Annotated in this window: 57 protein-coding genes and 1 tRNA gene (2 of these 58 only partly in view); 30 read left to right on the top strand and 28 right to left on the bottom strand. The window is 64.4% G+C overall.

The features are described from left to right. The 8 genes from hisF to tatC form a co-directional block, all read left to right on the top strand. Positions 1-256, top strand: partial view of an imidazole glycerol phosphate synthase subunit HisF gene (gene hisF, locus HV773_RS15510; RefSeq protein ID WP_129562952.1) — the 3' end only. It extends 518 nt beyond the left edge of the window; the window shows 256 of its 774 coding nt (coding positions 519-774); its start codon lies beyond the left edge, outside the window; it ends in the stop codon at positions 254-256. Positions 257-260: 4 nt separating this feature from the next. After that, positions 261-701: a phosphoribosyl-AMP cyclohydrolase gene (gene hisI, locus HV773_RS15515; protein ID WP_129562951.1), complete on the top strand. Its 441-nt coding sequence runs from the start codon at positions 261-263 to the stop codon at positions 699-701. Then, positions 698-1066, top strand: coding sequence for a phosphoribosyl-ATP diphosphatase (locus tag HV773_RS15520; protein ID WP_129562950.1), 369 nt, complete (start codon positions 698-700; stop codon positions 1064-1066). The genes hisI and HV773_RS15520 overlap by 4 nt, the downstream gene beginning before the upstream one ends. Before the next feature lie 113 nt (positions 1067-1179). Further along, positions 1180-1584 (top strand): DUF4870 family protein, encoded by a 405-nt coding sequence (locus tag HV773_RS15525; RefSeq protein WP_129562949.1) that lies wholly within the window; start codon positions 1180-1182, stop codon positions 1582-1584. A 70-nt stretch (positions 1585-1654) separates the two neighbouring features. Further along, positions 1655-2023 carry a histidine triad nucleotide-binding protein gene (locus HV773_RS15530; protein WP_129562948.1) on the top strand — a complete coding sequence of 123 codons (369 nt, stop codon included), beginning with the start codon at positions 1655-1657 and terminating at the stop codon, positions 2021-2023. A 242-nt stretch (positions 2024-2265) separates the two neighbouring features. Then, positions 2266-2508, top strand: a complete 243-nt coding sequence (gene tatA, locus HV773_RS15535) for a Sec-independent protein translocase subunit TatA (RefSeq protein ID WP_035531630.1) — start codon at positions 2266-2268, stop codon at positions 2506-2508. A 49-nt stretch (positions 2509-2557) separates the two neighbouring features. Then, positions 2558-3109, top strand: coding sequence for a Sec-independent protein translocase protein TatB (gene tatB, locus HV773_RS15540; RefSeq protein ID WP_129562947.1), 552 nt, complete (start codon positions 2558-2560; stop codon positions 3107-3109). A 57-nt stretch (positions 3110-3166) separates the two neighbouring features. Then, positions 3167-3955 carry a twin-arginine translocase subunit TatC gene (gene tatC, locus HV773_RS15545; protein WP_129562946.1) on the top strand — a complete coding sequence of 263 codons (789 nt, stop codon included), beginning with the start codon at positions 3167-3169 and terminating at the stop codon, positions 3953-3955. Between the two features lie 105 nt (positions 3956-4060). Here the strand turns inward: tatC and HV773_RS15550 are convergent, their stop codons facing one another. Beyond that, a complete protein-coding gene (locus tag HV773_RS15550) occupies positions 4061-5275 on the bottom strand; it encodes a Do family serine endopeptidase (protein WP_129562945.1) in 1215 nt (404 codons plus the stop codon). 19 nt (positions 5276-5294) lie between these two features. On the opposite strand from HV773_RS15550, the gene HV773_RS15555 reads away from it, so the two are divergent. The 7 genes from HV773_RS15555 (at position 5295) to HV773_RS15585 (ending at position 10537) form a co-directional block, all read left to right on the top strand. Then, complete coding sequence (locus HV773_RS15555) at positions 5295-6041, top strand: Nif3-like dinuclear metal center hexameric protein (protein ID WP_129562944.1); 747 nt, start codon at positions 5295-5297, stop codon at positions 6039-6041. Between the two features lie 269 nt (positions 6042-6310). Then, entirely contained in the window at positions 6311-6931 is a 621-nt protein-coding gene (gene petA / locus HV773_RS15560; protein WP_129563405.1) for a ubiquinol-cytochrome c reductase iron-sulfur subunit, read from the top strand. Beyond that, positions 6931-8328, top strand: coding sequence for a cytochrome b (locus tag HV773_RS15565; protein ID WP_129562943.1), 1398 nt, complete (start codon positions 6931-6933; stop codon positions 8326-8328). The genes petA and HV773_RS15565 overlap by 1 nt, the downstream gene beginning before the upstream one ends. A 24-nt stretch (positions 8329-8352) precedes the next feature. Further along, on the top strand, positions 8353-9135 hold the full coding sequence (locus tag HV773_RS15570) for a cytochrome c1 (protein ID WP_129563404.1): 783 nt from the start codon (positions 8353-8355) through the stop codon (positions 9133-9135). Between the two features lie 114 nt (positions 9136-9249). After that, complete coding sequence (locus HV773_RS15575; protein WP_027797364.1) at positions 9250-9861, top strand: glutathione S-transferase N-terminal domain-containing protein; 612 nt, start codon at positions 9250-9252, stop codon at positions 9859-9861. A gap of 78 nt (positions 9862-9939) precedes the next feature. Continuing rightward, positions 9940-10443: a ClpXP protease specificity-enhancing factor gene (locus HV773_RS15580; protein ID WP_129562942.1), complete on the top strand. Its 504-nt coding sequence runs from the start codon at positions 9940-9942 to the stop codon at positions 10441-10443. Between the two features lie 18 nt (positions 10444-10461). Next, positions 10462-10537 (top strand) — tRNA-Thr (locus HV773_RS15585). A gap of 71 nt (positions 10538-10608) precedes the next feature. Here HV773_RS15585 and HV773_RS15590 read toward each other — a convergent pair. Next, positions 10609-13146, bottom strand: coding sequence for a type IIG restriction enzyme/methyltransferase (locus tag HV773_RS15590; protein WP_160113465.1), 2538 nt, complete (start codon positions 13144-13146; stop codon positions 10609-10611). A gap of 253 nt (positions 13147-13399) precedes the next feature. Between HV773_RS15590 and HV773_RS15595 the strand changes: the two genes are divergently transcribed. After that, entirely contained in the window at positions 13400-14563 is a 1164-nt protein-coding gene (locus tag HV773_RS15595) for a methyltransferase (RefSeq protein WP_129562940.1), read from the top strand. A 160-nt stretch (positions 14564-14723) separates the two neighbouring features. On the opposite strand, the gene HV773_RS15600 is transcribed toward HV773_RS15595, so the two are convergent. Continuing rightward, a complete protein-coding gene (locus HV773_RS15600; RefSeq protein WP_129562939.1) occupies positions 14724-15044 on the bottom strand; it encodes a DNA-binding protein in 321 nt (106 codons plus the stop codon). A 389-nt stretch (positions 15045-15433) separates the two neighbouring features. Here HV773_RS15600 and HV773_RS15605 point away from each other — a divergent pair, with 389 nt between their 5' ends. Then, positions 15434-16303, top strand: coding sequence for a class I SAM-dependent methyltransferase (locus HV773_RS15605; protein ID WP_129562938.1), 870 nt, complete (start codon positions 15434-15436; stop codon positions 16301-16303). A gap of 40 nt (positions 16304-16343) precedes the next feature. On the opposite strand, the gene HV773_RS15610 is transcribed toward HV773_RS15605, so the two are convergent. Both HV773_RS15610 and HV773_RS15615 read right to left on the bottom strand, forming a co-directional pair. Beyond that, a complete protein-coding gene (locus HV773_RS15610) occupies positions 16344-16934 on the bottom strand; it encodes a DUF1415 domain-containing protein (protein ID WP_129562937.1) in 591 nt (196 codons plus the stop codon). Between the two features lie 20 nt (positions 16935-16954). After that, complete coding sequence (locus HV773_RS15615; protein WP_129562936.1) at positions 16955-17629, bottom strand: TetR/AcrR family transcriptional regulator; 675 nt, start codon at positions 17627-17629, stop codon at positions 16955-16957. A 163-nt stretch (positions 17630-17792) separates the two neighbouring features. Here HV773_RS15615 and HV773_RS15620 point away from each other — a divergent pair, with 163 nt between their 5' ends. The 3 genes from HV773_RS15620 to HV773_RS15630 all read left to right on the top strand — a co-directional run bounded on the left by HV773_RS15620 (position 17793) and on the right by HV773_RS15630 (position 21279). Next, entirely contained in the window at positions 17793-19076 is a 1284-nt protein-coding gene (locus tag HV773_RS15620; protein ID WP_129562935.1) for an MFS transporter, read from the top strand. Between the two features lie 126 nt (positions 19077-19202). Next, entirely contained in the window at positions 19203-19805 is a 603-nt protein-coding gene (locus HV773_RS15625) for a nitroreductase family protein (protein ID WP_129562934.1), read from the top strand. 211 nt (positions 19806-20016) lie between these two features. Continuing rightward, entirely contained in the window at positions 20017-21279 is a 1263-nt protein-coding gene (locus tag HV773_RS15630) for an Hsp70 family protein (RefSeq protein ID WP_129562933.1), read from the top strand. Positions 21280-21451: 172 nt separating this feature from the next. On the opposite strand, the gene HV773_RS15635 is transcribed toward HV773_RS15630, so the two are convergent. Continuing rightward, positions 21452-21655, bottom strand: a complete 204-nt coding sequence (locus tag HV773_RS15635) for a cold-shock protein (protein ID WP_027797379.1) — start codon at positions 21653-21655, stop codon at positions 21452-21454. 433 nt (positions 21656-22088) lie between these two features. Between HV773_RS15635 and HV773_RS15640 the strand changes: the two genes are divergently transcribed. Then, positions 22089-23684, top strand: a complete 1596-nt coding sequence (locus tag HV773_RS15640; RefSeq protein WP_129562932.1) for an APC family permease — start codon at positions 22089-22091, stop codon at positions 23682-23684. A 128-nt stretch (positions 23685-23812) separates the two neighbouring features. Here the strand turns inward: HV773_RS15640 and HV773_RS15645 are convergent, their stop codons facing one another. From HV773_RS15645 to HV773_RS15675, 7 genes are all read right to left on the bottom strand, one after another. Beyond that, the gene (locus HV773_RS15645; protein ID WP_129562931.1) at positions 23813-24607 is read right to left on the bottom strand and encodes a DODA-type extradiol aromatic ring-opening family dioxygenase; all 795 of its coding nucleotides are present in this window, start codon (positions 24605-24607) and stop codon (positions 23813-23815) included. 133 nt (positions 24608-24740) lie between these two features. Then, positions 24741-25355 (bottom strand): UbiX family flavin prenyltransferase, encoded by a 615-nt coding sequence (locus HV773_RS15650; RefSeq protein WP_227875324.1) that lies wholly within the window; start codon positions 25353-25355, stop codon positions 24741-24743. 85 nt (positions 25356-25440) lie between these two features. Then, positions 25441-25752, bottom strand: coding sequence for a Grx4 family monothiol glutaredoxin (gene grxD, locus HV773_RS15655; RefSeq protein ID WP_129562930.1), 312 nt, complete (start codon positions 25750-25752; stop codon positions 25441-25443). Positions 25753-25861: 109 nt separating this feature from the next. Next, positions 25862-26710 (bottom strand): peptide chain release factor N(5)-glutamine methyltransferase, encoded by an 849-nt coding sequence (gene prmC / locus HV773_RS15660; RefSeq protein ID WP_227875323.1) that lies wholly within the window; start codon positions 26708-26710, stop codon positions 25862-25864. A 13-nt stretch (positions 26711-26723) separates the two neighbouring features. Next, entirely contained in the window at positions 26724-27806 is a 1083-nt protein-coding gene (gene prfA, locus HV773_RS15665; RefSeq protein WP_129562928.1) for a peptide chain release factor 1, read from the bottom strand. Between the two features lie 112 nt (positions 27807-27918). Next, positions 27919-29268: a glutamyl-tRNA reductase gene (gene hemA / locus HV773_RS15670; protein ID WP_129562927.1), complete on the bottom strand. Its 1350-nt coding sequence runs from the start codon at positions 29266-29268 to the stop codon at positions 27919-27921. A 27-nt stretch (positions 29269-29295) separates the two neighbouring features. Next, positions 29296-30042, bottom strand: a complete 747-nt coding sequence (locus HV773_RS15675; protein ID WP_129562926.1) for a response regulator transcription factor — start codon at positions 30040-30042, stop codon at positions 29296-29298. A 194-nt stretch (positions 30043-30236) separates the two neighbouring features. Between HV773_RS15675 and HV773_RS15680 the strand changes: the two genes are divergently transcribed. The 3 genes from HV773_RS15680 to HV773_RS15690 all read left to right on the top strand — a co-directional run bounded on the left by HV773_RS15680 (position 30237) and on the right by HV773_RS15690 (position 33095). Further along, positions 30237-30500, top strand: a complete 264-nt coding sequence (locus HV773_RS15680) for a hypothetical protein (RefSeq protein ID WP_129562925.1) — start codon at positions 30237-30239, stop codon at positions 30498-30500. A 119-nt stretch (positions 30501-30619) separates the two neighbouring features. After that, positions 30620-32434 carry an aminopeptidase P family protein gene (locus HV773_RS15685; RefSeq protein WP_129562924.1) on the top strand — a complete coding sequence of 605 codons (1815 nt, stop codon included), beginning with the start codon at positions 30620-30622 and terminating at the stop codon, positions 32432-32434. 37 nt (positions 32435-32471) lie between these two features. Then, positions 32472-33095, top strand: coding sequence for an HAD family hydrolase (locus HV773_RS15690; RefSeq protein ID WP_129562923.1), 624 nt, complete (start codon positions 32472-32474; stop codon positions 33093-33095). Between the two features lie 103 nt (positions 33096-33198). On the opposite strand, the gene ettA is transcribed toward HV773_RS15690, so the two are convergent. The 3 genes from ettA to hmpA all read right to left on the bottom strand — a co-directional run bounded on the left by ettA (position 33199) and on the right by hmpA (position 37494). Beyond that, a complete protein-coding gene (gene ettA, locus HV773_RS15695) occupies positions 33199-34863 on the bottom strand; it encodes an energy-dependent translational throttle protein EttA (protein WP_129562922.1) in 1665 nt (554 codons plus the stop codon). 41 nt (positions 34864-34904) lie between these two features. Further along, on the bottom strand, positions 34905-35999 hold the full coding sequence (ychF, locus tag HV773_RS15700; RefSeq protein WP_129562921.1) for a redox-regulated ATPase YchF: 1095 nt from the start codon (positions 35997-35999) through the stop codon (positions 34905-34907). A 283-nt stretch (positions 36000-36282) separates the two neighbouring features. Beyond that, on the bottom strand, positions 36283-37494 hold the full coding sequence (gene hmpA / locus HV773_RS15705; protein WP_129562920.1) for an NO-inducible flavohemoprotein: 1212 nt from the start codon (positions 37492-37494) through the stop codon (positions 36283-36285). Positions 37495-37711: 217 nt separating this feature from the next. Between hmpA and HV773_RS15710 the strand changes: the two genes are divergently transcribed. From HV773_RS15710 to HV773_RS15725, 4 genes are all read left to right on the top strand, one after another. Further along, a complete protein-coding gene (locus HV773_RS15710) occupies positions 37712-38884 on the top strand; it encodes a UbiH/UbiF family hydroxylase (protein WP_129562919.1) in 1173 nt (390 codons plus the stop codon). Between the two features lie 184 nt (positions 38885-39068). After that, on the top strand, positions 39069-39800 hold the full coding sequence (locus HV773_RS15715; RefSeq protein ID WP_129562918.1) for a DsbC family protein: 732 nt from the start codon (positions 39069-39071) through the stop codon (positions 39798-39800). 161 nt (positions 39801-39961) lie between these two features. Beyond that, positions 39962-41752, top strand: a complete 1791-nt coding sequence (locus HV773_RS15720; protein WP_129562917.1) for a M61 family metallopeptidase — start codon at positions 39962-39964, stop codon at positions 41750-41752. 204 nt (positions 41753-41956) lie between these two features. Then, positions 41957-42553: an FMN-dependent NADH-azoreductase gene (locus HV773_RS15725; RefSeq protein ID WP_129562916.1), complete on the top strand. Its 597-nt coding sequence runs from the start codon at positions 41957-41959 to the stop codon at positions 42551-42553. 122 nt (positions 42554-42675) lie between these two features. Here HV773_RS15725 and HV773_RS15730 read toward each other — a convergent pair whose 3' ends face one another. The 8 genes from HV773_RS15730 to rpe form a co-directional block, all read right to left on the bottom strand. Continuing rightward, positions 42676-43656: a uracil-DNA glycosylase gene (locus HV773_RS15730; protein WP_129562915.1), complete on the bottom strand. Its 981-nt coding sequence runs from the start codon at positions 43654-43656 to the stop codon at positions 42676-42678. 158 nt (positions 43657-43814) lie between these two features. After that, positions 43815-44441, bottom strand: coding sequence for a CYTH domain-containing protein (locus HV773_RS15735; protein WP_129562914.1), 627 nt, complete (start codon positions 44439-44441; stop codon positions 43815-43817). 34 nt (positions 44442-44475) lie between these two features. Next, a complete protein-coding gene (gene trpC, locus HV773_RS15740) occupies positions 44476-45261 on the bottom strand; it encodes an indole-3-glycerol phosphate synthase TrpC (protein ID WP_129562913.1) in 786 nt (261 codons plus the stop codon). A 38-nt stretch (positions 45262-45299) separates the two neighbouring features. Continuing rightward, the gene (trpD, locus tag HV773_RS15745) at positions 45300-46331 is read right to left on the bottom strand and encodes an anthranilate phosphoribosyltransferase (protein WP_129562912.1); all 1032 of its coding nucleotides are present in this window, start codon (positions 46329-46331) and stop codon (positions 45300-45302) included. A gap of 13 nt (positions 46332-46344) precedes the next feature. Next, entirely contained in the window at positions 46345-46920 is a 576-nt protein-coding gene (locus tag HV773_RS15750) for an aminodeoxychorismate/anthranilate synthase component II (RefSeq protein WP_129562911.1), read from the bottom strand. Positions 46921-46934: 14 nt separating this feature from the next. After that, entirely contained in the window at positions 46935-48428 is a 1494-nt protein-coding gene (gene trpE / locus HV773_RS15755; RefSeq protein WP_129562910.1) for an anthranilate synthase component I, read from the bottom strand. A gap of 524 nt (positions 48429-48952) precedes the next feature. Continuing rightward, entirely contained in the window at positions 48953-49660 is a 708-nt protein-coding gene (locus tag HV773_RS15760) for a phosphoglycolate phosphatase (RefSeq protein WP_129562909.1), read from the bottom strand. Continuing rightward, a complete protein-coding gene (rpe, locus tag HV773_RS15765) occupies positions 49657-50358 on the bottom strand; it encodes a ribulose-phosphate 3-epimerase (protein ID WP_129562908.1) in 702 nt (233 codons plus the stop codon). Before rpe ends, HV773_RS15760 begins: the two co-directional genes overlap by 4 nt. A 312-nt stretch (positions 50359-50670) precedes the next feature. Here rpe and apaG point away from each other — a divergent pair, with 312 nt between their 5' ends. After that, a complete protein-coding gene (gene apaG, locus HV773_RS15770; protein WP_129562907.1) occupies positions 50671-51045 on the top strand; it encodes a Co2+/Mg2+ efflux protein ApaG in 375 nt (124 codons plus the stop codon). A 36-nt stretch (positions 51046-51081) separates the two neighbouring features. On the opposite strand, the gene HV773_RS15775 is transcribed toward apaG, so the two are convergent. Continuing rightward, positions 51082-51219, bottom strand: coding sequence for a hypothetical protein (locus tag HV773_RS15775; protein WP_174220032.1), 138 nt, complete (start codon positions 51217-51219; stop codon positions 51082-51084). A 118-nt stretch (positions 51220-51337) separates the two neighbouring features. Here HV773_RS15775 and mltA point away from each other — a divergent pair, with 118 nt between their 5' ends. Continuing rightward, positions 51338-52537 (top strand): murein transglycosylase A, encoded by a 1200-nt coding sequence (gene mltA / locus HV773_RS15780; RefSeq protein WP_129563402.1) that lies wholly within the window; start codon positions 51338-51340, stop codon positions 52535-52537. A gap of 94 nt (positions 52538-52631) precedes the next feature. Here the strand turns inward: mltA and paaK are convergent, their stop codons facing one another. From paaK to paaG, 3 genes are all read right to left on the bottom strand, one after another. Beyond that, complete coding sequence (gene paaK / locus HV773_RS15785) at positions 52632-53930, bottom strand: phenylacetate--CoA ligase PaaK (protein WP_129562906.1); 1299 nt, start codon at positions 53928-53930, stop codon at positions 52632-52634. A 70-nt stretch (positions 53931-54000) separates the two neighbouring features. Then, positions 54001-54462 carry a hydroxyphenylacetyl-CoA thioesterase PaaI gene (gene paaI, locus HV773_RS15790; RefSeq protein WP_162497815.1) on the bottom strand — a complete coding sequence of 154 codons (462 nt, stop codon included), beginning with the start codon at positions 54460-54462 and terminating at the stop codon, positions 54001-54003. Positions 54463-54475: 13 nt separating this feature from the next. Beyond that, positions 54476-55020: the 3' portion of a 2-(1,2-epoxy-1,2-dihydrophenyl)acetyl-CoA isomerase PaaG gene (gene paaG / locus HV773_RS15795; protein WP_129562905.1), read on the bottom strand. 247 nt of this gene lie beyond the right edge of the window; the window shows 545 of its 792 coding nt (coding positions 248-792); the start codon falls outside the window, past its right edge — the gene reads right to left on this strand; it ends in the stop codon at positions 54476-54478.

Consider the following 55020-nt stretch of genomic DNA (forward strand, 5'->3'; position numbering starts at 1 on the left):
AATCCTGCTCACGAGCATGGACCGCGACGGCACCAAGAGCGGCTTCGACCTCGCGCTCACGAGCGCGGTGTCCGACGCAGTGCCGATTCCCGTGATCGCTTCGGGCGGCGTGGGCGGCCTGCAGGATCTCGCGGACGGCATCGTCAAGGGTCATGCCGACGCCGTGCTGGCGGCGAGCATCTTCCACTACGGCGAGCACACCGTGGGCGAGGCCAAGCGCTTCATGGCCGAGCAGGGCATTTCGGTGAGGTTGTGACGCCATGAGCAACGCTGATACTGACAACCAACCTGCCAGCGACATCGCGAAGGCCGGCTGGCTCGACAAGGTCAACTGGGACGCAAACGGCCTCGTGCCGGTGATCGCCCAGGAGGCCACGACCGGCGACGTGCTGATGTTCGCGTGGATGAATCGCGAGGCGCTTGCCAAGACGGTCGAGCTGCGCCGCGCGGTGTACTTCTCGCGCTCGCGCCAGCGCCTGTGGTTCAAGGGCGAGGAGTCGGGCCATGTGCAGCAGGTGCATGACATCCGCCTTGATTGCGACGAAGACGTCGTGCTGCTCAAGGTCGAGCAGGTGTCGGGCATCGCGTGCCACACGGGCCGTCACTCGTGCTTTTTCCAGCAATTCGAAGGCACCGTTGACGAAGGCCGCTGGGTCGCCGTCGATCCCGTGCTGAAAGACCCCGAACACATCTACAAATGACGCAATTGAACACCAACGACACCCTGCTGCGCCTTGCGGCGGTGATCGACAGCCGCAAGGGCGGCGATCCGGACGCTTCCTACGTCGCGCGTCTCTTTCACAAGGGCGATGACGCGGTGCTCAAGAAGGTGGGTGAAGAGGCCACCGAAGTCGTGCTGGCCGCGAAGGACGTGCGTCAGGGCGGCGCGCCGAAGGCGCTGGTCGGCGAAATGGCCGATCTGTGGTTCCATTGCCTCGTCGCGCTTTCGCACTTCGAGCTGAGCCCCGCTGACGTGCTGGCGGAGCTGGAGCGCCGCGAAGGGCTTTCGGGGCTCGAAGAAAAGGCGCTGCGCAAGAGCCGCGAGCGCGAAGAAAACGGCGACTGACGCTGCGAGACTGAATTCGGGCCCCGGATTCGAGTCGAATTTTCGGGCCGGGCGATCGGCGCCCCTCGCCCATGAGACGCACGCGAGTCGTGCTCGACAGGGAGATGCCACATATGTCCACCCCCGGCGGCTACCCGCCTCCTGCTTACCGCGCCCCGGAGCGCGATCCGCTCGACGCGGATCGTCTGCGCAGCCTGCGCACGCTCACCCACGTCCTCTACGGGCTTTACGCGTTTTACTGGCTCACGGGCGGCGTGACCGTGCTGATAGCGATCATCATCAATTACGTCAAGCGCGACGAAGCCGTGGGCACGCCCTACGAGCAGCACTTCACGTGGCAGATCCGCACGTTCTGGCTCGCGCTTGCGGGGACATTGATAGGCGGTGCGCTTTTCTTCGTGTTGATCGGCATTCCGATTTTGTGGGCTGTCGGAATCTGGACGTTGTACCGTATCATCAAAGGCTGGCTGTACCTGCACGACAACAAGCCGTTGTCCGACCCGCGCGCGTGGTTCTGACGCGGCGGTGGACCGGGTCCCGTAGCGGAACCCGGCACGCTTTCTCCCCGCACGGCTGCCCAGGAGCACCATGAGTCACGATCGCAGCACCTGTCTCTTTTGCAAGATCGCCGACGGGCTGATTCCGAGCACGCGCGTCTATGAAGACGACGAATTCGTCGCGTTCCGGGATATCCGGCCTGCGGCGCAAACTCATGTGCTGATCATTCCGCGCGAACATATACCTACCCTCGCGGACTGCGGTGAAAACGAGGCTCCGCTGCTTGGTAGAATGTTTGTACTGGTTGCGCGACTGGCGAGAGAGCTGGGTGTGTCCTATACGGGCGGCGAGACCGGCTATCGCACCGTGGTGAATACGGGACCCGGCGGCGGTCAGGAGGTCTATCACCTGCACGCGCATCTGCTGGCCGGGCCGCGTCCGTGGCAGCGCATGGGATAGCGCGCTGGCGCGGCAAGACGGCAGAATTCAAAGAATCGGCTGAAAAAGGGGCGCATTGCCACGCGGCCGAAATACCTTACAGGTAGCATACCGGGCGCGTTGCCCGATAACCCGCCTGGCACCGGACACACGGCGCTGTACTGGACCGGTCGGTGGGCGCGGGCGTCATGAAGCGCGTTCGCGCGCCAATGTTTATTCGCTGCGTATGAGGCGCGGCAACGGGGTTAAGGAGAGTTTTGATCATGGGTTCGTTGAGCATCTGGCATTGGCTGATCGTGTTGTTGATCGTGGCGCTCGTCTTCGGCACGAAGAAGCTGCGCAATATCGGCAGCGATCTGGGCGGCGCGGTGAAGGGTTTCAAGGAAGGCATGCGCGAGGGCGAAGAGTCCGGCGCCGATACGCAAAAGCGCGAACTGCCGAATAACGGCGGCACGGTCGACGTCGACGCCAAGGACAAGACCCCGCGTTCGAACGACTTCCGCTAAGCGCGGCAGCCGTTATTTCCCGCCCCAAGGCTGACGGAAAGCTTTATCCATGCTCGATCTGGGTCTAACCAAGATGGCGCTTATCGGCGTCGTCGCGCTGGTCGTTCTCGGGCCGGAGCGTCTGCCGCGCGTTGCGCGTACGGCAGGGGCTCTGTTCGGGCGCGCGCAGCGCTATGTCAACGACGTCAAGGCGGAAGTCACGCGCGAGATCGAATTGGACGAGTTGCGCCGCATGAAGGGCGAATTCGAACAGGCCGCGCACAACGTCGAGAACACCGTTCACGAGAACCTGCGCAAGCACGAGGCCGAGCTGAACGATGCCTGGAATGCAGGCACGGGTGGTGCGGCCAGCACAGCGAGCGGTGCCGATTCTGGCGCGTCCGGCCTGACCGGCGATGCGGGCAGTTCTGGCGTCACGTCTTGGCGCTCGGGCGCCGCGAATATGGCAGGCGTCAAACGCAAGAACTGGCGCGTGAAGCAAACGGCTACGCCTACCTGGTACAAGCGCGCGACGCTGCGGCGCACACGCGTGCAATCGGGCGCGGCGCGTGTCGCGCAGCACACGCCGGCCAGCCTGCGCCGACCCATCCGCTTTCTCTGATGCCTTGCAACCGCAGTCGAGTTTGAATTTGTCCATCTCCAACCCCCGAGGGCCGGTGTGAGCGACCCCCAACAAACACAAGACGAGGGCACTGAAGAGACCTTCATCTCGCACCTCGTCGAACTGCGCGACCGCATCATCCGCGCGGGCATTTCCGTGATCGTCGTGTTCCTCGGGCTCGTGTACTGGGCGCCGGACATCTTCCGGCTGCTCGCCCGCCCGCTGATGCAAAACCTGCCGCGCGACGGCAAGATGATCGTCACCGACGTGACCGGCTCGTTCTTTGTGCCGATGAAGGTGACGATGCTGGTTGCCTTCGTGATCGCGCTGCCATTCGTGCTCTATCAGATCTGGGCGTTCGTCGCGCCGGGCCTTTACCAGCACGAAAAGAAGCTGGTCGCGCCACTGGTGGGCAGCAGCTACACGCTGTTCCTGTGCGGCATGGCGTTCGCGTATTTCGTCGTGTTTCCCACCATCTTCCGGGTGATGGCACATTACAACGCGCCGCTTGGCGCGGAGATGACGACGGATATCGACAACTACCTGAGCTTCGTGCTCACGATGTTCATTGCTTTTGGCGTGACCTTCGAGGTGCCGATCATCGTCGTGCTGCTCGTGCGCATGGGCGTGCTGACGGTGAAGAAGCTCAAGGAGATTCGTCCCTATGTGATCGTCGGCGCGTTCATCGTTGCCGCCGTTGTTACACCGCCGGACGTGTTCTCGCAGCTGATACTCGCCGTGCCGCTGATCGTGCTGTACGAAGCGGGGATTATCGCGGCGCGACTGTTCGTCGGGACCGGCGAGAAGAGCGCCACCGACGAGAGCGAGGCCGCGAGCGAGTCCTAAGCCAGTCATGATGCAAAAGAAAGGCCGCGAACGGTGACGTTCGCGGCCTTTCTTGCGTTTGCCGGCCCCGCGCACGCGGTGAACCCGCGCCGCGCTCGCCTGCCGTCAACCGCCGTCGTCGTCGCCTTCGTCGTCCTGGTTCTGCTGTTTGGGCGGCGGCGGGCGCTTGCCGATCGTCACGTTCAGGTCCATGTCCTTGTTCTTGCGCACGAGATGAACCTTGGCGGCGGTGCCCGGCTTGATCTGCGCGATGACGTTCAAAAGGCGCGTGGTGTCGGTGATGTCCTCACCGTTCACCGAGGTCAGGACATCGCCGGGCTTGATGCCGGCCTTGTCTGCGGGGCCGCCCTGGAGCACGCCGGCGACAATCGCGCCTTGCTTCTGGTTCAGCCCGAACGACTCGGCGATCTCGGGCGTCACGTCCTGCGGCTCCACGCCGATCCAGCCGCGCGTGACCGAGCCCGTCGTGATGATGCTCTCCAGCACGCTGCGCGCCGTGGAGACGGGAATGGCGAAGCCGATGCCGAGCGAGCCGCCCGAGCGCGAATAAATGGCCGTGTTGATGCCGAGCAGGTTGCCGTTGACGTCGACGAGCGCGCCACCCGAGTTGCCCGGATTGATGGGCGCGTCGGTCTGGATGAAGTTCTCGAACGTGTTGATACCGAGGTGATTGCGCCCGAGCGCGCTGATAATGCCCATCGTGACCGTCTGGCCCACGCCGAACGGGTTGCCGATGGCGAGCACGACGTCGCCCACGCGCGCCTTTTCCATGCGCCCGAGCGTGATGGTGGGCAGGTTCGGCAGATTGATCTTGAGCACGGCGATATCGGTTTCCGGATCGATGCCGATCACCTTCGCATTGGTGGTGCGGCCGTCGGAGAGCGCGATTTCGATTTGATCCGCGCCGTCGATCACGTGCTGGTTCGTTAGAATGTAACCGTCCGGACTAACAATCACACCCGAACCGAGGTTCGCGGCGGGCTGTTCCTGCTGCTTGCGGTTGGTATTGGGTTTGCCGAAGAAGTAGCGAAATAGCGGGTCGTTCTGGCGCGGATCGGGCGGCAGGGAGCCGTCCTTGCTCGAGAACACGTTGACGACCGCGGGCATCGCCTTCTGGGCCGCATCAGCATAGGAACTCTGCGCGGGACTGCCGCCGAGACTTGGCGCCACTTCCCGCAATGCGACGATCGGCTCCGCGAGCTGCTTGCCGAGCTGCCCCTGATGCTGGAGCCATTGCGGCTTGAGCGTCGCGATGATGAACATCAACGCCAGCAGGACCGTCACCGCCTGGGCGAAGAACAGCCAAAAGCGTCTAAGCATTTGAAGATTAGAGGATTATATGGATCGGATCGAATTGGAATTGTATCTGAACAATCTTCTGGAATCCGCGCGGTTCAAGGACTACTGCCCGAACGGCCTGCAGGTGGAGGGGCGGCGCCGCGTGGAGAAGATCGCGACAGGCGTGACCGCCTCGCTGGCCTTCCTGGAGGCCGCGCTGGAGTGGGGCGCCGACGCCGTGCTGGTCCACCACGGCTACTTCTGGCGCAACGAACCGCCGCAGATCACCGGGCGCAAGCACCGCCGCCTGAAAGCGCTGCTGGCGAACGACCTCAATCTCTTCGCGTACCATCTGCCGCTCGACAGCCATTCTGAACTGGGCAATAACGCGCAGTTGGGCGCCAAACTCGGCTGGATCGGCGAAAAACGCTTCGGCGACCAGGACCTTGGCTGGATGACCACGCTGCCCATGCCCATCACGCTCGCGCACTTCACGGCGCAAGTCGAGCAGACGCTCGGCCGCGCGCCGCTCGTGCTCGGCGATCCCGACTGGGAACTGCGCCATGTGGCCTGGTGCACCGGCGCGGCGCAGGGCTTCTTCGACGCGGCGATCGACGCCGGCGCCGATGTCTTCCTGACCGGCGAGATCTCGGAGCCCACGACTCATACCTCGGCCGAGAGCGGCGTGGCGTTTCTTGCTGCAGGCCACCATGCTACGGAACGCTTTGGCGTGCAGGCCGTGGGCGCGCACCTCGCCGAGGCATTCAACATCGAGCATCTCTTCATCGACATCCACAATCCTGTTTGAGTGGCGTCATCGGGCGCTGCTCGCCTTTTTGCTTCGCCGCGAGTCGCTCGAGGCGAAGCAAATCTGTTCGCCTTGGCAGGCGGGTATTTGCGAAATAATAAGAATACGCCCGCCCTTGTGGGGGAAAACCCCGAGATATCAAGCACTTCGAGTGCTTTTTGGCGTCCGCCCCTTGTAAATGCCAACTCCATTCGAGCAAACTAGCGTTCGGCAGCACCGCGGGTTTGCTGGCGTGACGGATAAATCCAACTCAGAAGTGGGGCGATGTGATGCGAGACAATGAGAACGACCGCGTCGACGGCAGCCGCCGTACCTGGCTGATAGCGACGTCCGTAGCAAGTGGCATTGGAGGCGTAGCCACTGTCGTACCTTTCGTAGCTTCGTTTGCACCATCCGAAAAAGCCCGCGCGGCCGGCGCGCCGGTTGAAGTCGACATCAGCGGACTCGAAGCCGGCACGATGATGACCGTGGCGTGGCGCGGCAAGCCCGTGTGGATCCTGAACCGCACCCAGCGCATGATGGCCGACTGCAAGAAGGCCGATCCCGAACTGGCGGACCCGCACTCCGAGCATCCTTTCTCGATGCCGATGCCGGACTACTGCAAGAACGAATACCGCTCGCGCGCCGAGCACCAGAACATTCTCGTGGCCGTTGCCGTGTGCACCCATCTGGGCTGCACGCCCACGCCGCGCTTCCAGGAAGGCCCGCAGGCCAACCTGCCCGACGACTGGCCCGGCGGCTTCCTGTGCCCGTGCCACGGCTCCACCTACGATCTCGCCGGCCGCGTGTTCAAGAACAAGCCCGCGCCGCAGAACCTCGACATTCCCCGGTACATGTTCACGTCCCCGACGCAGATCGTGATCGGCAAGGACGAGAAAGGAGAAGCGTGATGGCGACGGGACACGAGAAAGAGGTTACGACAACGGGCGCTTCTTCGGGACTCGTCGGCTGGATCGACAAGCGCTTTCCAATGACGTCGACCTGGAAAGCGCATCTCTCCGAGTACTACGCGCCGAAGAACTTCAACTTCTGGTACTTCTTCGGCTCGCTCGCGCTGCTGGTGCTGGTGAACCAGATCGTCACCGGCATCTTCCTCACCATGAACTACAAGCCCGACTCGACGCTCGCGTTCGCGTCGGTCGAGTACATCATGCGCGAGGTGCCGTGGGGCTGGCTGATCCGCTACATGCACTCCACGGGCGCATCGATGTTCTTCGTGGTCGTGTATCTGCACATGTTCCGCGGGCTTCTATACGGTTCTTACCGCAAACCGCGCGAACTCGTCTGGATCTTCGGCTGCGCGATCTTCCTGTGCCTGATGGCCGAGGCGTTCTTCGGTTATCTGCTGCCGTGGGGCCAGATGTCGTTCTGGGGCGCGCAGGTGATCGTGAACCTGTTCTCGGCGATTCCGTTCATCGGCCCGGACCTGTCGCTCTGGATCCGCGGCGATTACGTGGTTTCCGACGTCACGCTCAACCGCTTCTTCGCGTTCCACGTGATTGCGATTCCGCTCGTGCTGATCGGGCTCGTGATCGCGCATATCGTGGCGTTGCATGAAGTGGGCTCGAACAACCCCGATGGCGTCGAGATCAAGGAGAAAAAGGACGCGAACGGCATTCCGCTCGACGGCATCCCGTTCCATCCGTACTACTCCGTGCACGACTTCATGGGCGTGTGCATCTTCCTGATGATCTTCGCGGCCATCGTGTTCTTCGCGCCGGAAATGGGCGGGTACTTCCTCGAAGCCAATAACTTCGTGCCGGCCAATTCGCTGCAGACGCCGCCCGAAATCGCGCCGGTCTGGTACTTCACGGCGTTCTACGCGATGCTGCGCGCCACGACCGACCCGTTCAAGATCGTGCTGATGATCGTGATTGCGCTGCTCGGCCTGCTCGCGCTGCTGCGCGCGCGCGGCAAGTGGCGCGCGGGGCTGCCGGTGCTGGCGATTCTCGTGATTCTTGCGATGCAGTTCACCGAGTCGAAGTTCTGGGGTGTCGTGGTGATGGGCACGGCGGTGGTTTCGCTCTTCTTCCTGCCGTGGCTCGATCGCGCGCCGGTGAAGTCGATCCGCTACCGGCCACTGTTCCATAAAGTCTTCCTCGCGATCTTCGTGCTCGCGTTCCTGACGCTCGGATTCCTTGGAACCCGGCCGCCTTCGCCGGCGGCGACGCTGATTGCCCAGATCTGCGCGCTCGTCTATTTCGCGTTTTTCCTCGGCATGCCGTTCTGGACGACGCTTGGCACCTTCAAGCAGCCGCCCGAGCGCGTGCGGTTCAAGCCCCATTAATCAGCGAGCGAGGAAGACACGATGATGAAATCTCTCTTTTCGACGCTCGCAAGGGCGACGGGCGCGGGCATTGCCGGAGTCGCGCTGGCATGCGCGCTGGGATTCGGGGCGGGATCGGTGGTGGCGCAGGAAAACATTCCGCTCGACCACGCACCCGATAACGGGGAAAATCTTGCTTCGCTGCAACATGGCGCGCAATTGTTTGTAAACTATTGCCTGAATTGCCATAGTGCGAACTTGATGCGCTACAGCCGGCTGGAAGCTATCGGCATCCCGCAGAAGCAAATCGAAGATAATCTCCTTTTCACGACGGATAAGGTCGGCAACACGATGTCCATCGCGATGCGCCCGGACGACGCCAAGGCGTGGTTCGGCGTGGAGCCGCCGGACCTCTCCGTGGAAGCGCGCGCGCGAGGGCGCGACTGGCTATATACATATTTGCGCAGTTTCTACCGCGACGATACGCGTCCGACCGGCTGGAACAACCTGGCGTTCGAAAACGTGAGCATGCCCAACGTACTCTGGCAGTTGCAGGGCGTGCGCACGGCGAAGTTCGAAGACATGACCGAAGAGGAAACGGGGGAGAAGATCCACCGTTTTGTGGGGTACCAACAGATCACGCCAGGGAAGCTTTCGCCGGTAGATTATGATTCTGCTGTGGCCGATCTTGTTGCATACCTTGGCTGGATGGCCGAGCCGGAGCAGAAAACCCGCAAGCAGCTCGGGGTCTGGGTGCTCCTGTTCCTCGGTGTTCTGAGCTTTTTCGCGTGGCGACTGAACGCCGCGTACTGGAAAGATATCAAATAATCACGTCCTGACCGACGTGGGGCCGGTGCGACGAGACACCGCCTGATGGTTCAGCGACCGTCAGACGGTGTTTTTGCCTGCCGGCCTTTTGGGTTTATTGAGGAAATGTAAATCATGATGGTTCTGTACTCCGGCACTACCTGCCCGTTCTCCCAGCGCTGCCGGCTGGTGTTGTTCGAAAAGGGCATGGACTTCGAAATCCGCGACGTCGACCTGTTCAACAAACCGGAAGACATCGCCGTGATGAATCCGTACGGTCAGGTGCCGATTCTGGTCGAGCGCGACCTGATTCTGTACGAATCGAACATCATCAACGAGTACATCGACGAGCGCTTCCCGCACCCGCAGCTGATGCCGGCCGACCCGGTCCAGCGCGCCCGCGCGCGCCTGTTCCTGCTCAACTTCGAGAAGGAACTGTTCGTGCACGTGAGCACGCTCGAAAACGAGAAGGGCAAGGCTGCCGAGAAGAACCACGAAAAGGCACGCCTCGCGATTCGCGACCGCCTCACGCAGCTCGCACCGATCTTCCTGAAGAACAAGTACATGCTGGGCGAAGAGTTCTCGATGCTCGACGTCGCGATCGCACCGCTGCTGTGGCGCCTCGATCACTACGGCATCGAATTGTCGAAGAACGCTGCACCGCTCATGAAGTACGCCGAGCGTATCTTCAGCCGTCCGGCCTATATCGAAGCGCTGACGCCTTCGGAAAAGGTGATGCGCCGCTAAGCCGGTGTTGTAACAGGAGGCGGCGGGCGCCCGGTGATTTTGGGTTGCCGGGTGCGCCGCCTCGTCAGAGGATTGTTGATGCAAGAGATTTCCACCAAGCCGTATCTGCTACGCGCGCTGTACGAGTGGTGCACCGACAACGGCTTCACGCCGCACATCGCGGTGCGGGTCGACAACCGCACGCGGGTGCCGCGCCAGTTCGTGCGCGACGGCGAGATCGTGCTGAACATCAGCTTCGATGCCACGAGCCAGCTGCAGATGGGCAACGAGATGGTCGAGTTCCACGCCCGTTTTTCCGGCAAGTCGCACAAGATCGAGGTGCCCGTGTCGAACGTGCTTGCGATCTATGCGCGCGAGAACGGCCAGGGCATGGCGTTCCCGGTAGACGCGCCGCCGGGCGATGCCGATGACGTGCTGCCGTCCGCCCAGGAGGACGGGCATGACGACGAGGCAGTGCCTGTTGCCGCAGATGCGGCACAGGAGGCCGAGGCGCCAGAGCCGGCAGTTTCTGCTCCCGAGAAGGATAAAGGCGACGACGGCGCTGCGAAGGGCGGAAAGGGCCACCTCAAGATCGTGAAATGAGGTAGAATCGCGGGCTACGCCGGCTTAGCTCATCTGGTAGAGCAGTTGATTTGTAATCATCAGGTGGCGGGTTCGAGTCCTGCAGCCGGCACCAAATGCATCGAAAAGGGTTATCGCTTTCTGAGCGGTAACCCTTTTTCGTTTTAGGCGTGGATCGTTATGCCGCTACCGCTTCCGGCCTCCGCCTTCCACAAGCACGATCTCTTCCCGCCCCAGTCCGTACGCTGCATAAAGCGCCAAGTCGATCTCGCGTTCTAGCGCCTCGCATTGCGCTTCATCGCCCGATTGGTCCAACCGCAGCAACGTATCCACCAGACGCACAACTTCCGCGCGCATGCTTGCATCCGCGGGCACCGGTAATGCGTCGATCATCGCTTTGGTGAACGCCACGCCGCCGTTGTAGCTAGACGCCCCAAAGCGGGCACGCGTGACGAATCCCGCAAGCGGGCAGTTGAGCACCGCCGCCGCGAATTTCAGCAGGTTCTCATCGTCGGAGCATAGGATCAGTGTTGTCTTGCCCGGGATCGAGTCGCCCGCGAGATCGAGCGTCGCGTGCAAATGCGTGAGCCCCTTCACGATCACCTTTTTCGCGTCCGCCTTTGCGCGGTAGCTGTTTGCGAATGTCGCCGCGAAACGCGAACGCTCGACCACGGGCTGTGCGTAGCGGCGTCCGAGATAGGTCATCGGCTTGCTGCCCCAGCGCGATGCGTAGCGGCCCAGCGTGCCGGTGTTGACCACGCGGTAGTGACGGTGCGTATCGAAGCTGTCTTGCGCTTCGTCGATCAATGGCGCGAGCCGGTAAGCGTCCGCTGTCGCGCAGGCGTTCTCGCAGCGCAGCAGCGAGCCTAGCGCCGGATGCGCGCGTATGAGCCGCCGTACGAACGCATAGTGCGGCGAGAGCAGCGCATCGAGCGCCCATGGCGCTTCGAGTTCGCGCTTGCGCACGCGCGCGAGTGGCCTGAGCGCTGCGCCGTCGATGCGTGCCGTCTCGACGTGGTCCGTGCCGGACTTGCGATACACCGTGACGATTGAATCGACCTGCGCGCGCTCGAACACGTCGCGGCCCAGTGCGACGATCCGCGCGATCTTGTCGAGATGGTGTGAGCGGAATGCGGCGCCGAACGGTTTCGCGAGCCATTTGTCGGGGGTGAGAAAAGCCATCGTTCCGTGCTGGGCAGTCAGCGCGAGGCCCAGCTCCATGAAGACGATGTAGAGGTCCCAGTTGCCGCGCGCGCTCGGCCAGCGCTGTGCGAGTGCTTCGCGCAGGGGCTTCTGGCCTTCGTTGACCATGCGTTCGGAGTCGATGTACGGCGGGTTGGCGATGACGGCATCGAAGGCGGCGTCGCGCTGTGCATCGAACACGATGGGGTTCAGCACCGCATTGCCCTGTTTCAGATGGGCTTCGAGATCCGGCAGCGTGGCGAAAACGCCTTCGTCGTCGTACACGGCGTGGGCGAGTAGTTCAAACGCGAGGCGAAGGCGCGCCATGCCAAGTGCTTGATCGTCAATATCCACGCCGAAGAGATTGTGTTCTACGATCGCGCGTTTCTCGCGATAGAGCGCGGCGTCGATGCGTTGCCGCTGCGCGTGCGATTCGTCGTGAGCGCGTGCGATGACGAGGCGGTCCTCCACCGCCTCGATGCGAAGTCCGGCGAGCGCGGGATTTTCCCGGTCGTCGAACAAGCCAAGGCGCGACTTTACCGCGAGCAATTCGTCGAGCGCGGAAGCGAGCAGATGCCCGGTTCCAACAGCTGGATCGCACACGCGCAGCGCGGCGAAGATTGTGCGCGCTTCGTCGCGATCGTCGATTGATTTGGATAGCTGATCAATGGTCGAGCAATGCCAATCTTTGATGCGATTGAAGCGCCCCAGCACCGCGCCCGTGATTGCCTCGCGTGCGAGAAATGTGGCGACGCTCTCCGGCGTGTACCACGCGCCATCGCGATAACCATTGAGCTTTTCGAAGACGAGCCCGAGCGTCGCGGCATCGATGCGTTTTACGTCCGTGTCAGCGTGCGGGTTCGCGTCAAACCCGAACTCGAACCCGTCGAGAAAGTCGAGCAGATCGACGACCGTATTGCGCCCGTGAGGGGGCAGCGCGGAATCCAGCGAGCCGAGTGTGATCGCATGCTTCGCGAGATCGGCGGGCTCGAACGTGGAACCGTCGAAGCACGGCAAATGCGGATAGCGGCACGGCGACCCGGTTTCAGGCGAGCCGTTTCCGAGTATTTCGCGGCAGAGCGCATCGAGCTCGGCGAATGTGCCGATGTGTTCGCTGCGCAGAAAGGCGTAAGCGGGATCGCGCTCGTGCAGTACCAACAGCCGCGCCTCCAGCAGCTTGAGGAACATGACGCGGCCGATCCAGGCGATGCAAAGCCGCAACGCGGTGCGAAAGGTAAGTGCCTCCTGATCCAGCGAGCCGGCGTGGCTGTGCGCGTTCTCCACGTTCGACGCAGGCGCTTCGTGCGCCTCCATGCAGGCGATCGCCAGCTCCACAAGTGCGCCGGGGCTGCGTTCATCCGGAGCGCAGCGCGCAACCACGGCCTTGCCGCTTGCCACGGTTTCCTGCAAGCCTGTGATCCGCAGCAGCCCCGAGTAGAGGTCCGCGTCGAGTCCGGCGCGGTTGGCGCGTCTTGCACGGGCGCTTCGCTTACCGGTGCTGTCCGCGCGGTTTGCACGGCTCGGTTGATTCGTCTCTGACATGTTCTGGTTGTGCGCCCCCGCGCGGATTGCCGCCCATTTTACTGGCCGCGCGCAACTGTTCGTTCCCGTCATTCGTTCTTGCCGTTCGTCTTACGCCATCCGGTCAGGTCGACGCCGGCGTTGCGCTGCGCGATGATGCGGTCATGCCGGGGACGATGGGCGTCCCGGCGCTACGCATGGGCATGCTCTGCTATATGATGGCGCCGCATATCGAGGCGCGCCGTCACGGCGGGCCGTCAAGCATTCGAATCCTATGACCGACTTTCCCACCTTGAGCTGGCCCGACACCGACGGCCCGCGCACCGTCCGCTGGCGTTCGGAGGCCGGTGTGCCTGCGCCGAAGCGCGTTGTCGTCGCCGACGACCGCACCACGGCCGACGCAGCCTACCGTCTTGCCTGCGAAGGCACGGCGCTGCTGTGGCGCGGCGACTATCAGAATGCGCGGCAACTCCTGCAGGCCATGGCGCGCCGCGCTGATCGTCCCTCGGGCAAGCCGCGCAAGGGCTCCGCCGCGCCCAAGCCGGCGGCCACGCCGCTTGAGGCGTTCCATCTGCATCGTCAGGCGCAGGCGCAGCGTGCGCGCACGCTCGGCATGGTTCTGCTTCCGCTTGAAGGCGACTATTCGCTTTCGCTGCGCCGCGCGCCCGACGTCACGCTCGCGTGCGAGCAGGCGTGGGGTGCACCGGATGGCGAGCCGTCGGTGGTGTCGCTGCGCGAGGTGCTCGGCTTGATCGGCGCGTACGAATGGCGCAAGAAGGGCGTGGAGATTCCCGCGCTGGGTGGCGCACGCATTCATCCATACTATGGCGTTTTTTCGCCGGTGCGCGGCGAGTATCTCGATCTGGTCGCGCGCGCGCCGTTGCCGTCGCTCGAGCGGGCGTTCGACATCGGCACGGGGACGGGCGTGATTGCCGCCGTGCTGGCCGCGCGCGGCGTGAAGCAGGTGATCGGCACCGATCAGGACGCTCGGGCGCTTGCCTGCGCGCGCGAGAATCTTGCCCAGCTTGGCCATGGCGATCGTGTGGAAGTCGTCGAAGCCGACCTGTTCCCGCCCGGGCGTGCGCCGCTCGTGGTCTGCAATCCGCCGTGGGTGCCGGCGCGGCCGGCGTCTCCCATCGAATATGCGGTGTTCGATCCGGACAGCCGCATGCTGCGCGGCTTTCTCGCTGGCTTGACGGATCATCTGGAGCCGGGCGGCGAGGGCTGGCTGATCCTCTCCGATTTTGCCGAGCATCTCGGCTTGCGCACGCGCGAGGCGCTGATGGAGATGATCGTGCAGGCCGGTCTCGAAGTGGCCGGGCGCGAAGACATCCGGCCACGCCATCCCAAGGCGAGCGATCCCGCCGATCCGCTTCATCGGGCACGTGCGGCCGAAATTACGTCGCTGTGGCGACTGAAGGTGCGTGCGAGGTCGTGAAGGTAGGCTTGGGTAATTCCAGCCAAACCCGCCGCGTGCCGATCCGGGCGGCAAAAGAAAGGCGGCCCGGCGCGGTGCCGGGCCTGGTTGCGGCAGGCGGTAGTGCCTGTCCGAATGCCGTTGCAGCGGCGGCTGGCCAAGGCTGGCCGCGCCAGATTGACTAACCTGGATAGGCCTCATCGACCCTCAGGCCGGCTAGCTTGAAGATCACCCTGAGCGTTTGCGGCTTGATGTCCCTGCGTGCTGCCAGAGCGGACATCACGAAATCGAGCACTTTGGCGTACTTCAGCAGGATCAGGCAGGCTTCGAGATCCGCCGCGCCATCGCGCATTTCCTCGGCAAGCCGCAGCATCTCGACTGAGATGTCGCGGGCCATTTCCAGTTCCAGTTGCTGCTTTTCCGTCCACTCGGGCACTTCTACGAGTTTGGCAAGCAGCGCCTGAAATTTTTGCTCCGCATTACCTTCCGGTATTGTGTTCATTGCATGCCCCATGCAGGGTCGCGCAGCACCGTGCGTCATCGCGCAGCGGGGTCTGCGCCGTACCTGTGTCATCGCTTCCTGTGAACCCGGAGCGACCTCCCATGCGCGCATTCCCGGTACTTGGCCGGTGAGTCGCGCCCCAAATTGGTCCTTTGTGGACGGCGGCGGCACGGCGCTGCCGCGTCTCTTTTAATCAACCCCTCCCTGCCGTCCGGATGTGGGTCAGCGATCCGGACGCAACAACCTTCAAACTGTGGGCAAATCGGGCCGTCCCCTCTGGTCCGCAGCCTCTTTGAGCTTTTTACGTAAAATGTCAGATCTAGTTGCCACGTTCCGTCGCCTGCCGCACGTTTCGTGGCAATTGACGCCTCTCTTTTTGTGCCGACCCGATGTCAAGCAAGACTTACGAAATCCGTCCGAACCAGTCGATCGAACTCCTGAAGGAGCTCCATATCCTGACGCGCGACGGCAAGATGAACCAGGACAGCCGCCGCAAGCTGAAGCAGGTCTATCACCTGTTCCAGTTCATCGAGCCGCTGCTCAAGGATCTCAAGCAGGATGGCCGCGACGTCACGCTCGTCGACCACGGCGCGGGCAAGTCGTACCTGGGTTTTATCCTGTACGACCTCTTTTTCAAGGAGCTGCGCGACAACTCGCGCATCTTCGGCATCGAGACACGTGACGAACTGGTGCAGCGCTCGTGCGAACTCGCGCAGCGGCTCGGCTTCCCCGGCATGTCGTTTCTTAATCTTTCGGTGGCCGATTCAATTACGTCAACGCAACTGCCGCCCACGGTCGATATCGTCACGGCGTTGCACGCGTGCGATACCGCCACCGACGACGCCCTGCGCTTCGCGCTCAAGAAGCACGCGCGCTATATCGTCGTGGTGCCGTGCTGCCAGGCCGAGGTGGCGGGTGTGCTGCGCCGGAACAAGGGCAAGTCGCTGGGGCAGGCGCTCACGGAAATCTGGCGCCATCCGCTGCATACGCGCGAGTTCGGCAGCCAGATCACCAATGTGCTGCGCTGCCTGCAACTGGAGGCGCACGGCTATCAGGTGAGCGTGACGGAACTGGTGGGCTGGGAGCATTCAATGAAGAACGAACTCATCATTGCCCAGTACAAGAACCTGCCGCGTCGCCGGCCTTCGGAGCGGCTCAATGAGATTCTCGACACATTCGGGCTGGCCGAGTTGCGCGAGCGCTATTTCGTCGATGATGCCGGCGCGGGCGAGCCGGCCGATGTGTCGAGCGCCGGGTAAATACCACTAAGCGCTCAGGCGCTCAAACGCGCGGCGAGGGTCAATCCTCGTCGCGCTTCGCCATCCACTCGCGCCAGCCTTCGAGGCCGAGGCGCCGCAGCGTTTCCTGATTGCGCTCGTAGATATCGGCGGCGTCGGGGAACGCGTCCACCGCGCGCTCGATGCTGGCTTCGCGCAGCAGATGCAGGATCGGATACGGCGCGCGGTTCGTGTAGTTCTCGATGTCGTCGGGCTCGGTGCCTTCGAACCGATAGTCGGGATGGAAGCTCGCGATCTGCAGCGTGCCTTCAAGACGCAACTGCGCGAGAAGCATGTCGGCGAAGTGCAGCGCGTCGTTGTAGTCGAGGAAATCGGCGAATGCGTGCGGGAGAATCAGCAGCGTCGTGTCGATCTGCTCGGGCGCGGCATCCGCGAGCGTGCGCAGTTCTGTTTCCAGGTCGGCCAGCACGCCTTCCAGGTAGGTTGCCTCGCTGATTGCATAGCGAATCTGGCCCTTCACATGGACGCTTTTCGCGAATGGGCAGAGGTTCAGGCCGATCACGGCCCGAGTGAGCCAGTGGCGGGTGGCAGCGAGAATTTCGGCGTGTTCGGGCTGGGCGCCCGTGGCGCGCGGAGCGGCGGTGTCGGTCATGAAGGCATTTTACCGGCGTGTTATCGAGCCCCGTGCGCCGCTTGGCACGCAGCGTCGATCAGCAACTTCGCCATGCGCGGCGCGGCGCGGATTGGCCCGCAGCCGGGTCCGTAGGTCTGGCTGGCTGCGTAGATGCCCTCGATCAGCAGCGCGAGTTCGTCGGCGAGCGCCGCGGGGTGGGCCGCGTTGGCGGCTTGCGCGAGTTCATTCAGCCGCGCGATCAGCCTCGACTTGTTGTCGCTCACACTTTGCCGCGCCGGATGCGCGGCGTCCGGAAACTCGGCCGAGACGTTGACGAACGGGCAGCCTCGGTAATCGGCCGCGGAGGCGCGCTGTGCGAGATCCTCGAAATACTGGACCAGTTGCCTTGCGGGATCGCCGGGATGCTTCGCGATGCTCGCCTCGAAGCGCTCGAAGAAGCGCTCGTCGCATCGCTTCAGATACGCGACCACCAGATCGTCCTTCGACGAGAACTGCCGGTACAGGCTCATCTTGTTGACGCCTGCACGCTCGACCACAGCTTCGATGCCAACCGCGCGCACCCCTTCCCGATAGAACAATTCGTCCGCCGCGAGCAGCAGATGCTCCTGGGCGCGGGGCCCGGCCGTCTGGGTGCGGGCGCGGCCCGCGCGCGCCGCGCCGGGCGTGGCCGGGGAGGTCGGGGCAGCGTCTTCACGCTTGGGCTGGTTGGACATTTTGGGCATCTCGTCATCAGGGTTACGCTTGACATGTTACCGAGCGGTCACTAGTATCGCAACACACTTGTGACCGATCGGTAACAATCCACATGGATCGCAGGCGAGCAGGCAGAAAAGAATGTCAATGAAGCGGGCTCCGGGCGGAGCCAGAGGAGCATCGATGAACTGGGCAGCGAGAATGGTCGGCGGGCGCTTCCATTACGGATGGATCGTCGTGGCGGTGGTGTTTCTCGTCTTGCTGGCGGCCGCCGGCACGCGCGCGACGCCGAGCGTGTTGATGGTGCCGCTCGAACACCAATTCGGCTGGAGCCGCGCGACGATCTCACTGGCGATTTCGGTGAACATCGCGTTGTACGGGCTCATGGGGCCGTTCGCAGCGGCGGCGATGCAGCGTTTCGGCGTGCGGCCCACGCTGCTTTTGGCGCTCGGCACGATGGCGGCGGGCGTGGCGCTTTCCGCGCTGATGACGCATCCGTGGCAGATGATCTTGATCTGGGGCGTGATGGTGGGCGGCGCAACCGGCGTGGCCGCGCTCTCGCTTTCGGCGACGGTCGTCACGCGCTGGTTCACCACGCATCGCGGTCTCGCAATGGGCGTGCTCACCGCGAGTTCGGCCACGGGACAGCTCGTGTTCCTGCCTTTTCTCGCTGCGATTGCCCAGAAGCACGGCTGGCAGCCCGTGGTGCTGGTGGTCGCGGTGGCGGCCGCCGTCGTGCTGCCACTCGTGGCGTTCCTCCTGCCGGAGCGGCCGGCCAGCATGCAGTTGCGCCCGTACGGCGAGCCGCATGACGCGCCCATCGTGCCGCCGGCAGCGCAGCAAAATCCCATCAAGCTCGCGTTCGGTGCGCTTACGTCGGCTAGCCGCACGCGCGACTTCTGGCTACTCTTTTTCAGCTTCTTCATCTGCGGCGCTAGCACGAACGGCTATGTCGGCACGCACCTCATCGCCATGTGCGGCGACTACGGCATGACGGAAGTACAGGGCGCGTCGTTGCTCGCGACGATGGGCATCTTCGACCTCTTCGGCACCACGCTGTCGGGCTGGCTCTCCGATCGCTTTAACGCCCGCGTGCTGCTGTTCTGGTACTACGGGCTGCGTGGCCTGTCGCTCATCTATCTGCCGCACGCTTTCGGCATCGACTTCTTCGGACTGCCGATCTTCGCTGTGTTCTACGGGCTCGACTGGATCGCGACCGTGCCGCCGACCGTGCGTCTGGCTACTGATGTCTACGGCAAGGAGCGCGCGCCGATCATCTTCGGCTGGGTGGTCGCGGGCCACCAGTTGGGCGCGGCATTTGCTGCGTTCGGCGCGGGGCTGCTGCGTTCGAGTCTCGGTACGTACACGGTGGCTTCGATGATCTCGGGCGGTCTGTGCCTGGTCGCTTCGTTGCTCGTGCTGCGCATCAATCGCGGGCCGCGGGCGGTTGGGGTGCAGACGGCTTGAGTAGCGCCAAAAGTTGAAGTGCGCCGCGGCCCCAACCGCACTTTTTTGGCGTGAGCGCGTTTCACCGGGCGCAGGTATGCTGTTGGCCCCGGGCGAGCGCCCGCAACCCTCAAGGACAGACAAGGCATGACGAAGCACAAACCCGCACCGACAGCCGTGCCCATCCACGAACTGATCGCCGGCCGCTGGAGCCCGCGCGCGTATTCGAGCGAGCCGGTTTCGCGCGAGACGCTGCACGCCGTGATCGAGGCCGCGCGCTGGGCGCCGTCGGCCTATAACCTGCAGCCGTGGCGCTTCATCGTCTTCGACCGTTCGACCGACGAAGTCGCGTTCAAGCGCGCTTTCTCGACGCTCGTACCGTTCAACCAGCAATGGAATGCACCCGCGCCGATCCTGATCGCGGTGACGGCGCAGACGCTCAACTCGAAGGGGGAAGTGAACCGCACGGCGCAGTACGATGCGGGCGCGGCGGCCATGTCGCTGGTGCTCCAGGCCCATGCGCTGGGACTGGCCGCGCACCAGATGAGCGGCTTCGACGTGAACGCATTCCGCAAGGAATTCGCGCTGCCGAACGACGTGGAGCCGCTCGCGATCATCTCGATCGGCCATTACGGCGACCTGGAGAGGCTCGACCCGGTGCTGCGCGATCGCGAGAAGGCGGAGCGCACGCGCTCGGCCGTTGGCGATATCGCCTACGCGAACGCGTGGAAGCAGCCCTTCAAGGGGTGATGCCGTCCAGGCTCGCAGAGCAGGCTGCCGGCCCTTCATAGCAAGGGCGGCAGCGAAATCGCAGCAGTGAACCGGACGCGCGGCGCAGCCCGCGCGTTTTTTCTTGCGGGGACGCATCACCGCCCTTCGGTTGCCCCATGCCGCGCTTTCGTGATACAAAGCCGGTCCTCCCAGCCTTCCTCCGTGCGCGCGCCCGCTGCGCGTCATTGCCATGACCCCGTTTTGCGCGATCGACTTCGGTACTTCCAATTCGGCTGTGGCACTGCCGGGTGCCACGCCGGGCGAGGCCATGCGCCTTGCACCTGTTGAGGGCGCCCACACCACGCTGCCCACCTCGGTGTTCTTCAATGTCGACGAGCACACCCGCGAATTCGGCCGCGCGGCGCTGACCTCGTACATCGATGGTTTCGATGGGCGCCTCATGCGCTCGATGAAGAGCATCCTCGGCTCGCCGCTCGCGGAGAGCACGACCGATCTCGGCGACGGCAGCGCGATCCGCTACACGGAAATCATCGCGATCTTTCTGGATCACCTGAAGCGCAGCGCCGAGCGTTGCGCGGGCACATCCATTACGCGCGCCGTGCTAGGCCGCCCGGTATTTTTCGTCGACGAAGACCCGCGCGCCGACCAGCTCGCGCAGGACCAGCTCGAAGCGGCTGCGCGTTCGGTGGGCTTTACGGAGATCGAGTTTCAGTACGAGCCGATTGCGGCGGCGTTCGACTACGAGTCGCGCCTGACTGCAGAGGGCCTTGTGCTCGTGGCCGATATCGGCGGCGGCACCTCGGACTTCTCTCTCGTGCGCGTCGGCCCGCAGCGCATGACGCAGCTCGAGCGCAAGGGCGATGTGCTCGCCCACCACGGCGTGCACGTCGCGGGCACGGATTTCGACCGGCGCGTGGAGCTCGCGACGATCCTGCGTGAGCTCGGCTATCAGTCGCTCGATCCCGAGGGCCGCGAGGTGCCGAACCGCGTTTATTTCGATCTCGCGACCTGGCATCTGATCAACACGGTCTACCCGCCCAAGCGGGTCACCGAGCTCAAGCTCATGCGCCACCTCTACGGCAACACCGTGCACCACGACCGCCTGATGCGCGTGGTCGAGTGGCGTCTGGGTCATGCGCTGATGGCGCATGCGGAAGAGGCGAAGATCGGGGTGTCGGCGGGCGGAGAGACGATGATCGATCTGGAGCAGGTGGAAGCCGATCTGCGCCTCGCGTTCGGCGATGCGCAACTGATCGATGCTGGCCGCGAGGAAACGCGCCGCATCGTGCAGGCCGCGCGCGATACGGTTCAGGCGGCTGGCGTGGCGCCGGCGGCGGTCAGCGCGCTCTATTTCACTGGCGGTTCCACGGGCCTGCTGTTTCTGACTCAAGCGCTCGCGGAGGCCTTCCCGCAGGCGCAGCCCGTGTTCGGCGACCGTCTCGCCAGCGTGGCGACAGGGCTGGGGATTCACGCGCAGCGCTTGTTCGGCTGAGCGGCGCAGCCGCGAACGAACAAACGTCGCGCCGTAGGCCGGCCCCTACGAAATTCATCGACAAAACTACCGGGCAACAAAAAACCCCACTTTCCAGAGGAAGCGTGGGGTTTTTCGGTAAGCTTGCTGGTCAGGGACTAGAGGTTGGAGTCCCGACGCTCAAAGCAGGTACTTAGACCGGCTTGATGTTTGCAGCTTGCTTGCCCTTCGGGCCCGTGCGGACTTCGAATTGAACCTTTTGGTTCTCTTGCAGCGTCTTGAAGCCGTCAACCTTGATTTCCGAGAAGTGCGCGAACAGATCTTCGCCACCGCCGTCCGGGGTGATAAAGCCAAAGCCCTTAGCGTCATTGAACCACTTGACGGTACCGGTTTCCATAATACTTTCCTAAAAATGAATGAAGGCCGAAGCCAAAGAGGTGCACGAAAATCAAGGAAGGGGTATGGGACCAGCCGGAGTACCGTTGATGGGCGAACTACGAAAGACCTATTCACACTCGCCGCTTGAAATCCTGCTCGGACTTTATACGGCTAATTGGCAGCAAGGTCAACCAGGGTCCTGGCTAATTCGACATATTTTTACAACCAGGGTCGAAACAAAGCCTTACAAAGCTTGCTAAGTATCTGTTTTTTTTGTAGCGCCAGTTGAGATTTCCGAGGCGTTTTTTTGGTGCAACCGTTAAACTACGCGCCGCGAATGGGTTGCGCTTTTGGGTGCAATCCAGTCGTACGCAGGTACGACCGCCGCCGGAACCCGCCCGCACAACAGACGGGGTAAGCTGCGTCGAACTGCTCTTGAAACAGGAGAAGACGTGAAAAGTTCAATTCAACGGAACATCGGCCCGTTCGCGCTGATGTTTACCGGCCTCGGGTCGATCATCGGTTCGGGCTGGCTGTTCGGCGCGTGGAAGGCAGCCAAGATTGCCGGCCCCGCAGCCATTTGCGCATGGATCATCGGCGCCGTGGTCATTCTGGCGATTGCGCTGACCTACGCCGAACTCGGCGCGATGTTCCCCGAATCGGGCGGCATGGTGCGCTACGCCCGCTACTCGCACGGCGCGCTGGTGGGCTTTATCAGCGCCTGGGCCAACTGGATTGCCATCGTTTCGGTGATTCCGATCGAAGCCGAAGCCTCGATCCAGTACATGAGCACCTGGCCCTACCCATGGGCGCACGCGCTGTTCGTGAACGGTGAGCTAACCCATTCAGGGCTGATACTTTCCGCGTTGCTCGTGATCATTTACTTCATGCTCAACTACTGGGGTGTGAAGCTCTTCGCGCGCGCTAACAGCGCCATCACGATCTTCAAGTTCATCATTCCGGGTCTCACGATCGCGGGTTTGATGGCTGCCGGCTTCCATCACGAGAACTTCGGCCAGTCGAGCGAATTCGCGCCTTATGGCTGGTCGGCAGTGTTCACGGCTGTGGCAACCAGCGGCATCGTGTTCGCGTTCAACGGCTTCCAGAGCCCGATCAACCTCGCCGGCGAAGCGCGCAATCCTGCGAAGAGCGTGCCGTTCGCGGTGATCGGCTCGATCTTGTTGGCGCTCGTGATCTACGTGCTGCTGCAGATTGCGTACATCGGCGCGGTCAGCCCGGACGACGTGATGAAGGGCTGGAATACCTTCAACTTCAAGTCGCCGTTCGCCGAACTCGCGATCGCGCTGAACCTGAACTGGCTCGCGATCCTGCTCTACGTGGACGCGTTCGTGAGCCCGAGCGGCACCGGCACGACCTACATGGCCACGACCTCGCGCATGATCTACGCGATGGAGCGCAACGGCACGATGCCGAAGATGTTCGGCAATGTGCACCCGTTCTACGGCGTGCCGCGCCAGGCCATGTGGTTCAACCTGCTCGTCTCGTTCATCTTCATGTTCTTCTTCCGCGGCTGGAGCTCGCTCGCGGCGGTGATCTCGGTGGCGACCGTGATTTCGTACCTCACCGGCCCGATCGCGCTGATGGCGCTCAAGCGCGCCGCCCCGGAACTCCAGCGTCCGCTGTCCGTGCCGTTCATGAAGGTCATCGCGCCGTTCGCATTCGTCTGCGCGTCGATGATCCTGTTTTGGGCGAAGTGGCCGCTGACCGGCGAAATCATCCTGCTGATGATCGTCGCGCTGCCGGTGTACTTCTACTTCCAGGGCAAGACGGGCTTCGACGGCTGGGGCCAGGATCTGAAGGCCGCATGGTGGCTGTGCGCGTACCTGCCGGTGATGGCGGTCCTGTCGCTGATCGGCAGCAAGCAGTTCGGAGGCCTCAACATTCTTCCCTACGGCTGGGACATGGCAGTGGTCGCGATCATCTCGCTCGGTTTCTACTACTGGGGCGTGAACTCGGGTTATCGCACGCCGTACCTGAAGGAGCGTGACGAGCACGATGAAGTGCTCGAGGGCATTGGCGCGCACTAAGCGTACCGCGCCCGATCGTGCGGCCTGCTGACCCCGGGCCGCGCGATGCAAGACCTGAGCAAGACTCAAGCAAGGCCCGCCTGAAGCGATTCAGGCGGGCCTTGTTGCTTGATGCGGCGGCGTTAGCGTTACTGGACAGCCGATCCGAACACGTAGTTCGTCATCGCCAGCGCGCGCTGGTAGGTGCCAAGCGACTGGACGCCCAGCGTGTAGTCGTCGTCGGCGGCGCCGAGCGCGGCGAAGACCGGCAGCAGATGCTCGTCGGTCGGGTGCATGAGCACTGCGTGCGGCGCCTGATTGCGGTAATCGAGCAGGGCGTCGATGTCGCGCGCGGCAAGGCGCGCTTCGAACCAGTCGGTGAATTCGGCCACGCGCGGGTCGGCGTCTTCGGGGCGCGCCGAGAAGTCCGCGGCGCGCAGGTTGTGCGTGATCTGACCCGAGCCGATCACCATCACGCCTTCATCGCGCAGCTCCCGCAGCGCGCGGCCGAGCGCGAAATGGTGAGCGGCGTCGGCGTGCGGCTGGATCGAGAGTTGCGCGACGGGCACGTCGGCATCCGGGAACATCAGCAGCATTGGCACCCACGCGCCGTGATCGAGGCCGTGCCCCTCTTCGTCCACGGAGACGCCCTGCGCGCGCAGCAGCGCCGCCGCGCGCTGGGCAGTTTCGGGCGCGCCGGGAGCGGGGTACTGGATCTCGTAGAGCGCGCGCGGAAAGCCGTAGAAGTCGTGGATGGTCTCGGGCCGCTCCGCCGTGCTCACGACGGGCTTGAGCGTGTTCCAGTGCGCGGAAAGCATCAGCACGGACTTCGGACGCGGCAGATGCTGCGCGAGCGTCGTAAAGCCGCCGGACGGCAACGAAGGGTCGATCGGCAGCGTGGGCGCGCCGTGCGAGAGAAACAGGGTAGGCGTACGGGTGGTCATGATCGCGAGCCGCACGAGGCGGCCAGAAAGTGTCGAACTGCGATCAATATAAGACTCAACCCGTGCGAATTAAACAGGGTGTAAGGGAATTGATTGTGTCTTCGCCGTTGATAATCGGCGAGGCGGCGGACGGTCAGTCCGTGGCGCCGCGCAAGCCAGGCCAGGCCGGCGAGAGCGCGGGGCCGAGCGCAAAGAGATCGAGCACGCGCGCGACCGTGTGATCGACCATTTCGTCGATGCTGGCGGGCTGGTTGTAGAACGCCGGCAGCGGCGGAAAGATCACGCCGCCCATCTCGGTCACGGCGGTCATGTTGCGCAGATGCGCAAGATTGAGCGGCGTCTCGCGCACGAGCAGCACGAGGCGGCGGCGCTCCTTGAGCGTGACGTCGGCGGCGCGGGCGATCAGATTGTCGGAGAGGCCGTGCGCGATGCTCGCGAGTGTCTTCATCGAGCAGGGCGCGACGATCATGCCATCGGTCGCGAACGAGCCCGAAGCAATCGTGGCACCCACGTCGCGCACCGAATGCACGACATCGGCGCGAGCGTGGAGGTCGTCTTTTGTAAGCTGCAACTCGTGCTGGATGTTGAGCCAGCCAGCTGAAGAGATCAGCAGATGCGTTTCCACGCCGCCAAGGCGGCGCAGCGTGTCGAGTATGCGCACGCCGTAGATCGCGCCCGTGGCGCCCGTGATCGCGATGATCAGGCGGCGGGAGGGCGGGGCAATAGATGCAATAGGCGTGGGGTTCACGAAAGGCGAGGCGCGAGAAAACGCGTAGGCGGGGGCAAGCGACGAGGCGGCGGGCTTGCGCCGCTCCGCCTCGCTTCAAACGGCTTTACGCCGCGGTGAACAGCTGCTGCAGTTCGCCGTTCTGGTACATCTCCATCATGATGTCCGAACCGCCGACGAATTCGCCCTTCACATAAAGCTGCGGAATGGTCGGCCAGTTCGAGAATTCCTTGATGCCCTGGCGGACTTCGTCGTCCTCGAGCACGTTGACGGTCTTGAACTGCTCGACGCCGCAGGCTTTCAGGATCTGCACTGCACGGCCGGAGAAGCCGCACATCGGAAACTGCGCGTTGCCCTTCATGAAAAGGACGACGGCGTTTTCGTCGACGATCTGCTTGATGCGCTGTTGGGTGTCCATGTCTGACCTTGGGATAAATGGATGCTGAAAACAATGAGTGCAGAACGAAATGATAGCGGATTTCGTCTGCGCAGGCCGGGCACGCCCTGGCGAAGTGGCCCGATCGGCGCTAGTTCAACAGGCGAGCGCCGCTGATGCGTTCGATGCCAGCTAGATCCGCCTCGGAGTTCACATCGGCGAAACCTTGTGCTTCGAGCAGCGCGCGCACTGCCGCCGCCTGATCGTAGCCGTGCTCCATCCAGAGCACGCCGTTCGGCGCGAGATGCGCCGGTGCGCCGGCGACGATCGCACGCAGCGCCGTGAGACCGTCGGCTTCGTCGGTGAGGGCGCCGCGTGGCTCATAGCGCAGGTCGCCTTGCGCGAGATGCGGATCGCCGCTCGCGATATAAGGCGGATTGCTCACGATGACATCGAAGCGCAACGCGGGATCGAGCGCGTCGTACCAGCTGGCGGCCACGAAGGTGAGCGCGCCGCCCGGACGCCGGGCGTCGAGGAGTTTGGCGGCGTTGCGCGCGGCCACGTCGAGCGCGGCCTGCGAGCGGTCGACGGCCCACACGCGCGCATCGGGCCGTGCCGAGGCGATGGCCACGGCGATGGCGCCGCTGCCCGTGCCCAGATCGAGCACCCGCGGTTGCGCGAGGCCTTCCATGGCGGCGAGAGCCGTTTCCACTAGCAGTTCGGTTTCGGGACGCGGAATCAGTACGTCGGGCGTGACGTCGAAATCGAGCCCGTAGAACTCGCGCGCGCCCACGAGTTGCGCGATGGGTTCGCCCTCCACGCGGCGCGCTTCGAGCGTGCGATAGGCATCGATTTGCGTGGCTTCGAGCGGACGCTCGCCGCGCGTGATCAGCTCGGTGCGGCGCCAACCGAGTACGTGCATCAACAGCACACGCGCCTCGAGCGCGGGAAGCGGCGAGGCGCGCAGCAGGGCGTCTGCGGTGATAACGGGTTCGCTCACGTTAAGCGCGCGTTCAATCGGCGTCGCCGAGCGAGGCCAACTGCTCGGCCTGATGCTCGGAGACCAGCGCGCCGATCAGTTCGTCGAGATCGCCATCCATGATCGCTTCGAGGCGATAGAGCGTCAGGTTGATGCGGTGATCGGTGAGACGCCCTTGCGGGAAGTTGTAGGTGCGGATGCGTTCCGAGCGGTCGCCGGAGCCCACGAGGCTCTTGCGCGTGGCCGCTTCCTTCGCATGCTGCTCCTGGTACTGCTTGTCCTTGATGCGCGCCGCGAGCACCTTGAGCGCGCGATCCTTGTTCTTGTGTTGCGAGCGGTCGTCCTGGCACTCGACCACGATGCCGGTCGGCAGGTGCGTCACGCGTACGGCGGAATCGGTCTTGTTGATGTGCTGGCCGCCCGCGCCCGAGGCGCGGAACGTGTCGATGCGCAAGTCGGCAGGATTGATCTCGACTTCGCCGATTTCGTCGGCTTCGGGCATCACCGCCACCGTGCACGCCGAGGTATGGATGCGGCCCTGCGTTTCGGTGGCCGGCACGCGCTGCACGCGATGCCCGCCCGACTCGAACTTGAGCTTCGAATACGCGGCCTCGCCCGCGATGCGCACGATCACTTCCTTGTAGCCGCCGAGGTCCGACTCGCTCGCCGACATCATCTCGATCTGCCAGCGGCTGCGCTCCGCATAACGCAGATACATACGCAGCAGGTCGCCCGCGAACAGCGCCGACTCGTCGCCGCCCGTGCCCGCGCGGATTTCGAGGAACACGTTGCGATCGTCGTTGGGGTCCTTCGGCAGAAGCATCATTTGCAGCTCATGCTGCAACTGGGCCATGCGCTCGCGCGCGGCTTTCACCTCGTCTTCGGCGAAGTCGCGCATCGACGCATCGGCGAGTAGTTCTTTCGCCGCCGCTTCGTCGGCGAGCGCCGCCCGCCACTGTGCGTAGTGCTCGACCACCGGCCCCAGTTCCGCGTGCTCGCGCGTGAGCTTGCGGTACTGGTCGCGGTTCGACGTCACGTCGGGACGGCTCAACAGGTCGTTCAGCTCGGCCAGGCGGGTAGTCAGCTGGTCGAGCTTCGATTGCATGCTCGTTTTCATCGGGCGGTGCGGAGCGGGCTCCGGAAAAAAGGACTGCGGGAAAGGGGCGGCGGGCTGGGAGCCCTGGTTTCAGGATGCATGCCGCGCGAGGCGCGGCGGGCGGCGAGAGCCGCTAACGGCCGGAGGAGTCTTCCGACGCGTTCGAATCCGTTGCTTCGGATGACGATGCGGCTTCGCCCTTGGCGGGCTGGCCATGGCGGTAGAAGCCGCTCATCAGCTCGATGAGCGAATCGCGGTTTTCGCCGCTCGATGTATTGAGCGCGTGCGTCGGGCCGTGAATCAGCTTGTTGGTGAGCGACTGGGACAGCGCTTCGAGCACGGCTGCGGGGTCGTCGCCGCGCGCGAGCAGCTTGCGCGCGCGCTCGAGTTCGGCGCGGCGCAGCGCGTCGGCCTGGGTGTGCATATGGCGGATGACCGGCACGATGCTGCGCGTGTCGAGCCACTGCATGAAGTTCGCGACGCGCGTTTCGATGATGGTCTCGGCCTGCGCCACGGCGGCCTGGCGCGAGGCGTTGCCTTCGCGCACGATCGAGCCGAGGTCGTCGACGGTATAGAGAAACACGTCTTCGAGCTCACCGACTTCGGGTTCGATGTCGCGCGGCACCGCGAGGTCGACCATGAAGATCGGACGATGGCGGCGCGCCTTCACTGCACGCTCGACAGCGCCCAGGCCGATGATCGGCAGCGTGGACGCCGTGCACGAGACGATGATGTCGAATTCGTGCATGCGCGCGGGCAGGTCGGAGAGCGGAATCGCATGGCCGCCGAAGCGTTCGGCGACAGTGCGGCCGCGCTCGGCGGTGCGGTTCGCCACCACGAGTTCGCGCGGCTGCTGCGCGGCGAAGTGTGCGGCGCACAGCTCGATCATCTCGCCCGCGCCGATGAAGAGCACGCGCTGGTTGGCGATCTTGTCGAAGATGCGCTGTGCGAGGCGCACGGCGGCGGCGGCAAGAGAAACCGACTGCGCGCCGATCTCGGTCGTGGTGCGCACTTCCTTGGCCACCGCGAAGGTGCGCTGGAACAGCTGGTTCAAATAGGTGCCGAGCGCGCCGGCCTCGGTGGCGGTGCGCACCGCGGTCTTCATCTGGCCGACGATCTGCGTCTCGCCGAGCACCATCGAGTCGAGCCCCGACGCCACGCGGAACGCATGGCGCACGGCCTCGGACTGCGGCAGGGTGTAGACGTGGGGCGCGAGTTCCTCGGTGCGGATGCCGTGGTAGTGCGAGAGCCATTCCACGGCGGAATCGCGTGAGCTTTGCGCGTCGGTCGCGCAGTAAAGCTCGGTGCGGTTGCAGGTGGAGAGGATGGCGGCTTCGGGTGCGCTCAGGCTGCGCCGCCCGCCGGACCACGCGTCCTTGAACATCGCGAGGGCGGGCTTGATCTGTTCGAGCGGAAACGCCACGCGTTCGCGCAAGGCGACGGGCGCGGTGTGGTGATTGATTCCGATCGTTAGAAGCTGCATACCATGGGGCGAAGATTTAGCCGGATATTATAACTTTTCCGGGCTTCTGACATTCGCGTCGGCAATGTCAGCCTCCTCCTCGTTTGTTATAGGTAACCGCTCAAGCTGGTAGCCGTAACCATACAACGTTGTCAGACGCCAACCGTGCTCGGGCCCGAGCTGCAATTTACTGCGCAGGCGCGAGGCATGAGTATCGAGGGTGCGCGACCGAACGTCGCGGTTCAGATTCCAGACGGTTTCGAGAATGCGCGCCCGGGAAACGGGGCGCGATGCGTTGGTGAACAGCAGCAGCGCGAAGCGGAATTCCTTCGGCGTGAGCGTGACGGTCTGGCCCCTGAACGACGCCTCGTAGCGCGCTGAGTCGAACAGATAATCGCCGAAACCGTGGCGCGCACGGTTGCGCGGACGCCGCACGCCAGCACGGCGCAGCAAGGCGTCGATGCGCGCGAGCATCTCGGGGCCGCGCACGGGCTTGGCGATACAGTCGTCGGCGCCCGCTTGCAGGCTCGCGACGATTTCGCTTTCGTGTGGAGAAGCCATCAGCACGATGGCGGGCAGGCCCGGCAGCAGATGGCGCGCACGCGGGATGAGCTCGTCGCCGCCGAGGTCGCCGCACCATGAGGCGACCATCAGCAGATCGAAGGCGTCGTCTTCGAGCGCTTCGACGAGCGGGGCGCTCTGGGGGAAATGCCGGCACGCATGGCCGCCTGAAATGAGCAGTCGCTCGATGATTTCGGCCTGGCGCGCGTCGGGTTCGACAAGTGCAATTCGCATAGGGGGGGCAGCCGTCGAGGGCCGGGTGCGCTTGCCTTGCGCTACCCCGCCCCCTACACTCAACCGCTACGCGGGAAGCGCCGAGTCGACCGTTTCCAGTAAAAATATTGTTGTTAATGAGGCACAAGAATGCTATCCGGCGTGTCGTCACTGTCCTATCGGACTCTTCTGAAAATTCTTAGGACTGGGCGCTGATGGGTTGGGCAGGCATCGTCGTGCTCGGTCTCGTCATCGGCTTCGCGGGGTGGTTTTTCCATCCTTTGCGCCGGGCATCGGGGCCTGTGGGCAGCGGGCTCACGCTCGCTATCGCGGCGGCGCTCGCGGGCGCCGCGATAGCGAAGGCGGCCGGGCGCGCCACCGGTCTCTTCTATGATGGCGAACTGCTCGAATGGCCGGTTTGCACAGCTGTCGCGTTTGTCTTTGTTGCTGTATTGGTCGCGCTGCGCGCGCGGCGCTAACCTGTCGTTCATTCGTCGTTCACGAAATACCAAACCGAATTACCAACCGGAATTACCCACCGTCTTTCGCAATAGAGCGCACCCACAAGGCGCGCCTCTCTCACTCGCAGGTGAAAAACATGAACGCCCGACTTCCCGAAACGTCCACCATTCCCGAACGCATCGCCGCACTGCGCGCCGCGATGGCTAGCGCGGGTGTCGACGCCGCGCTGGTGCCGTCCGCCGACCCGCACCTCTCCGAATACCTGCCGCGCCGCTGGCAGGGGCGCGAATGGCTTTCGGGCTTCACGGGCTCGGTAGGCACACTCGTCGTGACGAAGGATTTCGCGGGCGTGTGGGTGGACAGCCGTTACTGGGTGCAGGCCGACCAGCAACTCGCGGGCACGGGCATTCAGCTCATGAAGATGCTGGGCGGCCAGCAGAGCGCGCCGCACATCGACTGGCTCGCCCAGAACGTGCCGGCAGGCGGCTCGGTCGCGGTGGACGGCGCGGTGCTCGGCGTGGCGTCGGCGCGCGCCCTGGCCGAGGCGCTCGACGCGCGCGGCGTGAAGCTGCGCACCGATCTCGACTTGCTCGACGCCGTCTGGAGCGGCCGTCCTTCGCTGCCGCTCGAACCGGTCTACGAACACGTCGCGCCGCATGCGGACGCGCAGCGCGCGGGCAAGCTCGCGCAGGTGCGTGCCGCAATGCAGGAAAAGGGCGCGCAGTGGCACTTCATTTCGACGCTCGACGACCTCGCGTGGCTCTTCAACCTGCGTGGCGCCGATGTGAACTACAACCCCGTGTTCGTCGCTCACGCGTTGATCGGGCCGGATCAGGCGACGCTGTTTGTCGCAGATGGCAAGGTGCCGGCGGACCTCGCGCAATCGCTCGCGCGCGACAATGTGCGCGTCGCGCCTTACGCGCAGGCCGCCGATGCGCTGGCGGCGCTGCCCGCAGGCGAGTCCTTGCTGGTCGACCCGCGCCGCGTGACCTTCGGACTGCTGCAGGCGGTGTCCTCGGCGGTGAAGCGCGTGGAGGCCATTAACCCGAGCACGTTCTTCAAGTCGCGCAAGACCGCCGCTGAAGCTGAGCACGTGCGCGCCACGATGGAGCAGGACGGCGCGGCGCTGGCCGAATTCTTCGCGTGGTTCGAAGCGGCGCTGGGCCGCGAGACCATCACCGAACTCACCATCGACGAAAAGCTCACCGCTGCCCGTAAGCGCCGCCCGGGCTTCGTTTCGCTCTCGTTCGCCACGATCGCCGGTTTCAACGCGAACGGCGCGATGCCGCACTACCGCGCCACGCCCGAATCGCACAGCGTGATCGAAGGCAACGGCCTGCTCCTGATCGACTCGGGCGGCCAGTATCTGGACGGCACGACCGACATCACGCGCGTGGTGCCCATCGGCACGCCGAGCGCCGAGCAAAAGCGCGACTTCACGATCGTTCTCAAGGGCACGATGGCGCTCTCGCGCGCGCAGTTTCCGCGTGGTATCCGCTCGCCGATGCTCGACGCGATCGCGCGCGCGCCGATCTGGGAAGCGGGCGCCGACTACGGCCATGGCACCGGCCACGGCGTGGGCTATTTCCTGAATGTGCACGAAGGCCCGCAGGTCATTTCGCACTACGCGCCGGCCGAGCCGTGGACCGCGATGGAGGAGGGCATGATCACCTCGGTCGAGCCGGGCCTCTACCGGCCGGGCAAGTGGGGCGTGCGCATCGAAAACCTCGTCTTGAACCAGAGCGCGGGGACCACTGAATTCGGTGATTTCCTGAAGTTCGAAACGCTCACGCTGTGCCCGATCGACACGCGCTGTATCGATCTCACGCTCCTGCGCGAAGACGAGCGCGAGTGGCTCAACGCGTATCACCAGACGGTGCGCGTGCGCATCGCGCCGCATGTTTCGGGCGACGCGCTCGCGTGGCTCGAAAAGCGCACGCAGCCGATCTGATTGACGTTAAACGAAACCCAGGGCGGAGCGCAAAGGCATGGCGATCAAGGCAGTGGTGTTCGATTTCGGCGGGGTGCTGGTGGACTGGAGCCCCGAGTATCTGTATCGCAAGCTGATTCCCGACGACGACGAGCGCCGCTGGTTTCTCACCCATGTTTGTGCGATGGACTGGGTGGTGCGCCAAGACGGCGGCGAGCCGATCGCCGTGGGCACCGAGGAATTGGTGACCCGGTTCCCCGAGCACGAAGCGCTCATTCGCGCGTTCTACGAGCGCTGGCACGAGATGATCGGTGGCTTGCTCGAAGGCGGCGTGGCGACCTTCGAGCGGCTGGAAGCGGCCAACGTGCCGATCTTCGGGCTCACGAACTGGTCGGCCGAGACGTTTCCGTGGGCGTGGGAGCGCTTCGGCATCTTGCGGCGCTGCCGCGATATCGTCGTCTCGGGACGCGTGAAGCTCGTGAAGCCCGATCCGGCGATCTTCCACGAAATGTTTCGCCGCATCGAGGCGCAGTTGCCGGGCGTGAGAGCCGGCGAACTCGTCTTCATCGACGACAACGCGCACAACATTCAGGCCGCCACGGCGCTGGGCTGGCACGGCGTGCATCACACGAGCAACACGGCCACTGACGCGAAGCTGCGCGAACTGGGCCTGCCGGTCTAAGCTGTTCGCTCGCGTGTGCACAAAGCAGAACGGCGGCCACACGTGAGTGTGGCCGCCGTTTTTTCTTCGCCTGATTCAACCGCCGGGAGCCCCGGCGCGTCAATTACCGGCTGATCGGCTTGTAGCGCAGACGCTTCGGACGCGCGGCTTCCTCGCCGAGGCGCTTGATCTTGTCGGCCTCGTACTCGTGATAGTTGCCGTCGAAGAACGTGACTTGCGAGTCGCCTTCGAACGCCAGGATATGCGTGGCGATACGGTCGAGGAACCAGCGATCGTGCGAGATCACCATCACCGAGCCCGCGAATTCGAGCAGGGCGTCTTCGAGCGCGCGCAGCGTTTCGACGTCGAGGTCGTTTGACGGTTCGTCGAGCAGCAGGACGTTGCCGCCCGAGATCAGCGTCTTGGCCAGATGCAGACGGCCGCGCTCACCGCCCGACAGGTTGCCGACGATCTTCTGCTGGTCGCCGCCCTTGAAGTTGAAGCGGCCGATGTAGGCGCGCGACGGCGTTTCGTACTTGCCCACCGTGAGCACGTCCGCGCCGCCCGAGATTTCCTCGAACACGGTCTTGTCGGCGACGAGCGCGTCGCGGCTCTGATCGACATACGCGAGCTTGACCGTCGGGCCTTGCACGATCTCGCCCGAATCCGGCTGTTCCTTGCCCGTGAGCATGCGGAACAGCGTCGACTTACCGGCGCCGTTCGGCCCGATGATGCCGACGATTGCGCCCGCCGGAATCTTGAAGCTGAGGTCGTCGATCAGCAGACGGTCACCGTAAGACTTGCTGACGTTCTTGAACTCGATGACTTCGTTGCCCAGACGCTCGCCCGCCGGAATGAAGATTTCCTGCGTTTCGTTGCGCTTCTGGTATTCCTGGCTCGACAGCTCCTCGAAGCGCGCGATACGCGCCTTCGACTTCGCCTGGCGGCCCTTCGGGTTCTGGCGCACCCACTCCAGTTCCTTCTTGATCGCCTTCTGGCGTGCCGATTCCGACGACTCTTCCTGCTTCAGGCGCTCTTCCTTCTGGTCGAGCCAGCTCGAGTAGTTGCCCTTCCAGGGAATGCCGTAGCCGCGATCGAGTTCGAGAATCCACTCGGCGGCGTTGTCGAGGAAGTAGCGGTCGTGGGTCACGGCCACGACGGTGCCCGGGAAGCGCGTGAGGAACTGCTCGAGCCACTCGACCGATTCGGCGTCGAGGTGGTTGGTCGGTTCGTCGAGCAGCAGCATGTCGGGCTTCTCGAGCAGCAGCTTGCACAGCGCGACGCGGCGCTTTTCACCGCCCGAGAGATTGCCGATCTTCGCATCCCACGCCGGCAGACGCAGCGCGTCGGCGGCGATTTCGATCTGCTGTTCGGCGCTGCCGTCGGTGGTCGCGAGGATCGCTTCGTACTTGGCTTGTTCCGCGGCGAGCGCGTCGAAGTCGGCGTCCGGCTCCGCGTAGGCGGCGTAGATCTCGTCGAGCTTCTTCTGCGCGTTGAACACGTCGCCCAGACCCTCTTCGACCGCTTCGCGCACGGTCTTTTCCGGATCGAGCTGCGGCTCCTGCGGCAGATAGCCGATGTTGAGGTTGGGCATCGGCGTGGCTTCGCCTTCGATGTCCTTGTCGACGCCGGCCATGATCTTGATGAGCGTGGACTTGCCCGAGCCGTTCAGGCCGAGCAGACCGATCTTCGCGCCCGGGAAGAACGACAGCGAGATGTCCTTCAGGATCTGGCGTTTGGGCGGCACGATCTTGCCGACCCGGTTCATGGTGAAGACGTATTGGGCCATGAGTTGTGTCTTTGGAAACGGGAGGAAAGGGGGCGTTGCGCTTAAACGTTGAACAGGAAGTTCATCACGTCGCCGTCGTGGACGACATATTCCTTGCCTTCGGCGCGCATCTTGCCGGCTTCCTTCGCGCCGGTTTCGCCCTTGAACTGGATGAAGTCGTTGAACGCGATGGTCTGCGCGCGAATGAAGCCGCGCTCGAAGTCGGTGTGGATCACGCCGGCCGCCTGCGGAGCGGTGTCGCCGACGTGAATCGTCCACGCGCGCACTTCCTTCACACCCGCCGTGAAGTACGTTTGCAGGCCGAGCAGCTTGAAACCCGCGCGGATCACGCGGTCGAGGCCCGGCTCGTCCATGCCCATGTCGGCGAGGAAGGCGATCTTGTCTTCGTCTTCGAGGTCCGCGATTTCGGCTTCGATTGCCGCGCACACGGCCACCACCGGCGCGCCTTCGGCTTCGGCGTGCTTGCGCACCGCTTCGAGGTACGGATTGTTCTCGAAGCCGTCGTCCTTCACGTTCGCGACGTACATGGTCTTCTTCGCGGTGATCAGGCAGAACGGCTTGAGCAGCGCCTGTTCGTCTTCGTTCAGGTCGAGCCCGCGCACGGGCTTGGCCTGATCGAGTTGCGCGCGCACTTTTTCCAGCACGGCGACGAGTTTCGCCGCTTCCTTGTCGTTGCCCGACTTGGCGGCCTTCGAGTAGCGCGTGAGCGCCTTTTCGACGGTGCTGAGGTCGGCGAGTGCGAGTTCGGTGTTGATGACTTCGATGTCGGCGATCGGATCGACCTTGCCCGCGACGTGGATCACGTTTTCGTCTTCGAAGCAGCGCACGACGTGCGTGATGGCGTCCGTTTCGCGGATGTTCGCGAGGAACTGGTTGCCGAGGCCTTCGCCCTTGCTCGCGCCGGCGACCAGACCCGCGATGTCGACGAACTCGACCACGGACGGCACCACGCGCTCGGGCTTGACGATCTCGGCGAGCGCCTTCAGGCGCGGATCCGGCACTTCGACCACGCCGACGTTCGGCTCGATCGTGCAAAACGGGTAGTTTTCAGCCGCGATGCCGGCCTTGGTCAGCGCGTTGAACAGGGTGGACTTGCCGACGTTGGGCAAGCCGACGATGCCGCATTGGAGGCTCATGAAAAACCTTTTTGAATCAGTTGGTTACGGCAGGTCGTCGTATCGTTTGCTGTCCGGCGAGGGCCGGAACGCGACAGCCGCAAGGTGAATTCGGGGACGAGTCAAAGCGTGCGCATGCGGCCGGGAAGCCGACGATTTTGCACGGATTTTGTGCTCGAAAAGTGGCAATTGTAACCCGTTCGCGGGCGTTGATCGGCGCGCTCGCATGGGAAGCGTCGACGGACCTGGGCGGTCGGCAAGGACCGGGCAAGCACCATGCAAACGCGTTCCGAAAGCAGCGTGCTTATTCGGCGAAGAGGTCCGGGCCGAACACTTCGTAGTGGATCCGGGCTTCGCGCACGCCCAGTTCCTTGAGCGCGTCGTGCTGCATCCGCATGAACGGGATCGGCCCGCAAATGTAGTAATCGGCGTCGGGCAAGAGGATCGCGTCCTTGATCGTCTTGACGTCAACGAGCCCCGCATGATCGAAGTCCCGGCCCTTGGCGTCCTCCGGCAGTGGGTTGTCGTAGAACACGATCAGGCTGAAATTGGCGTAGGTTCTGGCGGCTTCGCGCAGCCGGTCGCGCATCGCGTGCACGCTGCTGTTGCGCGCGCCGTGCACGAACACCACGCGCCGTTGCGGGTCCTGGATAGCGCGCTTGAGCATGCTGATCATCGGCGTCAATCCGACGCCGCCGCTGATCAGCACAATCGGCGTCTTCGCGTTCACGTCGATATGGAAGCTGCCGTAGGGCGCGGCCAGTTTGATCTCGTCGCCGACATTGACGTGGTCGTGAAGCAGGCACGAGACATAGCCCGGAGGATTGGGGCCGCCGCTTTCGCGCTTCACCGAAATGCGGTAGCTGTGCCCGTTCGGCATGTCCGAGAGGCTGTACTGGCGAATCTGCTGCAAGCCCAGGGCCGGCACGGTCACGGCGACGCTGACATACTGGCCGGGCTCGAAGTTCACGACCGGCTGGCCGTCGGCGGGTTCGAGGATGAACGAGGTGATCACGCTGCTTTCGGGGCGCTTTTCGCGCACGACGAAGGTGCGCCAGCCGGTCCAGCCGCCCAGTTGGTCGGAGGAGTGCTCGTAGAGTTCGCTTTCGAGGCCCATCAGCACGTCGGCGAGGTTGCCGTAGGCTTGCGCCCAGGCGGAAATGATGTCGTCGGTGGCGGCGGCGCCCAGCACGTCCTTGATGGCAGCCAGCAGGTTTTCCCCGACGATCGGGTAGTGCTCGGGCCGCACACCGAGACTCGCGTGCTTGTTGGCGATGTTCTTCAGCACCGCCGCAAGGCTGCTGGGGTCTTCGATGTTTTCCGCGTAGGCGTAGACCGCGCGGGCCAGCGCCTGCTGCTGCTGGCCCTGTTCCTGGTGCGCCATGTTGAACACGTTTTTCAGCTCGGGATGCGCTTCGAACAGGCGCTTGTAAAAGCGCGTGATGATGTCGTAGCCGTGATCGGCCAGAACCGGTGCGGTGGCCTTGACGATGTCCTTCGTCTTTTGGGTCAGCATGGTTTGTCTCTCCGTGGCAAGGTGTGGGCGGCGCTTAGTGGATGAAGCCTAGGCAGTGGTTTTGAGATCGGCAAGGCGGGTCGAATCGGGGCCGCGCCGTGCCGCCTCTCCGACCCCGCTGCGACACCTCACCGCGCCCTTGCCGCGCCGCAATCCACGCCGCAATCGGCCGCCCATCCGGCCCTGTCAGATTACCCCCCGCAGCTATAATGCGCGGATGACTTCGACCAACCAGACCTTTGACGTCGCCGTGATTGGCGGCGGGCTCGTCGGCAAGGCGGCGGCGCTCGCGCTGACCCAAGGGGGCTTGCGTGTGGCGCTGCTCGCGCAGCCGTGCGCACCGCTGCCCGCCGGCGCCGTTTTCGATGCGCGCGTCTATGCCTTTTCGCGCAGCTCGCATGCGCTGTTCGAGCGTCTGAGGGTCTGGCAGGCGGTCGATGCCGCTCGCCTCACGCCGGTCTACGACATGCGCGTGTTCGGCGACGCTGCTGCCGAGCTGCATTTTTCCGCGTATCAGGCGTCGGTCGCGCAGCTTGCCTGGATCGCCGAATCGTCGCTGGTCGAGCGCGCGTTCGACGCGGCGCTGCATTTCCAGCCCAATCTCACGTGGATCGATTCGCGCGCGCAGACGCTCGACGTGATGCCCGACGCCGCCGTGATCGGTCTTGCGAACGGCCGCACGATCGAGGCCGATCTCGCCGTGGGCGCCGATGGCGCGCATTCGTGGGTGCGTGCGCAGATCGGCTCGAAGGTCGAGCGCCGCGATTACCGGCAGACCGGCGTGGTCGCCAACTTCCGCGCGGAACGCCCGCACGGCGAATGCGCTTATCAATGGTTCCGGGAGGGCGAGATCGTCGCGCTGCTGCCGCTGCCGGACCAGCATGTTTCGCTGGTCTGGTCGGCGCAAACGGAGCATGCCGACGAACTGCTCAAGCTCGACCCGGAACAGCTCGCCGCCGAAGTCGAGCGCGTGACGCAGAGGCTGCATGGCACGCTCGAATGCGTGACGCCGGCGCGCGGCTTCCCGCTCGCCTTGCAGACCGTCGACCGCCTGGTTGCGCCGCGCGTCGCGCTGGTTGGCGACGCCGCGCACCTGATTCACCCGCTCGCGGGGCAGGGCGTGAACCTGGGGCTACGCGACGTGACCGCGCTCGTAGACGTCATCGCGCAAAAAGAAGCGTTCCGCGACCTCGGCGACCTCGTGCTGCTGCGCCGCTACGAACGCGGCCGCCGCGAGGACATCCAGAAGCTCGTGATCGCCACCGATGGCCTGCAGCGTCTCTTTTCGGTGCCCGGCACGTTCGCGCGCGCGCTGCGCAACACGGGCATGGCGTTCGTCGGCGCGCAGCCGCTCGTCAAGCGCTGGCTGGTGGCGTCGGCGCTCGGCTGAGCGCTGAGCGTTCAGAGGCATCGCCAACGCTCACCGACAGCGCCGCAGCGGGTATTTCGCGTGCTCCAGCGCCGGGCGGCTTAGAATGAACATCTCTGGCCAAGGGCCACGTCGGGATCGAATTTCACCCGGAACGCTTCATGCGCCACCTGCGCGAAGCGTCCCAGAATCAGGAAAGCATCACATGCAAAAGCGTATTCGCATTGCCGCGTTTGCCCTCGCGGCGGCCATTTCGGTGCTCGGCTGCTCGGCGCAGGCCGACCAGACCACCGACAAAATCAAGGCTACGCTGCAATCGCGCCTCGGCGTGGATGGCGGCGACATCAAGAGCATCAGCAAGGCGCCGATGGCGGGTCTCTACGAGGTGAACCTCGGCACGCAGATCATCTATAGCGACGCCAATGGCGATTACGTGCTCACGGGCGATCTCGTCGATACCAAGGCGCACCGCAATCTCACCGAAGCGCGCCTGGCCGAACTCAACAAGGTCGACTTCTCGAAGCTGCCGCTCGAGAACGCGGTGAAGGTCGTGAAGGGCAACGGCAAGCGCCAGATGGCGGTGTTCTCCGATCCGAACTGCCCGTACTGCCATCAGCTCGAAAGCACGCTCAAGTCGATCGACAACGTGACGGTCTACACCTTCCTGTACCCCGTGCTGTCCGAAGACTCCACGACGAAGTCGAAGTCGATCTGGTGCTCGGCCGACCGCGCGAAGGCGTGGGAGTCGTGGATGATCGATCGCAAGGCGCCCACCGCCGCGGGCACCTGTAACACCGCCGCCATCGACAGCAATCTCAAGCTCGGCGCAAAGATGAACGTGACCGGCACGCCCACCGTGATCCTCGCGGACGGCACCCGCCTGCCGGGCGCGGTCAGTGCCGACCGGCTCGAAAGCGCTCTCGGCGCCGTGCGCTGAAGCCCTGACCGAATCTGCCGGCCGCTTTTGCGGCCGGTGCTTTTTTGCCCACTGTTTTTTTCGTATGCCTGCGGTTGCCGCGCGTGAGCTTGCCGCGCGGCGTTCGCTGCAATCACCGCGATTACAGCATTCGCTAACCGAACCCGTCCCCGATCCCGCCGATGAAGCCGATCCGATACACCATCGTCCCGAAGAACCCCGCCGCGCACCTGTTCGAAGTGACGCTCACCATCGAGGATCCCGCGCCGGACGGCCAGTGCTTCATGCTGCCTGTGTGGATTCCGGGCAGCTACATGGTGCGCGAATTCGCGCGCAACATCGTCACGATGCGCGCGACCAACGAAGCGGGCCGCAAGGTGCGCATCAGCAAGACCGACAAGCACACGTGGCAGGCCGCGCCCGTGAAGGGCGCGCTCACACTGCGCTACGAGGTTTATGCGTGGGACCTGTCGGTGCGGGCCGCGCATCTGGACGACACGGTTGGCTTCTTCAACGGCACGAGCGTGTTTCTCGCGGCGCTCGGCCATGAAGGCGCGCAGCACGTGGTCGACATCCAGCGCCCCGATGGCCACGCGTATCGCCACTGGCGCGTCGCCACTGCGCTCGCGGAGGCGCGCGGCACCAAACGCTACGGCTTTGGCGAATACACGGCGTCGGGCTACGACGAGCTGATCGACCACCCCGTCACGCTGGGCGAATTCACGCTCGCGAGCTTCAAGGCGCACGGCGTGCCGCACGACATCGTGATCGCGGGCCGCGTGGTGGCGCTCGATACCGAACGCCTCTCCGCCGACCTGAAGAAGATCTGCGAGGCGCAGATCGCGCTGTTCGAGCCGCGCACCAAGCGCGCGCCAATGGAGCGCTACGTGTTCATGACGCAGGCCGTGAGCGACGGCTACGGCGGGCTCGAGCATCGCGCATCCACGGCGCTCATTTGCAACCGCACCGATCTGCCGGTCAAAGGTAAGACCGAGATGTCCGAGGGCTACCGGACCTATCTGGGGTTGTGCAGCCACGAGTACTTCCATACGTGGAACGTGAAGCGCATCAAGCCCGCCGCGTTCGCGCCGTACGATCTCACGCGTGAGGACTACACCTCGCTGCTGTGGCTCTTCGAAGGCTTCACGTCCTATTACGACGACCTGATGCTGGTGCGCAGCGGCCTCATTTCCGTAGACGAATACTTCGGCCTCCTCGGCAAGACCGTCGGCGGCGTGCTGCGTGGCGCGGGGCGTCTGAAGCAGAGCGTGGCCGAAAGCTCGTTCGACGCGTGGATCAAGTACTACCGACAGGACGAGAACGCGTCGAATGCGATCGTGAGCTACTACACGAAGGGCTCGCTCGTCGCGCTCGCATTCGATCTCGCCATCCGCACGGAAACCAGCGGACGCAAGTCGCTCGACGACGTGATGCGCCTCCTGTGGCAACGCTACGGCCGCGACTTCTATCGCGGCAAGCCGGTGGGCGTGGGCGAGGACGATGTCGAGGCGCTGATCGCTGAGGCAACCGGCGTGGAACTGGGCAGCCTGTTCGCCGACGCCGTGCGCGGCACGCGCGATTTGCCGCTCGCCACGCTGTTCGAGGGGCTGGGCGTGACGCTCGAAGGCGAGCCCGAGCGCGGCGCGAAGCCGTCGCTGGGCGCGCGCCTGCGCGGCGGCGCCGAAGCTTCGATCGCGGTCGTCTATGAGGGCGGCGCGGCGCAAAAGGCGGGGCTTTCGGCCGGCGACGCGCTCATGGCGCTCGACGGCCTGCGCGTTACGGGCGCGAATCTCGATACGCTGCTCGCGCGCTACCAGCCGGGCGCCAAGGTGGAAATCCACGCGTTCCGCCGCGACGAGCTGCGCGTCGCGCGCCTGACGCTCGACGCGCCCGAGATCGCACGCTACAAGCTCACGGTCACCGACAAGCGTCCGGCGCCGCGCGCGCTGCGCGAGCGCTGGCTGGCGGCTTGAGCGTACGCGGAGCGGGCGCTCGGCCCGCTTCGGAAAGAAAGGCGACAGGGCGATCCGGCCCCGTCGCCTTTCTTTTTTGGTTTTCTCGATTGTTCTATCGCTGCAACAATCCGTCATCGGCGGACTACTTTTTCGGGGCGTGGCAAATAAACACAATGGCCTCACTCGCGCAACGTTGCGCAAACGACACCCGAAGGAGTCACCATGACCACCATCCTGCAAATCAATTCCGCCGCTCGCTCGCAAGGCGCCCAGTCGACGCTGCTCGTCAACGAATTGACGACCAAGCTCCAGCAATCGAACCCGGGTGCGAAGGTTGTCACGCGCAACCTGCAAGCCGATCCGCTGCCGCACCTCGACGACGCCGTGCTCGGCGCGTTCTTCACGCCGGTCGAGCAGCGCACGCCGGAGCAGCAGGCCATCGCCGCACGCAGCGAAGCGCTGATTGCCGAACTGCAAGCTGCGGACGTCATCGTGATTGGCGCGCCGATGTACAACTTCGGCATTTCGTCGCAACTGAAGACCTACTTCGACTGGATCGCACGCGCTGGCATCACGTTCCAGTACACCGCGAACGGCCCCGTGGGCCTCGTCACGGGCAAGAAGGTGATCGTGGTTTCGGCGCGCGGCGGCAAGTATCACGGCACGCCGAACGACAGCCAGACGCCGTACCTCAAGTCGTTCCTCGGCTTCCTCGGCATGACCGACGTGAGCTTCATCTACGCCGAAGGCCTGAACATGGGCCCGGAAGCCGCCGGTGCAGCGCTCGCGAGCGCACGTGAGGCAATTGCGGCGGCCTGAGCGGCTGCTGTGAAGTGAAGCCGATGCGGTGCGTTATTGCGCCGTATCGCATGCAGTAAAGCAAAAACGCCACGAAGCGTGCTTCGTGGCGTTTTTCATTGTGCGCGGCGTGCTTCGCTGCGTCAGGCAAGCACTTCGGCCGTGTCCGGCAAGCGCCAGTCGATTGGCGCGCGGGCGTGCGCGCTCAGGTACGCATTGGCTTGCGCGAAATGTCCGCAGCCGAGGAAGCCGCGATGCGCCGAGAGCGGCGACGGATGCGGCGCTTCCAGCACGCAATGCTCGCCCGTGCCGAGCAGCGCGCGCTTGTTCTGCGCGTGCGCGCCCCAGAGCATGAACACGAGATGTTCGTGGCGCGCGGCGATCTCGCGGATCAGCGTGTCGGTGCAGCGCTCCCAGCCGCGCTTCGCGTGGCTCGCGGCGTTCGCGCGCTCGACGGTGAGCACCGTGTTGAGCAGCAGCACGCCCTGGCGCGCCCAGGCATCGAGACAGCCGTGAGCGGGCGCCTCGATTCCGAGGCTCGCCGCGATCTCCTTGAAGATGTTGCGCAGCGAGGGCGGGGTGCGCACCGCAGGCGGGACCGAGAACGCCAGGCCGTGCGCTTGCGGCGTGCCGCGGTCATCGCCGTGATACGGGTCCTGGCCGAGGATCACCACTTTCACTTCGTCGGGCGAGGTGAGGCGCAGCGCGCGGAATACATCGGTGGGATAGACGGTCTTGCCGGCGGCGCGTTCGTCGTCGACGAAACGGCACAGTGGCGCGTACGCGTCGCTCTCGATGAACGGTGTGAGCAACTCGCGCCAAGCCGTGGGCAGCGCGGCGAACTGGTCTTCGAGACGCGCGATCGCGGCACTCGATGGCGGGTTGCCGGTGGACTGGGCGGAGGCTGACTGGCTGGCGGACATGGGCGCGGTTGCGAGTGTGGCTACGGGAGCGGATGCGGGGAATTCGTCGTCGTCGAAGAGCGAGAAGATCGAGATCTGGCGCGGGTCGACTTCGGGTGCGGACGTTTCGTCGAGCATGGCCAATGCTGCTTCAGGCGGCGTGTCGTCGAACAGCGAGGTTTGCACCGGCGCCACGGCGCGCGTGTGTTTCGTGGAGGTCATGGGCGGCAAGTGTCGCAAGAATCGCGCTGCGATTCAATCCGGCTCGACGGGTGAAAGGCCTGCTGGCAGGCACGGATGTTCGTCTTGCAACTAACAGCGGTGAATTTCACGATGAATTCGCGATGACTTGGCGGCACCGCTTACCGCTGCGCTCGCGCTTAGCCTTCGCGCAGCGTGTAGCCGCGCTGGGCCTTGCTGATGTCGTCGGGCGCGAGTCCCGGCAGTGCCTTCGCCAATTCCGCTGCAAGCGTGTGCAACGCGGCTTCGTCGCCGGCCTTCAGTTCCAGCTCGATTTCGCAGATAGGCGCGCGGCGCGTTTCGCCGTTCACGTCCGCGGTGATATCGCCTTGATCGATGGCCGCTTCCACTTCAGCGCCCTCGACCTGCAAGGTCCACAGCGTGCGCGTGAAATCGGTGCGAAAGAGGGGAATCAGATTCGCAGCCGCGTCGGAAAGCGCCGTCGAAACGCCCGCTTCGTCGCACTCGTGCAGCAGCTTGTCGATCTCGAGCGCTTCACCCGCCACCGGCATTTCCCACTCATGCCGCGCGTGGAGGCCGTTTTGCGCCACGCCCACGGTCTTGAACGTCTGCAGCCAGCCTTCGGGCGCGCGGCGCAGCCGCAGCGCGCTCTTCGCGCGCGCGAGCACGAGCGACGGCGTGTCGAAGTAGATGTTTTCCAACCGCACTTCGCGGCCCGGTGCGCCGGCGCGCGCCTCGAAGAGACGCAGCGCCGCGTCCACCTGGTCGCGCGGCAGCGCGAGTTTGATTTCGCGTTCGATGGCCATCGTCGCTTGTTACCTGTTTGTTACCTGGATGCAATCAGAAGAACATACGCGCGAGTTCCGCGCCGGGGTTTTCGGCGCGCATGAACGCCTCGCCCACGAGGAACGTGTGTACCGCAAGCTCGCGCATCTTCTCGACATCGGCGCGCGAGAGAATGCCCGACTCGGTCACGACGATGCGGTCTTCCGGCACATCGTCGAGCATGCCGATGGTGGTTTGCAGCGTGGTCTCGAAGGTGCGCAGATTGCGGTTGTTGATGCCGATGAGCGGCGTCTTCAGCGTGAGCGCGTGTTCGAGCTCCGCGCGATCGTGCACTTCGACGAGCACCGCGAGGCCCAGCGAATGTGCGAGCGCTTCGAGATCGCGCATCTGGCCGGGTTCGAGCGCGGCGGCGATCAGCAGGATCGCATCGGCGCCCATTGCGCGCGCTTCGACGACCTGATACGGGTCGACGATGAAATCCTTGCGCAGCACCGGAAGGTTGCACGCGGCGCGCGCGGCTTCCAGATACGCGACGCTGCCCTGGAAGAATTGCACGTCGGTGAGCACGGAAAGGCATGCCGCGCCGCCTTCGGCGTAAGAACGCGCGATTTCGGCGGGTTGGAAGTTTTCGCGCAGCACGCCCTTCGAGGGGCTTGCTTTCTTCACTTCCGCGATCACGGCGGCCTGGCCGTTAGCGTGCTTCGCGCGCAAGGCGCCGACGAAGTCGCGCAGATCGCGCGCGCTCGCCTCCAGACGCAGCGCTTCGAGCGGTGCGCTCTGCTCGGCAGCGCGGACTTCTTCGCGCTTCACCGCAATGATTTTTTCGAGGATGTCGCTCATGATGTTCGGGCAAAAAATCGGGCAAAAACAGTGATGGATCAGCGTTTGAACTGTTGCGTGAAGCGTACCAGTTCATCGACCTTGGCGCGGGCGCGGCCGCTTGCGAGGGTCTCGCGCGCGAGCGCGATGCCGTCGGCGATCGAGTTCACGACGTTGGCCGAATAGAGCGCCGTGCCCGCGTTCAGCGTGACGATCTCGCGCGCCGTGCCGGGCTCGTTCGAGAGCGCGCCGAGCAGCATGGCCTTCGACTCGTCGGCGTTTTCGACCTTGAGCGAGCGGTTCGAGACCATCTGCATGCCGAAGTCTTCGGGATGGATTTCGTACTCGCGGATCTCGCCGTCCTTCAGCTCGCCCACGAGCGTGGCCGCGCCGAGCGAGACTTCGTCCATGCCGTCCTTGCCGTACACCACGAGCACGTGCTTCGCGCCCAGACGCTGCATCACGCGCACCTGGATGCCGACGAGGTCCGCGTGAAACACGCCCATCAGTTGATTGGGCGCGCCGGCCGGATTCGTGAGCGGCCCGAGGATGTTGAAGATCGTGCGCACGCCCAGCTCGCGGCGCACGGCGGCGATGTTCTTCATCGCCGGATGATGGTTGGGCGCGAACATGAAGCCCATGCCCGTTTCGGCGATCGACGCAGCTACCTGGTCCGGTTGCAGGTCGATGTTCACGCCGAGCGCTTCGAGCACGTCCGCGCTGCCCGACTTGCTCGACACGCCGCGGTTGCCGTGCTTGGCGACCTTCGCGCCCGCCGCTGCCACGACGAACATCGAGGCCGTGGAAATATTGAAGGTGTGCGAACCATCGCCGCCCGTGCCGACGATGTCGATGAAATTCGAATTGTCCTTCACCTCGACGTGATTCGCGAACTCGCGCATGACTGTGGCGGCCGCCGTGATCTCGCCGATGGTTTCCTTCTTCACGCGCAAGCCGGTGATGATGGCCGACGAGAGCACGGGCGAAAGCTCGCCGCGCATGATGAGGCGCATGAGGTGGAGCATCTCGTCGTGGAAAATCTCGCGATGCTCGATCGTGCGCTGCAGCGCTTCCTGCGGGGTAATCATGATGGTCGCCTCCGTATCAAGCGTGCCGGGTTTGCTTCAGGAAGTTCTCGAACAGCGCGTGGCCGTGCTCCGAGAGGATCGATTCCGGATGGAACTGCACGCCTTCCACCGCGAGTTCGCGGTGACGCACGCCCATGATTTCGCCGTCGTCGGTCCAGGCCGACACTTCGAGGCAGTCGGGCAGCGACTCGCGCTCGATTGCGAGCGAGTGATAGCGCGTCACATTGAAGTGCTTCGGCAGGTCGGCGAACACGCCTTTGCAGTCGGTTTCGATCTGGCTCACCTTGCCGTGCATGATGGTCTTCGCGCGCACGACGCGCCCGCCGAAGGCCTCACCAATCGCCTGATGGCCGAGGCACACGCCGAGAATCGGCGTCTTGCCCGCGAATTCGCGCAGCACGTCTAGCGTGATGCCCGCGTGCTGCGGGTTGCTCGGCCCGGGCGAGAGGCAGATGCGCGCCGGGTTGAGCTTTCTGATTTCGTCGATGGTGATTTCGTCGTTGCGATACGTGCGGACGTCTTCGCCGAGTTCGCCGAAGTACTGGACGATGTTGTAGGTAAACGAATCGTAGTTGTCGATCATGAGCAACATGGTCTTGTCTCCGCTCAGAAGTCGCTGTCGAGGCCGTCCTGCACCTGCTCGGCGGCGCGCAGCACGGCGCGCGCCTTGTTCTCGGTTTCCTGCCATTCGGACTCGGGCACCGAATCGGCGACCACGCCCGCCGCGGCCTGCACGTACAGATTGCCGTTGTGGATGAGGCCGGTGCGGATCGCAATCGCGAGGTCCATCTCGCCATTGAACGAGAGATAGCCGACCGCGCCGCCGTAGAGACCACGCTTCACCGGCTCGAGTTCGTCGATGAGTTCCATCGCGCGCACCTTGGGCGCGCCCGAGAGCGTGCCGGCCGGGAAGGTCGCGCGCAGCACGTCGAAGTTGCTCACGCCGGGCTTGAGCTTGCCTTCCACCGAGCTCACGATGTGCTGCACGTGCGAGTACTTTTCGATGATCATCTGGTCGGTCACCGCCACCGAGCCGATTTCGGCGATGCGGCCCACGTCGTTGCGCGCGAGGTCGATCAGCATGACGTGCTCGGCGATCTCCTTCGGATCGTTGAGCAGTTCGGTCGCGAGTTCCGCATCGCGCTCGGGCGTGTTGCCGCGCGGACGCGTGCCCGCGAGCGGACGGATCGTCACAATGCGGTCCTCGCCGCGCTGCTCCTGGCGCACCAGAATTTCCGGCGAGGCGCCCACCACATGGAAGTCGCCGAAGTTGTAGTAATACATGTACGGCGACGGGTTCAGCGAACGCAGCGCGCGATAGAGCGAAAGCGGATTGTCGCGATACGGCTTGCTGATGCGCTGGCCCACCTGCACCTGCATCAGCTCGCCCGCGGCGATGTATTCCTTCGCCTTGCGCACGGCCGCGAGGTAATCGTCCTTCTTGAACTCGCGATACGTCTCGGTGCGCACGCTCGCCGAAGTCACCGGCGGCTGCACGGTTTGGCGCAGGCGCTGCTTGAGTTCGCGCAGGCGGTGCTTGGCCTTGGTGTAGGCCTCGGGCGTTTGCGGATCGGCGTAGACGATGAGATAGAGCTTGCCTGCGAGATTGTCGATGACCGCGACTTCCTCGGTCAGCAGTAGCTGGATGTCGGGCAGGCCGAGATCGTCGGGCGGGCAGGTCTCGGCGAGTTTCTTCTCGATGTAGCGCACCGCGTCGTAGCCGAAGTAGCCCGCGAGGCCGCCGCAAAAGCGCGGCAGGCCGGGGCGCTGCGCGACCTTGAAGCGCGCCTGGTATTGCGCGATGAATTCGAGCGGATCGCCGTCGTGCGTCTCCGTCACCTGGCCGTCGCGCACGACTTCCGAAATGCCGTTGCGCGTGCGGATCAGCGAGCGCGCGGGCAAGCCGATGAACGAATAGCGCCCGAAGCGCTCCCCGCCCACCACGGACTCCAGCAGAAACGAGTTGGCGCCGCCGCGCTCGGGCTGCGCGAGCTTCAGATACAGCGAGAGCGGCGTTTCGAGATCGGCCAGCGCTTCGGCGATCAGCGGGATGCGGTTGTAGCCCTCGTTGGCGAGGGACTGAAATTCGAGTTCGGTCATGTTCCGATCCTGTGCGTGCTGCCGTTCGCGACTTCGGGTGCGGGCCCAGTGCGGCTCAAAAAGGGGCGCGGCGTGTGCGCGATGGCGTCTGTTTTGAGTGCTCGATTGCGCTGGCGCTTGTTGGTGGCTCGTTGGTTGCTCATGCTGCCGGGCGTCGCTTAAGCGCTTGCCAGGCAGGTTGCGGCATCGCGACGAAGGGTGCGAGACGTAGGCATTAGCGTGCCCTGGCAGGTGGGCCGCGTCGAGAACAACTTACGGACGACGAAACCACACGCAAGGACAGCGAAACACCACGGCCGTACCAGCCGACGGGTTAGCGCAACAGTTTAGAGTCGAGACACGCGCGAATGCGCAGCGAAGTAAAAAACGAAGCTGAAGAAGCGCGCGATTGCAGCGAAACTTCAGCGAACCTCGGGAGAGGTTAGCGCGACCAGCGACGCCAGGGCCAGGCTCCCCGGTCGATGCTGCTCAGACTCCGTTTTTTATTCAGAAACATGAGGGTAAGGTGACTGTAAGTACGGGACTCAGGTCAGAAGATTGTGTGCTGCGATGGCCTTGGCGGCCTCGAGCAGCGAGGCAACTATACCATCCGACTCAATTTTTTGTACAGGCTGGCCGTGATTGTAGCCGTACGGCACCGTGAGGGTGGCCATGCCCGCCGCGCGGCCCGCGAGCGCATCGTTCTCCGAATCGCCGATGGCGACCGCCGCTTGGGGCGCCACGCCCAGACGCTCGCACGCAGTGAGCATGGGCAGCGGATCGGGCTTTTTCTTCGGCAGGCTGTCGCCGCCCAGCACGGCCTCGAAGTACTGCGCCAGGCCGTATTGCTCCAGCAGCTCCACGGCGAAGCGGTATGGCTTGTTGGTCACGCACGCGAGCTTGACGCCCGCGTCGCGCAGCGCTGATAGACCGGCTTCCACGTCCGGATACAGGCGTGTGTGGCGGCCGTTGATCTTCGCGTACTCGTCCTGATAGAGCGCGAGCGCCTCGTCGAAGCGCGCTTCGACGTGGTCCGCATGAAAGCGCGGCGCGAGCACGCTGCGGATCAGATGCTCCGAGCCTTTGCCCACGTAGCCCATCACTTCCTCGCGCGTGGTTTCCTCGGCGTCGAGTTGCGCGAGCATGCCGTTCAGGCCCGCCGCGAAGTCGTCGGCGGTGTCGACCATGGTGCCGTCGAGGTCGATCAGCGCCGCTTCGATGCGCGGCGCCTTGAACTGGACGGCCGCGCTCATTGCACGTTGCCGGCGCTGGCGTCGCCGCTCGCAAGCTGCGCGCGCATCTGGTCGATCACGGCCTTGTAGTCGGGCTTGCCGAAGATCGCCGAGCCGGCCACGAAAGCGTCCGCGCCCGCTGCCGCGATTTCGGCGATGTTATCGACCTTCACGCCGCCATCGACTTCGAGATGAATCTCGCGGCCCGTGCGCGCGGTGTAGGCGTCGATCTTCGCGCGCGCCTCGCGCAGCTTGTTGAGCGCCTCGGGAATGAACGACTGGCCGCCGAAGCCCGGGTTCACCGACATGATGAGGATGAGGTCGAGCTTGTCCATCACATGGTCGAGGTAGTTCAGCGGCGTGGCCGGGTTGAACACGAGGCCCGCCTTGCAGCCGTGGTCGCGGATCAGCGAGAGCGTGCGGTCGATGTGGTCCGAGCCTTCCGGATGGAAGCTGATCAGGTTCGCGCCGGCCTTGGCGAAGTCGGGCACGATGCGGTCGACCGGGCGCACCATCAGGTGCACGTCGATGGGCACGTCCACGTGCGGGCGGATTGCCTCGCACACGAGCGGGCCGATGGTGAGGTTCGGCACGTAATGGTTGTCCATTACGTCGAAGTGGATCCAGTCGGCGCCGGCTTCGACGACGTTACGGACTTCCTCGCCAAGACGCGCGAAGTCGGCGGAGAGGATGCTGGGGGCGATGCGGAATTGCGTCATGGCGGCAATCGGAAAACTGACGGGAAAACCGTATTTTACCGTCAGGCACAAGCGCCGTTGGTCGACGCACGCAGAGTTTCCGTACGGTTGACCGTCCGGCCAGGGCGGGCTTGGCGGCGCGGGCCGTGGTCCATGCGGGGCGCAGCGGGTTGCGGGTGCTGCCCGCATCAAGCAGAATGCACTTCCATGGGGCCCGCCTGGCGGGACCCGCGCCCGGAGGCGCCGAGGGTGCTTTCACGATAATGGCAATGCGCGCAGCGCGCGGCCGACGACCGTAATACCGGCCCACGCGGCCCGGCAATTGGAACAAGGATGAGCCAGTACGAATTCAGCGTGACCTCGCAGGTGCGCTACCTGCCCGAAGAATCGGACCCGGAGCGTCGGCAATATGCCTTCGCGTACACGCTGACCATTCGCAATACCGGACAGGTGAGCGCACAGCTGATTGCGCGGCACTGGGTCATCACCGACAGCGAAAATCTGGTGCAGGAAGTGAAGGGGCTTGGCGTCGTCGGACATCAGCCGCTGCTGAAGCCGGGTGAGCACTTCGAATACACGAGCTGGGCCGTGATCGCAACGCCGGTGGGCACCATGCGCGGGGATTACTTCTGCGTGGCGGAGGACGGCGAGCGCTTCGAAGCGCCCGTGTCCGAGTTCATTCTGCACATGCCGCGCACGCTGCATTGAACCCCTCTTTGAACCGTTACCCGTTATCCGTATCGGCTAGTCCTGCGAATCGCGCGGGGCGCGCTTCTTTCTGCCCGATGCGGTCCACATTACGATGAAAATCAACAGGAATAGCGCCAGCAGCGCCTCCAGCCCAAATATGAGCATCGGGTATTCGTCGAGCAGATCTGACATGGTGGCATCCATCGAAAGCAATGATTGTAGGCGGGAGTCGAGAGTCGAATGGGGTCTTGGCAGGGCGCCCGCGTTCGCGTCAGATTGTGCGCCAGAATCGGCGCGTCGTTCTGGCGTGATGGTGGGATTAACGACGGCGCGCGAGCGGGCGCGCCGTTTTTTCGCGATTCGTGTGAAAGACGGGGCGGCGCCGCTCGGGGGCCGATCCGGTGGCCGGCTTTGCGGCTGGCTGGGCGCGCTTTCTCTCGCGGCGCTGCTTGCGGCGTGCGGCGGCCCGAGCTACGTGAGCACCACGGCGCCCAAGGGCACGCCCATGCTGCCCGGGCAGATCGCGGCTGCACGTCTCACTGCCGTGGCCTGGCAGCAGGTGCCGGGCTGGCAGGACGATTCGCTGATCGGTGCTACGGCTGCGCTGCGGCAGAACTGCACGCGCCTCGCGCGTGAGCCGCGTTGGCAGCGCGCCTGCGCGGCGGCCTCGCAACTGGACGATCTCGACGCCGCCAGTGCCCGAGTATTCTTCGAGACGTACTTCACGCCCTATCAATTCGCCAACAACGACGGCACGCTCGACGGCCTGGTAACCGGCTACTACGAGCCGTTGCTGCACGGCTCGCGCACGCGCCACGGCATCTATCAGACGGCGCTGTATCGCTGGCCCGCCGGCTATCGCGCGGGCTCCGCGCTGCCGGCGCGCGCGCAACTGGAGCGCGCGGGCATTCTGAACGGCAACGAGCTGGTCTGGGTCGACGATCCCATCGAAGCGTTCTTCCTGCAGGTGCAAGGGTCGGGGCGCGTCGTAATGGAAGATGGCAGCGTGATGCGCGTGGGCTTTGGCGGCACCAACAATCAGCCCTACAAGTCGATCGGCCGCTGGCTGCTCGATCGCGGCGAGCTCACGCCCGCGCAGGCCACCATGCAGGGCATCAAGGCTTGGGCTCGCGCGAACCCGCCGCGCGTGGACGCGTTGCTCGACACCAACCCGCGCTTCGTGTTCTTCCGCGAGATGCCCTCCACCGAAGGCGCACCGCACGGCGGCGCGGATGGCCCGATTGGCGCGCTGGGCGTGCCGCTCACACCGGAGCGCTCGATTGCGGTCGATCCGTCGTCGATTCCGCTCGGCACGCCGGTCTTTCTGCAGACCACGCGCCCGCTCACGAACACGCCGCTTAACCGGCTCGTGTTCGCGCAGGACACCGGCTCGGCCATCAAGGGCGGCGTGCGCGCCGACTACTTCTGGGGCCTTGGCGACGATGCAGGCGACCTGGCCGGCAAGATGAAGCAGGGCGGCCGCATGTGGCTGCTGTTCCCGAACTCGTAAGCATCCCGCACGAAGCGCACACGTGAAAAAGCCGGCGATCTGAGCAGACGCCGGCTTTTTCGTTTCCGTGCTGGGGGCAGCCTATTTAGGCGGCTTACTTCGGCCGCTTGTCGATCACGCGCCGGGCCTTGCCGACGGAACGCTCGATGCCGTTCACTTCCAGCACATTCACCTGCGCAGTCACGCCGATCAGCGATTTGATGTCGTACGCAAGCTGCTTGCTCGCGGCGTCGAGCGCGCCATAGTCGGGTGCGGTTTCGGGGCACGGCTCGCAGTTGAGCGTCATGACGTCCATCGGACCTTCCTTGGTCAGGACAATCTGATAATGCGGCGCCAGCGCGTGCTGCTTGAGCAGCAGTTCCTCGATCTGCGTGGGGAACACGTTCACGCCCCGGATGATGAGCATGTCGTCCGAGCGGCCCGTGATCTTCTCCATGCGGCGCATGGTGCGCGCCGTGCCGGGCAACAGGCGCGTGAGGTCGCGCGTGCGATAGCGGATGATGGGCAGCGCTTCTTTCGTGAGCGAGGTGAAGACCAGTTCGCCAAACTCGCCGTCGGGCAGCACTTCACCGGTATCGGGGTCGATGACTTCTGGGTAGAAGTGGTCTTCCCAGATCGTCGGGCCGTCCTTGGTCTCCGCGCACTCGGAGGCCACGCCGGGACCCATCACTTCGGAGAGGCCGTAGATGTCGACGGCCGTGATGCCCATGCGCTGCTCGATGGCCGCGCGCATGTCGTTGGTCCAGGGCTCGGCGCCGAAAATGCCAATGCGCAGCGAGCACGTGGCCGGATCGATGCCCTGCCGCTCCATTTCGTCGGCGATGGCGAGCATGTAGCTCGGCGTGACCATGATGATGTCGGGGCGGAAGTCCTGAATCAGTTGGACCTGCTTTTCGGTCTGGCCGCCGCCGAATGGAATTACCGTGAGGCCCGCGCGCTCCGCGCCGTAGTGCGCGCCGAGACCACCCGTGAAGAGTCCGTAGCCATAGCTGATGTGCACCTTGTCGCCGCGCCGCGCGCCTGCCGCGCGCACCGAGCGCGCGACCAGATTGGCCCAGGTGTCGATGTCGCGCGCCGTGTAAGCCACGACGGTCGGCTTGCCGGTCGTTCCAGACGACGCATGAATGCGCGAGATCTGGTCCTGCGGTACCGCGAACATCCCAAACGGGTAGCTGTCGCGCAAGTCCTTCTTGGTCGTGAACGGGAAGCGCGCGAGGTCGGCGAGCGATTTCAGTTCGGACGGATGCACACCGGCTTCGTCGAACTTGCGCCGGTACACGGGCGAATGCTCGTACGCGTGATTGAGCGACCATTTCAGCCGTTCGAGCTGAAGCGCCGCGAGTTCGTCGCGGCTGGCCGTTTCAATGGGCTCGAGCGGCAGCGGGGTAGTCATCGATGTCTCCTCAAACTTCACTAATAGGGAATGCGGGTCGTGCGGTTTGTGCAGATACAGGCGCGCCGCGTTACTCGGCCGCGGGAATCACATTGCCCCGAATCTGGGCGGACTTGCCTCTGAACATGGCGACGGTTTCGCCTGCGCGGTTCGTTACGCGGATGTCGTAAATGCCGTTGCGCCCGGAAAGCACCTGCTCGACGGCTTCGGCGGTGAGCACATCGTCGGGTTGGACCGGGCGCAGGAATTCGATCGAGCAGCCCGCCGCGACGGTGTTCACGTTGTAGGTATTGCAGGCGAACGCGAAGGTCGAGTCCGCGAGCGTGAAGATCAGGCCGCCGTGGCAGATCTGGTGGCCGTTGAGGAACTCGGGGCGCACGGCCATGCGCAAGCGTGCATAGCCCGCGCGCACTTCGAGCAGTTCCATGCCGAGCGCGCGGCTGCAGCCGTCGGCCGCGTACATGGCTTGCGCCGTGGCGCGGGCGAGTTCGTCGGGCGTCATTTCGGCGAGCGCAGCGGTTTGCGTGGACATCGATGCATTCATATCAACGCCCCTCGAAGCGCGGCGCGCGTTTTTCGATGAAGGCCTGCACGCCCTCGGCATAGTCATGCGACGCGCCCAATTCGCGCTGCAGGTCGCGCTCCAGATTGAGTTGCTGGTCGAGCGTGTTCGTGGCCGAAGCGCGCAATGCTTCGCGCGTGGCGACGATGGCGCGCGTGGGTTGTTTCGCGAGATGCGTGGCAAGCGCCGTGGCTGTCGTTGCGAGGTCGGTGTCGTCCGTCACTTGCCAGACGAGGCCCCAGCTTTCGGCTTTCTCGGCGCTGAGCTTGTCGCCTGTCATGGCGAGGCCGAGCGCGCGCGTCATGCCTACGCGTTTGGGCAGGAACCACGTGCCGCCCGAGTCGGGCACGAGGCCGATCTTCACGAATGCCTGAATGAAGCTGGCGGAGCGCGCGGCGAGCACGAGGTCACAAGCGAAGGCGAGATTCGCGCCCGCGCCGGCCGCAGTGCCGTTGACGGCGGCAATGACGGGCATCGGCAGCGCCTGGAGGCGCTTGATCAGCGGGTTGAAATGTTCTTCGATGAGCG

It is taken from the genome of Paraburkholderia caffeinitolerans (genome assembly GCF_902859945.1).
Classification (GTDB): domain Bacteria; phylum Pseudomonadota; class Gammaproteobacteria; order Burkholderiales; family Burkholderiaceae; genus Paraburkholderia; species Paraburkholderia caffeinitolerans.

Bases quoted from the DNA above. Each gene is read 5' to 3' on its own strand.
- HV773_RS15630 (WP_129562933.1), top strand. From the start codon at position 20,017: ATGACCCCGTTTTGCGCGATCGACTTCGGTACTTCCAATTCGGCTGTG.
- HV773_RS15590 (WP_160113465.1), bottom strand. From the start codon at position 13,146: ATGTCAGAGACGAATCAACCGAGCCGTGCAAACCGCGCGGACAGCACC.
- trpC (WP_129562913.1), bottom strand. From the start codon at position 45,261: ATGAGCGACATCCTCGAAAAAATCATTGCGGTGAAGCGCGAAGAAGTC.
- HV773_RS15690 (WP_129562923.1), top strand. From the start codon at position 32,472: ATGGCGATCAAGGCAGTGGTGTTCGATTTCGGCGGGGTGCTGGTGGAC.
- tatA (WP_035531630.1), top strand. From the start codon at position 2,266: ATGGGTTCGTTGAGCATCTGGCATTGGCTGATCGTGTTGTTGATCGTG.
- HV773_RS15625 (WP_129562934.1), top strand. From the start codon at position 19,203: ATGACGAAGCACAAACCCGCACCGACAGCCGTGCCCATCCACGAACTG.
- HV773_RS15615 (WP_129562936.1), bottom strand. From the start codon at position 17,629: ATGTCCAACCAGCCCAAGCGTGAAGACGCTGCCCCGACCTCCCCGGCC.
- HV773_RS15680 (WP_129562925.1), top strand. From the start codon at position 30,237: ATGGGTTGGGCAGGCATCGTCGTGCTCGGTCTCGTCATCGGCTTCGCG.
- HV773_RS15610 (WP_129562937.1), bottom strand. From the start codon at position 16,934: ATGACCGACACCGCCGCTCCGCGCGCCACGGGCGCCCAGCCCGAACAC.
- mltA (WP_129563402.1), top strand. From the start codon at position 51,338: ATGGTGGGATTAACGACGGCGCGCGAGCGGGCGCGCCGTTTTTTCGCG.
- HV773_RS15565 (WP_129562943.1), top strand. From the start codon at position 6,931: ATGGCGACGGGACACGAGAAAGAGGTTACGACAACGGGCGCTTCTTCG.
- HV773_RS15675 (WP_129562926.1), bottom strand. From the start codon at position 30,042: ATGCGAATTGCACTTGTCGAACCCGACGCGCGCCAGGCCGAAATCATC.
- HV773_RS15570 (WP_129563404.1), top strand. From the start codon at position 8,353: ATGAAATCTCTCTTTTCGACGCTCGCAAGGGCGACGGGCGCGGGCATT.
- tatB (WP_129562947.1), top strand. From the start codon at position 2,558: ATGCTCGATCTGGGTCTAACCAAGATGGCGCTTATCGGCGTCGTCGCG.
- HV773_RS15530 (WP_129562948.1), top strand. From the start codon at position 1,655: ATGAGTCACGATCGCAGCACCTGTCTCTTTTGCAAGATCGCCGACGGG.
- HV773_RS15735 (WP_129562914.1), bottom strand. From the start codon at position 44,441: ATGGCCATCGAACGCGAAATCAAACTCGCGCTGCCGCGCGACCAGGTG.
- HV773_RS15710 (WP_129562919.1), top strand. From the start codon at position 37,712: ATGACTTCGACCAACCAGACCTTTGACGTCGCCGTGATTGGCGGCGGG.
- HV773_RS15580 (WP_129562942.1), top strand. From the start codon at position 9,940: ATGCAAGAGATTTCCACCAAGCCGTATCTGCTACGCGCGCTGTACGAG.
- HV773_RS15760 (WP_129562909.1), bottom strand. From the start codon at position 49,660: ATGAGCGCGGCCGTCCAGTTCAAGGCGCCGCGCATCGAAGCGGCGCTG.
- HV773_RS15775 (WP_174220032.1), bottom strand. From the start codon at position 51,219: ATGTCAGATCTGCTCGACGAATACCCGATGCTCATATTTGGGCTGGAG.
- ettA (WP_129562922.1), bottom strand. From the start codon at position 34,863: ATGGCCCAATACGTCTTCACCATGAACCGGGTCGGCAAGATCGTGCCG.
- HV773_RS15645 (WP_129562931.1), bottom strand. From the start codon at position 24,607: ATGACCACCCGTACGCCTACCCTGTTTCTCTCGCACGGCGCGCCCACG.
- HV773_RS15520 (WP_129562950.1), top strand. From the start codon at position 698: ATGACGCAATTGAACACCAACGACACCCTGCTGCGCCTTGCGGCGGTG.
- hisI (WP_129562951.1), top strand. From the start codon at position 261: ATGAGCAACGCTGATACTGACAACCAACCTGCCAGCGACATCGCGAAG.
- ychF (WP_129562921.1), bottom strand. From the start codon at position 35,999: ATGAGCCTCCAATGCGGCATCGTCGGCTTGCCCAACGTCGGCAAGTCC.
- petA (WP_129563405.1), top strand. From the start codon at position 6,311: ATGCGAGACAATGAGAACGACCGCGTCGACGGCAGCCGCCGTACCTGG.
- paaI (WP_162497815.1), bottom strand. From the start codon at position 54,462: ATGTCCACGCAAACCGCTGCGCTCGCCGAAATGACGCCCGACGAACTC.
- HV773_RS15750 (WP_129562911.1), bottom strand. From the start codon at position 46,920: ATGTTGCTCATGATCGACAACTACGATTCGTTTACCTACAACATCGTC.
- apaG (WP_129562907.1), top strand. From the start codon at position 50,671: ATGAGCCAGTACGAATTCAGCGTGACCTCGCAGGTGCGCTACCTGCCC.
- HV773_RS15600 (WP_129562939.1), bottom strand. From the start codon at position 15,044: ATGAACACAATACCGGAAGGTAATGCGGAGCAAAAATTTCAGGCGCTG.
- HV773_RS15715 (WP_129562918.1), top strand. From the start codon at position 39,069: ATGCAAAAGCGTATTCGCATTGCCGCGTTTGCCCTCGCGGCGGCCATT.
- prfA (WP_129562928.1), bottom strand. From the start codon at position 27,806: ATGAAAACGAGCATGCAATCGAAGCTCGACCAGCTGACTACCCGCCTG.
- HV773_RS15525 (WP_129562949.1), top strand. From the start codon at position 1,180: ATGTCCACCCCCGGCGGCTACCCGCCTCCTGCTTACCGCGCCCCGGAG.
- trpE (WP_129562910.1), bottom strand. From the start codon at position 48,428: ATGACCGAACTCGAATTTCAGTCCCTCGCCAACGAGGGCTACAACCGC.
- HV773_RS15595 (WP_129562940.1), top strand. From the start codon at position 13,400: ATGACCGACTTTCCCACCTTGAGCTGGCCCGACACCGACGGCCCGCGC.
- paaK (WP_129562906.1), bottom strand. From the start codon at position 53,930: ATGACTACCCCGCTGCCGCTCGAGCCCATTGAAACGGCCAGCCGCGAC.
- HV773_RS15730 (WP_129562915.1), bottom strand. From the start codon at position 43,656: ATGACCTCCACGAAACACACGCGCGCCGTGGCGCCGGTGCAAACCTCG.
- HV773_RS15635 (WP_027797379.1), bottom strand. From the start codon at position 21,655: ATGGAAACCGGTACCGTCAAGTGGTTCAATGACGCTAAGGGCTTTGGC.
- HV773_RS15720 (WP_129562917.1), top strand. From the start codon at position 39,962: ATGAAGCCGATCCGATACACCATCGTCCCGAAGAACCCCGCCGCGCAC.
- HV773_RS15620 (WP_129562935.1), top strand. From the start codon at position 17,793: ATGAACTGGGCAGCGAGAATGGTCGGCGGGCGCTTCCATTACGGATGG.
- HV773_RS15555 (WP_129562944.1), top strand. From the start codon at position 5,295: ATGGATCGGATCGAATTGGAATTGTATCTGAACAATCTTCTGGAATCC.
- grxD (WP_129562930.1), bottom strand. From the start codon at position 25,752: ATGGACACCCAACAGCGCATCAAGCAGATCGTCGACGAAAACGCCGTC.
- HV773_RS15575 (WP_027797364.1), top strand. From the start codon at position 9,250: ATGATGGTTCTGTACTCCGGCACTACCTGCCCGTTCTCCCAGCGCTGC.
- hemA (WP_129562927.1), bottom strand. From the start codon at position 29,268: ATGCAGCTTCTAACGATCGGAATCAATCACCACACCGCGCCCGTCGCC.
- rpe (WP_129562908.1), bottom strand. From the start codon at position 50,358: ATGACGCAATTCCGCATCGCCCCCAGCATCCTCTCCGCCGACTTCGCG.
- HV773_RS15725 (WP_129562916.1), top strand. From the start codon at position 41,957: ATGACCACCATCCTGCAAATCAATTCCGCCGCTCGCTCGCAAGGCGCC.
- HV773_RS15605 (WP_129562938.1), top strand. From the start codon at position 15,434: ATGTCAAGCAAGACTTACGAAATCCGTCCGAACCAGTCGATCGAACTC.
- HV773_RS15685 (WP_129562924.1), top strand. From the start codon at position 30,620: ATGAACGCCCGACTTCCCGAAACGTCCACCATTCCCGAACGCATCGCC.
- HV773_RS15550 (WP_129562945.1), bottom strand. From the start codon at position 5,275: ATGCTTAGACGCTTTTGGCTGTTCTTCGCCCAGGCGGTGACGGTCCTG.
- hmpA (WP_129562920.1), bottom strand. From the start codon at position 37,494: ATGCTGACCCAAAAGACGAAGGACATCGTCAAGGCCACCGCACCGGTT.